The following is a 56,584-nucleotide window of genomic DNA, read 5'->3' as shown; positions in this document are numbered from 1 at the left end:
CGTCAACACGTACCCGGGCACTGTCACTCAGATCCTCGTGCGATTCCCGACGGCCGACGAACTCGGCTTCGATCCCGACGCCACCTTCGCGGGTCCGGCCTCGCACCACGGAGGTGGCGATATGAGTGGCCACGATATGGGTGGTCACGACATGCCGGCTCCGGGGCCGACCGAACTGCAGGGGTACATGTGGCACTGCCACATGCTCGACCACGAGGACCACGAAATGATGCTGCGGTACCGCACCGTCGCGCCGTAGCGCCCGCGTCGGGAGCTGGTTGCGTTGATCGTTCGGCGGGTCCACACTGACCGAGCCGTATGAGGCAATCACCGTGCTCGGTCGAGCTTTCTGTCCATCGGCTGACTGCGACAACCGAACGGACCCCGGACATGACCAGTGGAACCAAATCCGACCCCTGGGCTCTCACGACCGCCCCCGGGACCTCGGCGTACACCATGTATCGTGATCCCGACCTCGAGCCGGCGGCCCTCGTATGCCAGGTGGGATCGACGACACTGCGATACCGCATCGAGGCCGTCGAAGATTTGCACGGCTGGCTCACCGAACGTGCTGACTGGGTACTGCTAGGTGCCGCAGACGAGAAGAAGCCGGCGGCACCGGAAACGGTCGAAGCGTGGGGGCGCTCGCCGGACAACCCGGTCGGCGGTTGGTACGGACTCAGGAACGGATACCGCGGGCGGTTCGGGATGTACCTACCGCCGCTCCTCGAAGAGCTCGGACTGGCCGAGCTCACCCACAATGCCCGGAACAAGAGCATGCGTGCGTTGTAGCCGAGTCATCGGAAAAGTCTGTCGGTGGGTGGGTATAGCTTTCGCGGTGTGAAGACATGGGGGGATGTGTTCGGGCTCGGTGACCAGGAATTGGTCTCCGAGCTTGCTGACGTGACCTCCCTCGAGAATGCCCTCGCGGCAACCAGATTGACACTGCTCGCCGAGATCGACCGACGCGGCTTGGCGATGAAACTCGGGCACTCGTCCGTCACCCGCTGGTTTGCCCGATCGGTGCGGATCACCGACGGATCCGCTACCCGCCAGAACGCGCTGGGGTACTGGCTGGGCGATCATCACACCGTGCTCGACGCCCTCGCCGCGGGGCGGATCCATGCCGCGCACGCCATGGCGATCGCCGAGGGATACGACGTCGTGCTGGTGGCCGATCCGACACTGGATCAGGACCGGCGCGACGCAATCGTCGCCGAACTCCTCGACACCGCGTTGCGCAGCACCGCCGGCCATGTCTCCTCGCGCGCGCAGGCTTTGGCGCATGCTGCCGCGGAGGACGCTCGAGCGCGGCATGAGAGGGCGGATCAGGAACGACGGGAGCAGGAACAGGCGAGCCGGGCCGACGCCGCATCCTCGGGCACCGGCGATGCGGATTCCGACGACAAGGGTGGTGGGGAAGCGGGTTCGGATCCCGACGTCGGCGGTACGTCGGGACCCGAACCTGATGGGCCCGAGCCTGTTCCGTCGGGGCCACCGCCGGTGCCAGTGTCGGAGAATTCGGGCTTGAATCGGTTCGATCTGCATCCTCTCGCGAACGGTCGTTATCAGTTCGGTGGTAACGCCGACCGGTTGCTGGCCGAGAAGCTGCTCACCGCGTTGTCGGCACTGACCGCGCCGCGCCCCGGCCCCGGCGGCGAGCGTGATCCGCGGAGTCCGTCGAAGCGCCGAGCCGATGCACTCGATCAGATTCTCGACCGACACCTGCGAGGGGGTAGCCGGGGGTCGGCGGGCGGGTCGCGGGCGTCGGTGCACCTGATCGTTCCCCTGCGGGACTTGCTCGTTCGCGACGGCAAGGAGCAAACCTCTAGCACTACAACGCAATCCGATCGGACTGATGCGGCCGACAATGCGTCGAGCGACGATGCCGGTCAGGACACGATCGGCTCCGGCGGCGATACTGTGCGTCACGAAGTCAGCGACAGCAACGGTCGCACCGGCGCGCGCGCTGATGGCGCCGCCCGAGGGGACATTGACGCTCCATGTCGGGCAACAGCCGGTGGTGATGGTGCCGGTGCCGAAGCCGGTGGTGGTGATGATGCCGGGCAGAGGTCTGTCTCCGAGCCGGGTAATACGGACGGTCGCGGTGCAGCAGCCGGTGGTGGCGATGCCAGGTCGAGGTCTGCGCCCGAGCCGGGTGACGTCGACTGGCCGTTCCACCTCGACTGGACCGGCCCGATCAGTCGCTCCCTCGCCGAACTTCTCACCTGCGACGCAGACCTGACACCCGTCATCGTCGACCACAACGGTGTCCCCCTCGCGCTCGGACGGACCACCAGACTCGCCAGCGAGGACCAACGTATCGCGCTGACCATCCGCGATACCTGCTGCGTGATGTGCGGCCGACCTGCACAATGGTGCCAAGCCCACCACGTGAAATTCTGGGAAGACGGCGGCCACACCGATCTGAACAACCTCGCGCTGGTCTGCGGGGAATGCCACCGCCTCGTCCACCACGTGAAATTCTGGGAAGACGGCGGCCACACCGATCTGAACAACCTCGCGCTGGTCTGCGGGGAATGCCACCGCCTCGTCCACCACGGCGACTGGCAGGTGGTCATGGGCGACGACGGACACCCCTACGTGATTCCACCCGAATCCGTGGACCCCACGAGACAACCCATCCCCAGCTACCACCGACGAAAACGGCGCGCAGCCTGACTACACGCCGTCTGCGGTCCTGCCGATCTAACGACTGGGCGGTACAACCGCGCGGTAGTGCGCCGCGATGTCGCCGGGGGTGGTGAACCAGACGCCGTCGCTGTTGTCGGTCATGTGCTTCAGCGCTGCGCGTAACCGCCGGAGTCGGTAGGGCTGCCCGGTGAGGAAGGCGTGCAACGAGATCGCGAGCACCACGGGTTGCAGCGCCGAATTCTCCTTCAGCTCGTCGAAGCTGTCGATGATGTTGCGCTCGAACGTGTCCGCGGTCTGATGGTGATGGACGAACACCGGGAGGTCGTTGACCTCGTGCGGATAGGGGACGCTCAGCAATGGCCCGCCCCTGGTCTCGAGCCACACGGGTTGATCGTCGATCGGCCAATCCAAGGTGTAGTCGTAGCCGCGTTCGGCCAGCAGGTCCTCGGTCACACGGCTGGGGTTGGCCCCGGGGCTCATCCAGCCCCGGGGCGGTGAGCCCTCGTGACGTTCGATAGCGGTCGCCACCTCGTCGATCGAGCGGCGCTCGGCGTCCTCATCCAGGTTGTTCGGTTGAACGGCATTGGTTCGGCCGTGCGCGACGACCTCAGCACCCAAACCGCGGAAAGCGTCGACCAGCTGCGGGGCATGCTCGTACACCTCGGTGTTCACAAGGAGGGTCGGCCGAATCCCGCTCTGCTGCAATGTCTCTGCGATTCGAAACCCACCGACTCGGTTGCCGTACTCGCGCCAGCCCCAGTTGTAAGTATTGGGCTGATCCATTGCGGGCGTGTAACCGAGGCCAGGTTCGCCGTCGTCGTACGGAAAGTGCTCGCAGTTGACCGCTACGTACACCGCGAGGCGCGCGCCGCCCGGCCACTCGAACTGTGGCCGGTCCACGATGGGGGAGTACTCGAAGCGGCCGTGCGAGGGGAGAGGCATGGCCGGTGTATTGCCCGCGTCGAGACTGGGCAAACTGGCGTCAGTCCTCCTGCATGACGGCTCGGACCAATTGTGCGATTTCTGGGTCGCGGGGCTCGAACACCTCGAAAATACCGATGGCCGCCAGCTGTGGCGTCAGGTCTTTCAGGGTCCCAATCAGTTCATCGTGGGATTCGGTTCCGGGGTCCTCGTCGCGGAGCGTCAGCGCATTCGCGACGAACGCCGCGACGGTGCCTTTCCGGATTGGGAGGCCGTCGAACGAGGCCGTTTCGGCTCCGTCGGGAAGTATGTCCTCGGGGCGTATCGTGTGGCCGGTCATTGCCGATTCCTTCCGTCGAAGTGGAGCGCATGCTGCGCCCGAGTGCCAGCGTGCCCAAAGTCAGCGCGACCCGGTGACGCCACCATTGGCCCTCGCGCTGACCTGAACCTCTGTCCAGGACCTTCGGCGGTCCTGAAGGCGGATGAGCGGAGTTGTGACCAAACTTAAAGTCAGGCTGGACTGTTTGTTGTTTTGACGCTACTGTGCGAAGTGTGACTACCGACACAGAGCTCAGCGACGGCGCGCCTACCCCGCGCCGCACGCAGGCCGAACGCACCGCGGGGACCCGCGCGAAGTTGCTCGATGCCGCGATCGACTGCCTCGTCGAGCTGGGTTTCGCCAAGACCAGCACGCAAGAGATCGCGCGGCGTGCCGGAGTGTCCCGCGGAGCGCAGCTACACCACTTCCCGACCAAGGAGTCGTTGGTGACCGCTGCCGTCGAGCATCTCGTGGACCGCCGCCTCTCCGAAATACTGGAAGCCGAGCCCGACCCGGAGCGCGGACCCGAGATCCTCGTCGACGCATTCTCGGGCCCGCTGTTCTACGCCGCCCTCGAACTGTGGGTCGCGGCCCGCACCGACCCGGCGCTGCACGAGGCGATGGTTCCGCTCGAACGACGCGTCGCCGAGGCCATCCAGAGCGGCGCTCAGATCGTCATGGGTAGCCGCATGTCCCCCGAGTCCATCGAGCTCAGCGTCGAGCTGGCTCGCGGGCTCGCTGTCTCGGCTCTGTTCCGTACTCCCGAAGCCGACGCGCACCTGCGTGATCGGCTCCTCCCCGTCTGGTCCGAAAAGGTGATGGACTCGTGAAAACTGCACTGCCCCAGCAACTCGACGTGCTCGTCGTCGGAGCCGGTTTCGCCGGCCTCGCCGCGGTAGCGAAGATCCTCGCCGCCGATCCGAGTGCCGACGTGACCGTCATCGAGCGCGCGTCGGAGGTAGGTGGCACGTGGCGTGACAACACCTATCCCGGGTGTGCGTGCGATGTCCCGACGTCGCTCTACTCGTTCTCGTTCGCGCCCAGCCCGAAGTGGAGTCACACCTTCGCGCGCCAACCAGAGCTGTTCGACTACCTCCGCTCCGTGGTCGACCGCCTGAACCTCCGGGACCGCATCGTCACCGATTGCGAACTGCTGTCGGCCGATTGGAGCGACGCGGATCAGCGGTGGGCCGTAGAGACCTCGCAGGGTTCGACGAGCGTCAGAGTCCTCGTGGCGGCGACGGGCGCACTGTCGACGCCGAAGATTCCGAACGTGCCGGGCATCGACACATTCCAGGGAACTGTGTTCCATTCCGCGACGTGGAACCACGAGCACGATCTCACCGGGGAGCGTGTCGCCGTCATCGGAACCGGTGCGTCTGCAGTGCAGTTCGTGCCCGAGATCGTCGACAAGGCGAAGCGGCTCACAGTGTTCCAACGAACACCGGCTTGGGTGATCCCCCGTCTGGACCGCACCATCGGCCGTCTCGAGCGGTCGCTGTACGAGAAGGTTCCTGCCGCTCACCGCGCCGTTCGCGGCATCATCTACGGGTACCGCGAGGCGTACGTCACCGTCCTGGCCGACAATCCGTGGGTGTTGCCCGCCGTGAAGGCCTTCGCGAAGGTCAATCTGAAGCGACAGGTCAAGAACCCCGCAACCCGGGCGGCGCTGACTCCCGGCTACGCCCCCGGCTGCAAACGTCTTCTGCTGTCCAACGATTGGCTGCGGACGCTGGATCGACCCGACGTCGATCTGGTGACATCGGGCCTGACGTCGGTGACCCAGAACGGCGTCGTCGACGCCTCGGGCCGCAACTACGAGGTGGACACCATCATCTTCGCGACGGGGTTCACTCCTACCGAACCTCCGGTGTCACATCTGTTGCGCGACAACGACGGTCGTACCCTCGCGCAGCGCTGGGGCGGTAGTCCGCAGGCTCACCTGGGTACCACGGTCGCCGGGTTCCCGAACCTGTTCCTGATGTACGGCCCCAACACCAACCTCGGGCACAGCTCCATCGTCTACATGCTCGAGTCGCAGGCCAATTACGTCGTCTCGGCGCTCAGTGAGATGAGGGATCATCGGGCCGCCGCAGTCGAGGTGTCCGAATCCGCTCAGCAGCAGCACAACTCGTGGGTGGACTCGTCCCTCGACGGTACGGTGTGGAATGCCGGCGGTTGCTCGAGCTGGTACCTCGACGCCAACGGTCGCAACTCCACGATGTGGCCGACCTACACATTCCGGTTCCGCAACAAGACGCGATCGTTCGACACCTCGAATTATCGACTCGTCTCCGACACTCGTGAATCAGACAAGAAGGTGGTTTCCGCATGAGCGACTACGACGTACTGATCATCGGCTCCGGTTTCGGCGGGAGCGTGGCCGCGCTGCGGGCCGTGGAGAAGGGCTATCGGGTGGCGGTTCTCGAATCCGGTCGCCGCTTCGAGGACGACGAGCTGCCCAAGACCAGCTGGCGGCTGCGCAAGTACCTGTGGGCTCCGGCGCTGGGTTGCTATGGCGTGCAACGGATCCACCTGCTGCCCGATGTACTGGTGATGGCAGGAGCCGGCGTGGGGGGTGGCTCGCTGAACTATGCGAACACTCTCTACCAGCCACCTGCGAAGTTCTTCGAGGACCCGCAGTGGGGTTCGATCACCGACTGGCAGCGCGAGTTGAATCCGTACTACGACCAGGCGCGTCGGATGCTCGGTGTCGAGACCAATCCGACGATCACCCCCTCGGACAAGGTCATGAAGGAAGTGGCCGAGGACATGGGGGTGGGCGACACGTTCACCTCGACTCCGGTCGGGGTCTACTTCGGTGATCGTGGCAAGACTGCACCCGACCCCTTCTTCGGTGGTGTCGGGCCCGAGCGCACCGGCTGCACCGAATGCGGATCGTGCATGACGGGCTGCCGCGTCGGCGCCAAGAACACCCTCGTCAAGAACTACCTCTATCTCGCCGAACATGCAGGCGCGCATGTTCTTCCGTTGACCACGGTCGTGGACGTGCGACCGAACGGCGCAGGCTACGACGTGGTGACGCGTCGGACCGGCGGGAAGCTGCGCCGCAAGGAGAAGACCATCACCGCCGATCAGGTCATCTTCTCGGCCGGCACCTACGGCACCCAGAAGTTGATGCTCGCAGCCAAGGAGAAGGGTTCGCTACCGCGGTTGTCGGACAGGATCGGCTCGTTGGTGCGCACCAATTCCGAGGCAGTGCTCGCGGCGACTGCCCGTGGCCGTGAGGTGGACTACCACGAGGGTGTGGCGATCACCTCGTCTTTCCATCCCGACGACCACACACATATCGAACCGGTGCGATACGGCAAGGGCAGCAACGCCATCGGCCTGTTGCAGACCGTACTCAGCGACGGCGGCGGCAAGATGCCCCGCGTGCTCAAGACCCTCGGCGTCGCTCTGCGTCATCCCGGCGCTGCGGTGCGGAGCCTGTCGGTGCATCGTTGGTCGGAGCGCACCGTCATCGCGTTGGTCATGCAGACCGACGACAACTCGCTCGAACTCGGATCGAAGAAGGGCCCGTTCGGCCGTCGGCTCACCAGTAGGCCCGGTGCAGGCGACCCACCACCGCAGTGGATTCCGCAGGGGCATACGGCGATCAGGTTGCTCGCCGACAAGATCGGCGGCGACCCGGGCGGGTCGATCGCGGAGATCGTCAACATTCCGATGACCGCACACTTCCTCGGTGGCTGCGCCATCGGTGACTCACCGAAGACCGGTGTGATCGACGGCTATCAACGTGTCTACGGCTACGACGGATTGCACGTGCTCGACGGTTCCGCTGTCAGCGCGAACCTCGGTGTCAACCCGTCGCTGACCATCACCGCACAGGCCGAGCGCGCAATGGCGTTGTGGCCCAACAAGGGTGAGCCCGACAAGCGCCCCGCGGCGGGTAGCGAGTACCAGGAAGTTGCCCCCACCCAGCCGGTCCGCCCGGTGGTGCCGGTGTCTGCGCCGGGTGCGCTGCGTCTTCCGTTGACCGTGGTGGGGAGGGATTCCTGATGTGGAGTGTGGCCGAATCCGAGACCGAGCGCACCGACTGGCCCGTCAGCCCGGCCGCACCGTGGCCGGCCGACGTCCGAGCCACGATCTGGTGGCATCGCTCTCGGTCGTCGGACTTCGCGCCTACCGGCGCGAAGACGCTGCCGATCACGATGTGCATGGTCGTCGACTACATGACGTCACCTGTCGGCCCCTACCGCGAGATACTGGCCAGCCCTGTACTGCGCCGGGATGTGGGGAGGATCCCGCGGATGGCGGTTCCGTTCATCGCCGTGGATTCCGCGACGTCCGTGCACGGCGGTAGGACCAATTGGCACCTGCCCAAGGTGCTGGCCGACTTCGACGGTGATGTGCTGGGCAAGGCCGGGGTGAGCAGTGGCGAATGGTCGGTACATTCCGATTCTCGCGGCTACGGACCGCAATTTCCGATGCTCGGGTCCATCGGGTTCGCGCAACCGGTCGATGGCGGCTCGGCCGTCGGTGTTGCCCGTCTGAAGGGTAAGGCCAGGTTGGCTCGGGTTCGGGTGGAAGCCACGGGACCGACCTTGAGCCGATGGATGCCGTCGGGCACGTATTTCGGATTGCAGATCGTGTCGGGTTCGATGCGGACCGGCGAAGCGCAGCTGGTTCGCTGAAAGTGGTCCTTTTCTTGACTTAGTCCAGATTGATGGCATGCTTGGGCGTGGAGACGCCGTCGTACCCGGGGTTTATGCCACGGCCGCGCGAGGCATTCTCTTCGAGAACGCGGTCCAGCGTCCGGCCGTGCAGTGCATCCCCGGGACAGCTCTCCCGGTTCTACTCCAGCCATCAGGAGGCTCGTATGACCAAGCCGATCAATAAGCCGACCACCAGCAACTCGGGTATCCCCGTACCCAGCGACGACCAGTCGCTGACCGCCGGAACGCAGGGTCCGATCCTCCTGCACGACCACTACCTGATCGAAAAGATGGCGCAGTTCAACCGTGAGCGGGTCCCGGAGCGCGTCGTGCACGCCAAGGGTGCAGGCGCGTTCGGCGAGCTTGAGATCACCGGTGACATCAGCAAGTACACCAAGGCCAAGGTGCTGCAGCCCGGTGCCAAGACCGAGATGCTGGCGCGCTTCTCCACCGTCGCCGGCGAGCAGGGTAGCCCCGACACCTGGCGCGACCCGCGCGGCTTCTCGTTGAAGTTCTACACCGACGAGGGCAACTGGGACCTGGTCGGCAACAACACCCCGATCTTCTTCGTCAAGGACCCGATCAAGTTCCAGGACTTCATCCGCAGCCAGAAGCGCATGCCCGATTCCGGCCTGCGTGACAACAACATGCAGTGGGACTTCTGGACCCTCTCGCCCGAGTCGGCACACCAGGTGACCTGGCTCATGGGTGACCGCGGAATCCCGAAGTCGTTCCGCCACATGGACGGATTCGGTTCGCACACCTACCAGCTGATCGCCGAGGACGGCACGAAGACCTGGGTGAAGTTCCACTTCAAGACCGACCAGGGCATCGACTTCCTGACGCAGGACAAGGCGGACGAGGTCGCCGGCACATCCCCTGACCACCACCGTCAGGACCTCTTCGGCTCCATCAAGAACGGCGACTTCCCCAGCTGGACCCTCAAGGTGCAGCTCATGCCGTACGACGATGCCGAGAACTACAAGTACAACCCGTTCGACCTCACCAAGGTCTGGTCGCAGAAGGACTACCCGCTGATCGAGGTCGGCAAAATGACCTTGAACCGCAACCCGGAGAACTTCTTCGCTCAGATCGAGCAGAGTTCGTTCGAGCCGTCCAACACCGTGCCCGGCATCGGCTTCAGCCCCGACAAGATGCTGCTCGGCCGTGTCTTCTCCTACGCCGACGCACACCGGTACCGTATCGGAGCGAACTACGCGCAGCTGCCGGTCAACGCCCCGAAGTCCGAGGTCAACTCGTACTCCAAGGACGGCAACATGCGGTACTCGTTCAACTCCCCGGAGACGCCCGTCTACGCCCCGAACTCCTTCGGCGGCCCGTCGGCGGACACGAACAAGTACGGCGACGACGGGGCGTGGGATTTCGAGCCTCGCTTCGTCCGCACCGGCTACATCGAGCACCCGGAGGACGGCGACTTCGTCCAGGCCGGCAACCTGGTGCGCGAGACGATGGACGACGCGCAGCGTGAGCGTCTGGTCGGAAACATCGTCGGACACGTCCTCAACGGCGTCAGCGAGCCCGTTCTGAGCCGAGTGTTCGAGTACTGGACCAACGTCGACCCCGAGATCGGCAAGAAGGTCGAGGAAGGTGTTCGGTCGCAGCAGAACGAGACTGCACCGACCACCGGTGCCGGCGCGATCGACGATCCTGCCGACGAGGCCGCCAAGGTCTGACCGAAGGGATCGGCATCACAGCGACGGTGCCGCCGATCCGGAATTATGTGTGTCGACCTGCCGTTGTGCAGTACAGACGAAAGAACAATAATGGTGTGCGATGCATACCGTCGTCCAACGGCAGGGAGGCCACATCATGACGAACCCCATCACCAGCACTCTCGACGCAGGCCAGCAGAAGATCGCGGGCGACGCGCTTCAGGGAACCGTGGTCGATCTCATCGACCTCTCGCTCATCGCGAAGCAGGCTCACTGGAACGTGATCGGCAAGAACTTCCGCTCCGTGCACCTCGAGCTCGACGAATTGGTCACGGCTGCACGTGAATTCACCGATCAGGCGGCCGAGCGTGCGACGGCCATCGGAGTGAGTCCCGACGGCCGCGCAGCCACCGTCTCCTCGACGGCGGGCACCAAGGGCTTCGGTGCCGGGTGGACTCAGGACAGTGAGGTCGTGCCGGCCGTGGTCGACAACATCGCCGCCGTCGTCGAACGTCTTCGCGGACGCGTCGCCGATACCGCCGAAGCCGACCCGGTGACGCAGGACCTGCTCATCGCCATCACGGCGCGACTCGAGCAGCTGCACTGGATGTGGCAGGCTCAAGCCAGCTGAGCTTTTTCACCTCGACAGGCCCCTCGCGTACTGCGAGGGGCCTGTTGTTTTCTCCGTCGACTGTTTGCGTGTATCGACCATGGGTATCCGACGGTCATGCTTGTTTCCACGCCGACGGTCGACGCTGTCCTGTTCGACATCGATGGCACGCTCGTCGATTCCAACTACGTGCATGTGGACGCGTGGTCCCGCGCGTTCCGGGAGGCCGGCCGAAACGTTCCATCGTGGCGTATTCACCGCAGCATCGGGATGGACGGATCGAAGCTGCTCGAGGCGCTCGTCGGGTCGGCGGACAGTGCGGTGGCGCAGGAAGCGAAAAAACTGCACGGGGAGTACTACGCCGATGCTTCGTCCGATCTCGAAGTGCTGCCGGGTACCCGTGAACTGTTGGCGGACTTGGGCTCTCGCGGAGTCACCGTGGTACTCGCGACCTCGGCCCCCGAAAGCGAGCTCGCGACGCTACGTGACCTGCTCGACGTCGAGGACTCGGTTGCCGTCGTGACGTCCGGTGAAGATGCCGACGTGGCCAAGCCCGAACCCGAGATCGTCGCGGTGGCGCTCGAGCGTGCCGGTGTTCGAGCGGAGCGTGCCCTGATGGTCGGCGACAGTGTGTGGGACATCGAATCGGCCGGACGCGCGGGAGTGCGCGCCATCGGTGTTTCGAGCGGCGGGATCTCGCGCAGCGAATTGCTCGACGCGGGAGCGGTGGCCGTGTTCGACGACCCAGCAGATCTGCTGGCGAACATCGAGAACAGTCCCATCTACTCCAACGAAAAGGCAAGTGCTTGAGCGAGTTCCGCAAGCCGCACCCCCGGGTCGACGGTTACGTCCCCATCGAGAGCTACGGCGCGATCGGTGACGGTCGGACCGTGGCGATGATCGCCGACGACGGGCGCATCGACTGGTTTCCCGTTCCGAATCTCGATTCACCGCCTCCGTTCGCGGCGCTGCTCGACGCCCCGCACGGCGGCTACATCGAACTCGCGCCCCGGGAAGAATTCACCGTCGAGCGCGAATTCGTCTCCGGCACCAACGTTCTGAGCACCACGTTCCGAACCGACTCCGGCACCGTGCGGATCACCGACTCACTGAACACCGGCGTCGCCGGACGGTTGCCGTGGGTGGAGCTGGCGCGTCGCGTCGACGGTCTCGACGGCGAGGTCGAGCTGACGTGGGCGGTCGCGCCGGGCACCATGCTCGGTGTCGCCTCCCCGTGGGCGTACGACACCGAGCACGGCACCGTCCTACGCGTCGACGGATTGACCTTGGCGGTCAGGACATTGGGTATCGAGAACGTGCAGCTCGCCGACCGCGACATCAGCGGTGTCTTCACCACCCAACCAGGCTCCCGGCACGTACTCGGCGTGGTGGGCACCGAGAACGAACCGCTGCCGCTGCCGGATCCGCAGCACGTCGACGAGGGAATCGACCGCACCATCGCCAATTGGCGGGTGTGGTCCGACGAGTTCTCCTACGAGGGCCCATGGGCCGAGCACGTGGCTCGCAGTGCCTTGTCACTGAAGCTGTTGCTGCACAGCCCGTCCGGTGCCATTGCCGCCGCCGCGACAACCTCACTGCCCGAGAACCGGACCGGCGGGAAGAACTGGGACTATCGCTACGCGTGGGTTCGCGACACTGCCTACACTATTCGTGCGTTGCAGCGGTTCGGTCTTCGTGAAGAGATCCATGCTGCGGTGGCGTGGCTGCTGAAAGTCATCCGCTCCAATGATCCGTTGGTCAACGTCTTCTACACGCTCGGTGGTGAATTGCCCGGCGGGACGGAGCAACCCGACGTGCCCGGTTGGAAGGGCATCGGGCCGGTGGTGAACGGCAACGCCGCGGCGGACCAACTCCAGCTGATGATCTTCGGCGACCTGTTCTCGATCATCCGGCAGTACGTCGACGCGGGGAACATCCTCGACGCGCAGACCGGCCGACTGCTGGCGTCCATCGCGGACGAGGCGTGTGATTCGTGGCAGCGCAAGGACGCCGGTATCTGGGAGCTCGAGGACGAGCAGCACTACACCAGTTCCAAACTCGGTTGCTGGCAGGCGCTCGACTGCGCCGTGCACCTGGCGGAAGCGGGGGAGATCCCCGGTATCCCGGATCGATGGAAGGCCGAGAAAGAATGCATTCGGCGCTACATCGAAACCGAGTGCTGGTCCGACGAGCGTCAGGCCTACCTCGCCTACCCGGGTGCCGACGGGCTCGACGCGTCGGTTCTGCTGGCCGCCGAGATGGATTTCGATCGTGGAGAACGACTCTCGTCGACCATCGATGCACTCGTCGACGAGCTCGGTACGGGGCCCCTGATGTACCGCTACAGCGGAGTCGCCCAGGAAGAGGTGACGTTCGTGGCCTGCGCCTTCTGGCGGGTGTCGGCGTTGTCGTGTGTCGGCCGAGACGACGAGGCCAAGGCCCTGATGGACCAGTTGGTGGAGCTGTCCAACGACGTCGGGTTGTACAGCGAAATGATCGATGCTTCGGATGGGTCCTTTCTGGGTAACTTCCCGCAGGGCTTGAGCCACCTGGCCCTGGTGAACGCGGCGCTGACCATTGCGCGCTCGCACGACGCCACAGCCTGACAGCACTCTCTTGGACAAGGTGGGATTTCATGGATTTGGGAATCGACGGTAAGACAGCACTGGTGACCGGAGCAGACTCCGGCATCGGGTGGCACACGGCGAAAATGCTGCTCGCCGAGGGTGTTCGGGTCGTGATCAGCGACAAGGATCAAAATGCGCTCGACGACGCAGCAGCGCAGCTCGACGCACGCGATGGGCAGTTGTTCGCCTTCGCTGCGGACGTGACCGACACTGCGGCCGTCGAACAGTTGGCGGCGCAGACGCAGCAGGCCGTGGGCGACATCGACATTCTCGTCCAATCATCAGGAGTGACGGGCGCGCAGGGACTGTTCCACGAGATCGACGAGGAGGGGTGGAGCTCCACCCTCGACATCGATCTGATGGGCCCCGTTCGACTGTTGCGGGCCTTTCTGCCGGCCCTCCGGCGCGGCGGCTGGGGACGCATCGTGTTGCTGACCTCCGAGGACGCAGTGCAGCCGTACGACGACGAATTGCCCTACTGCGCAGCCAAAGCCGGTGTGCTTGCCCTGGCCAAGGGACTCTCGCGCAGTTATGCGTCGGAGGGCTTGCTGGTCAACGCAGTCTCGCCGGCATTCATTCACACCCCGATGACCGACGCGATGATGGACAAGCGCGCCGAGGAGAAGGGCACCGACCGCGACGGTGCCATCGAGAGCTTCCTCGACGAGGAGCGTCCGTACATGGAGCTGGGACGTCGAGGTGAGCCCGAGGAGGTCGCCTCGGTGATCACGTTCCTGTGCTCGGATCGCGCGTCCTTCGTCAACGGATCCAACTACCGAGTCGACGCCGGTTCCGTCGCAACAATTTAGGAGAACAGCATGACCAATTTCGGATACACCCTGATGACCGAGCAGAGCGGCCCCAAAGAGCTGGTGAAGTACGCCGTCGGAGCCGAGAAGGTCGGCTTCGACTTCGAGGTCAGCAGTGATCACTACTCACCGTGGCTCTCGTCCATGGGTCACTCGCCCTACGCCTGGACGACGCTGGGTGCGGTGGCCCAGGCCACCGAACGCGTCGAGCTGATGACCTACGTGACGTGCCCGATCATTCGGTACCACCCGGCCGTCGTCGCGCAGAAGGCTGCGACGCTGCAGATTCTGGCCGACGGACGCTTCACCCTCGGCCTCGGTAGCGGCGAGAACCTCAACGAGCACGTTGTGGGTGAAGGATGGCCGTCGATCGACAAGCGGCAGGACATGTTCGTCGAGGCACTGGAAATCATCAGGGCCTTGCACGCCGGCGGCCTGGTCACGTACGAGGGCAAGCACTTTCGCGTCGACTCCGCACGCATCTGGGATCTGCCCGAGGGTGGCGTGCCGATCGGCATCGCAGCCGGCGGTGAGAAGGCCGTGGCGCGGTTCGCCGAGTACGGCGATCACCTCATCGCCACCGAGCCGGACGCCGATCTCGTCAAGGCATGGTCCGACAACCACGAGGGCCCGGCGCGTTCCATCGGCCAGATCCCCATTTCCTGGGATCCGGACAAGGACGCCGCCATCGATCGCGCACACGATCGCTTCCGCTGGTTCGCGGGCGGCTGGGCCGTCAACGCCGATCTTCCGACGACGGCCGGATTCGCCGGAGCCACCAAGTTCGTTCGCAAAGAGGATGTGGCCGACACGATTCCGTGCGGACCGGACCTGGACGCCATCGTCGAGGCCGTCAAGCCGTACTGGGAGGCCGGGTACACCGACATCGCACTCGTGCAGGTAGGCGACGAAACCCAGGAGCGTTTCCTCGCCGAGGCCGCAGGCCCGTTGTTGGAGAAGCTGCGCGCTGCATCCAGCTGAGAACAAGCGACGAGACCCCGATCGAGACAGTCGATCGGGGTCTCGTGCTGTCAATGGACGTGAATGTCCCTGCGGTCGAGTGTCCTTGCGGTCGATGCAACGACTGCGAGAGCGAGTAGCGCCGTGGCCGCCAGGACCGACAGCGCGGCCGCGGTTGTGAGTGAACCGGAGTCACCGAAGGTTCCCGTTGCCAATTGGGTTGCGCGAGTAGCCAGTGCATAGGGCAACACGAAGATTGCTCCGGTCACCTCGGCGGTGAGGAGGAATACCGATAGACCGGCCCCGACGAGAGCGATGGCGATCGGCACCGCGAACGATCTGATCGCCATCGACAGACCGGACTGCAGAGCCGCCAGCGGTAGCGAGGCCACCACGACGAGCGCACTGGTCGCGAAGAGCTCGGTGGGGAGCATGCCGTCCAGCGAAAAGACTACCTTGCCGAGAACGACGACGGCTGCCAGCATGACGACGTTCATCGCCGCGGTCAGAGTTGCCACCACAGCCGTCTTGGCGATCACGATGCGCACCGACGAAACCGGCCCGCTCATCAGGGCATTCCAATTCCCTCCTCGGTGTTCGGACCTCCACGCCAGCGAGGCCAATACGGCAACACCGAGTGCGAGTGGGAACAGGCCGTAGAACACGACTGTGCGCAACCACAATGTGTGCCATCCGTCGGCCAACTCTTCGCCCGAGGTGATCGTGTTGAACGTTCCGACCCCCGCGATGATCAGCGGGAGGAGAACGACGACCGTCCATGCCTGTGAGCGCCTGAGCTTGATCATTTCGGCCGAGAACGCATTCATGCTCGTACCTCCTGTCGATCCAGTCGAACGGTCATGAGCCAGAACAACACTGCCCCGATAACTCCGAGGGCGACGATGCTGGCGTAGGACGGGTTCAGCGTCACCACCTGCTCGCCTCGGTAGTCGGCGGCAGACGCCAACGAGAAATATCCCCACGGCGTCAGGTGCGCTGCCCAGGAGGGGAATCCGGAGGCGCAGATCGCGATGACGGTACCCACGATGCCGATTCCCAGCGCGACCAGTTGGTTGTCCACTCGCGCTGAAATCAGCAGGTGCAGAACGAGTATCACCAGGTTCGCCGTCACCACCGCCGCCGTGTAGCCGAACCACAGGCCGGCAGGCAACGGTTGCGTCACCCCGATGGCGGTTCCCAGAAACACACCTGCCGCACTGGCCACCACCGTCGCTCCGCCGACAACGAGGCCGGTCGAGACGAACTTCGCGCGAACGAGGGCTCCGCGGTCGGTGCCAGTGGACTGGTTCAGCAACCAGCCGTTCGACTGGTGCTCGACTTCCACCGTGCGGCTGGCTATCACAGCGATCAGCAGGGGTGAGGCGATGGGGACGGCAAGGGACAGCCCGGCCAGTGGCAGTGCCCAGGAGACCGTGGTCGAATCGTTCGACGTCGCTGCGGTGAGAGCGCCGACGAAGGTCAAGCCTACGATTGCGGCGACCAGCACTGCGCCGATCGCACCGATGTGCAGGTGCCGGAGTTTGGCGAATTCGTTGCGTACCGTCGTCACAATCGACCTCCCTTCGTCAGATTCATGAATACGTCTTCGAGCGATTGATCGTCGCGCCGAACTCCGTAGACGCCTGCGTTCGCGCCGACGAGTTCTGCCACCACCTGCGCGGTACCTCGATCGTCGATGCCGGACAGTCTCAATGTATGGCCGTATCGCGGAATCGTCTGTTGTAGAACCGAACTGGCGCGTTCGGGGTCGATGACGTCGATGAGCACATCGGGCGTGGAGGCGGCGAACAGTTCGTCTCGGGTGCCCTGGAAGATCAAGCGACCATGGCTCAGGATTCCCAGCATGTTGGCCGTCTTGTCGATCTCGCCGAGCAGATGGCTCGAAACCATGACTGTCACGCCATGTTCGGCGAGATGACGGAGCAGGCCGCGGATCTCTTCTATGCCGGCCGGGTCCAATCCGTTGGTGGGCTCGTCCAGGATCAGAAGTCGAGGTTCGCGCGCGAGCGCCATCGCGATACCGAGGCGCTGCTTCATCCCGAGCGAGTAGTTCTTCACCTTCTTGTCGAGGTGTTCCTGCAACCGGACGGTGGCCACTGCCCGTTCGATCTGTTCGGTGTGCAATCCGAGCGAGCGTTGCACGATGCGAAGGTTCTCCGCACCCGTGAGATGTCCGTATCCGGGTGGAGCTTCGATGAGTGATCCGATGTGTGAGAGCAATTCGCGGCGGGTGCCGTGATTCATCGGCCTGCCGAGGATCTCTACCTCACCCGAGGTCGGCCGAATCAGGGACAGCAGCATTTTCATGGTCGTCGACTTGCCCGATCCGTTGGGACCGAGAAAGCCGTAGACGCACCCCTCAGGGATGCGAAGGTTCACGTCGTCGACGACGGTGTGCGTGTCGTAGCGCTTGCCGAGGCTGTGAGTTCTGACGATGTCCATGTCGTCGACTCTGTCGCGTCGACGGGATGGATACATCAGTCCCCAGTAGTGCTGTCGTCCGACTCGAGTATGAGAATTTCTCTGAGACTCAGCGTGCCAGGCGGGGCAAGTTCTTCGAGATGCTCGACGTCAAGGCCTTGCCGACGATCGCAGCGAGTCCTGGGATCGGTGCGTCGAACCCGATCGTGTAATCGAGTTCGGTACCGCCGTCGGTAGTGGGGGTGAGCTTCTGCACGCCCCAGTGGCCGCGTAGGGGGCCGCCTTTGGTGATGCGGTACTCGATGAGCGAGTTCGGCTCGGATGCGGTTGTGGTCTCCTCGAACGCGGGAAGCGGCCCCAGTTTCAGGCTGCGGACCGACCCGACCCCGTTGCGCGAGGTGTCGCCGTCGCGAACCCGGCGGATCTTGGCCATGAACAACGGCCCGAGGTTTTCGTGCTCGGACAATGCCGCGAAGACTACCTCGGGGGGAGAGACGAACCGGTGGGTGACGTGGACGCGGGTTGGTGTCGGCATGACTCACAGTAGCGTCGATCACGAATAGAAAAGGGACCCACTCGACTGAATCGAGTGGGTCCCTTTCGGTGGCCCAACTGTCGGGGTGGCGGGATTCGAACCCACGACCTCTTCGTCCCGAACGAAGCGCGCTACCAAGCTGCGCCACACCCCGTGTACCGCTGGAGAAGTCTAACTCACGACTGCCTCGGAACGCGAAACGCCCTCGTCGGAGACGTTTCTCGGACCCATTCTGGGGGCCGGAGTCAGCGTGATCAGAGTCGCCTCGGGGCGGCAGCAGAAGCGTGCCGGCGCATAAGGCGAGGTGCCCACGCCCGCCGAGACGTGCAGCTGGGTGTGCGCACCCCACTTGGACGGACCCTTGACCCGGGAACGGTCGATCTCGCAGTTGGTCACCAGGGCGCCGTAGAACGGCAGGCACAGCTGACCGCCGTGGGTGTGACCGGCGAGGACGAGGTCGTAACCGTCCTGGGCGAACCTGTCGAGCACGCGTGGCTCCGGCGAATGCGTGATGCCCAGGCGTAGGTCGGCCAACGGGTTCGGCTGGCCGGCGATGGTGTCGTATCGGTCCCGCTTCAAGTGCGGGTCGTCGACGCCGGCAGCCGCGATACGTACCCCGGCGACCTCGAGTTCGCGACGTACGTGCGTGACGTCGAGCCAGCCCCGCTCGGAAAACGCGGCTCGCAGGTCGCGCCACGGCAGCGATTCACCCGTCGTGCGCTTGTGGTTCTTGTCGAAGTACTTGAACGGGTTCTTCGGCTTGGGTGCGAAGTAGTCGTTGCTGCCGAACACGAACAGACCCGGCCGCGCCAGCATCGGCCCCAGTGCCTGCACGACGCTGGGGACGGCACGTTGGTGGGAGAGGTTGTCGCCGGTATTGACGACCAGATCGGGCTCGAGGCGGTCCAGTTCACGGAGCCAGTTCTGCTTCATCCGCTGGCCCGGCATCATGTGCAGGTCGCTGATATGCAGCACCCGTAGAGTCGCCGAACCGGGCTCGAGCACCGCCATGGACGTCTCACGCAGAGTGAAGGCATTGCGCTCGATGAGGGTGGCGTAGCCGAGCCCCAACGCAGCGGCACCCGCCGTCCCGATGACGGAACTCTTCAGCGGTGCTGCTCTGACGGCGTCACGCACGTGCTCGGCGGCACTGCGCAGTTGCTCGGGGGCGCTGCGCAGCTGCGTCGAAGAACGGAGAAGCGAGGGACTGAGTTGAACGGCCACCCGATCCACGATACGGCAGCAACCTGATATGGACGTGCGAGAAGGAAGCCGCGCCGCGTAGCGTTTCGGCCATGTCCGAACTCAAGGCTCGCATCCGAACCGACCTGACCGCAGCGATGAAAGCGAAAGACAAGCTCCGGCTGGCAACGCTGCGCATGATCCTCGCTGCTATTCAGACCGAGGAGGTCTCCGGCAAGGAGGCCCACGAGCTGACCGACGACGACGTCCTGAAGGTGCTGGCGAAGGAGTCGAAGAAGCGCGGAGAATCCGCCGAGATCTACACGCAGAACGGACGCGGCGAGCTCGCTGCCAACGAGCACGCCGAGGCGCAGATCATCAACGAGTACCTGCCCACTCCGCTGACGGACGAGGAGCTGGCCACCATAGTCGACACCGCCATCGCCCAGGTTGCAGAGGAATTGGGCGAGCGACCGGCCATGAAGCAGATGGGTCAGGTCATGAAGATCGCGTCGGGACTGGCCGCAGGCAAGGCCGACGGATCGCGACTCTCGAAGGCCGTCAAAGACCGCCTGTGACATTCCTTGTGAACGGAAATTCGTAGTGGGCTACGAATTTCCGTTCACATGCGGCGAAGCCGCTCAGCGAGGTGCTGTCAGCCCCGGGATCGCCGGGATCTGGATCCCCGGCGGTAGGTCCGGTATCTGAATGTTCGGCAGCAAAGGGGCCGGAGCCGGTGCCGGTCGAACCGAGCCGTCGCTGACGTAGATCGTGATGTTCGAACCCGGTACCGCCGAACCCGACGGCGACGTCGACACCACGGTGCCGCGCGCAGACTGATCGGCCGTCGTCACCGCGGTCACCTGGAAGCCTGCACCCTGCAGCGTGGACGTCGCAGACGACTGGCTCTGACCCGTCACATCGGGAACCTGACCGTTGGCGGAGCCGCGGACGTACTTCTGGTCGACCGGTGGCAACGCGACGGGACCGTAGTTGTTGGCGATCGGGGTCATGGCGTCGAACCACGTCCGCGCGGGTTCGTTACCGCCGTACAGGTTGCCCGAGCCACAAGGCCGCAGCGGGAACGAGCAGATCTCGCTGGGCGTCGGCGAATCGCCGTAGGTGTACACGGCGGCGGCGTAGTTGTTGGTGAACCCGAGGAAGCCCGAGGAACGGTTCGACTCGGTGGTACCGGTCTTGCCGGACATCGGCAGGTTCCAACCGGCGGAACCGGCGGCGGACGCGGACGTGCCGCCCGCCTGGTCGTCCTTGCTCATCGCGTTGGCCAGGGTATTTGCCAGGCCGGGCTCGACGACCTGCTCGCAGGCCTGGTGTGCGACCGGAACGGGCTTGCCGTCACGGTCGAAGATCGAGTCGATCGGGGTGGGCGGGCACCATTTGCCGCCGGAGGCGAGCGTGGCGGCCACGTTGGACAATTCCAGTGGGTTGACCCAGGTGGGTCCGAGTGTGAACGAGCCGAGGTTCTGGCTCTTCTGGAAGTCGGCCATCGACTGCTCCGTGCCCGACGAACCCGGGTCGGTGTACGAGCGCAGGCCGAGGCGAACGGCCATATCGACCGTCGGCGTGACGCCCACGGACTCGATCAGCTTGACGAACGCAGTATTGGGGGACTGCGCGAGCGCGTCGGTGATGGACAGCGCAGGCGGGTAGTTGCCTGCGTTCTCCACGCAGTAGGTGGACGCGGGGCAGTTTCGGGCACCGCCGTCGCCGACGCCCTTGACCTCCACGCGCTTGGGAACCTGCAGCGTTGCGCTGGTCCCCAGCCCGCGTTCCATGGCTGCGGCCGTGGTGAAGATCTTGAAGATCGAGCCCGCTCCGTTGCCGACGAGGGAGTGCGGTTGCGGCTGCACGGTTTCGTCCTCGTCGGCGTTGAGGCCGTACGTGCGGCTGCTGCCCATCGACAGAACGCGGTGCTGGTCCTGCCCTGGTGCGACGACGTTCATGACCGTGGCGACGCCGTCGAGGCTCGGGCTGGTGTTCTCGACCAACGCGGCCTTGGTGGAGTTCTGCACCGCGGGGTCGAGCGTCGTGCGGATGAGGTACCCGCCCTTGTCGATCTGCTCCTGGCTGATTCCGGCCTGAGCGAGGTACTGCAATGCGTAGTCACAGAAGAATCCACGGTCGCCGGCCGCGATGCATCCGCGAGGCAGAGTCTGGGGGACCGGTAGTACACCCAGCGGCTCGGCCTTGAGTGCCTCGAGCTCTGCGGCGCGCTCGGGAAGGTTCTGAATCATCGTGTCGAGCACGGTGTTCCGGCGCTCGAGCACACCCTCTTCGTTGGTGTACGGGTTCAGGGCCGAGCTGGACTGCACCATTCCGGCGAGCATCGCGGCCTGGACGGCGCTGAGCTGGCTGGCATCGATGCCGAAGTAGGTCTGGGCCGCGTCCTGGATACCGAAGGACGCGTTACCGAACGGCACCAGGTTGAGGTATCGGGTGAGGATCTCGTCCTTGGTGAGCTCTTTGTCGAGCGTGAGCGCCATCCGGATCTCGCGGATCTTGCGGGCGGGTGTCGTCTCGATTGCCGCGCGTCGTTCCGAGTCGGTCTTGGCCACCACCAGCAGCTGGTAGTTCTTCACGTACTGCTGATCGATCGTGGACGCGCCCTGCTCGACCTGGCCGCTCGTAGTGTTGGTCAGAAACGCGCGCAGCGTGCCCTGCCAGTCGACACCGCGGTGTTCGGCGAAGCGGCGGTCCTCGATCGAGACGATGGCGAGCTTCATCTCGTTGGAGATCTTGTCGCTCGGTACTTCGAAACGGCGCTGCTCGTACAGCCACGCGATGGGTGTGCCGTTGACGTCCGTCATCGTCGAGACGGCAGGTACTGCGCCCTCGACCAGTTCGGCCGACACGTTGTCGACGGTATCGGCGGCACGGTTCGAGGCGTATCCGAATCCTCCGGCCATGGGGAACATGACGCCGGCGAGCAACGCACCGGCGAGTGCTGAACATCCGGCGAGCTTCGCCACGGTTTTTCCAACTGACACAGGGCACAGCGTACGTGGGTACGGCTCGGACCGGCATCAGGCCCGCATGCGCTGTGTGCTGCGCCCCTGCTCGGGACGGCCGTACCAGAAATGTGACCTCGCCGTCTTGCATTCGCGGCTCGCTTTACCTAAATTATGAACACGGTGTGATTCACGTAACACTTGATAATGATTGTGGGGCAGCTCTTAGAATTTGTGCTTCGGCAGCGAAGTACAAACGGTCTTGGAGCCTCCGGGACGTCCAGCAAGGACGACCGACACGCAAAGGGGTATCCGCATGCATACGACAACCGCGCCGACGCGACTCGATGTAGAGGAAGCAGAAGCACGCATCGCCTGGGTGTCGCACGCCCGCTGCAAGGGCACGGACCCGGATCAGCTTTTCGTCCGGGGCGCAGCGCAGCGGAAGGCCGCGACCATCTGCCGGCACTGCCCGGTACTGATGCAGTGCGGTGCGGATGCCCTCGACAACCGAGTCGAGTTCGGCGTGTGGGGCGGCATGACGGAACGCCAGCGCAGGGCGCTGCTCAAGCAGCACCCCGAGGTCGACTCCTGGTCCGAGTTCTTCGAAACCCAGCGCCAGCAGCAAGCAGCAATCTAGTTCTTGCCGGGCCCGGCAGGCGCACAGCCTGCCGAGCTCGGTCGATTTATCCCTTACGCGTCAGTTGATCGGCCACCGCACGCAGCGCGGCGAGGTCGGAGACCTCGAACGGCAGCGAGGGAACACCGACGATGGGCACCCGGGGGTGCGCACCGGTGAAGCGTCGAAGCAACCGCACCTCGCGTGCTGCCGTCACCGCGCGTTGCGCATGGATTCGGAGGACCGCAGCGGTCAGCGTCGAGCCCGGGTCTTCTATCCGATCGAGCAGGTCAGCTGCGGTTGCAGCGTGATCGGCCTGCACCGACGACAGCGTCGGGTGCGTCCGGTTCACGACGAGACCGGCCAACGGCATCTTCTCGGCCGAGAGGCGTTCGACGAAGAACGCCGCCTCCCGCAATGCGTCGGGCTCTGCAGCAGCGACCACTAGGAAACTGGTGCCGTCCTCGCGCAACAGCTGGTAGGTACGCGTCGCACGCTCGCGAAATCCGCCGAACATGGAATCCAGCGATTGAACGAAAGCCGATGCGTCGGAAAGCATCTGGCTTCCGATCACCGTGGAGACGCCGCGCATCGCCAGACTCATCGCACTGGTGACCACCCGGGTGATGCCGCGGCCGGGAGCGGTCAGCAGTCGGATGAAGCGGCCGTCGAGGAACGAACCGAGCCGCTGCGGTGCGTCGAGAAAATCGAGGGCATTGCGCGACGGCGGAGTGTCCACCACGATGAGATCCCACGACTTGTCCAGGGACAACTGCCCCAGCTTCTCCATCGCCATGTACTCCTGCGTGCCCGAGAAGGACGACGCCACCGTCTGATAGAACGGGTTGGCCAGGACCTGCTCGGCCTTCTCCGGCGTCGAATGCTCGATGACCATCTCGTCGAACGTGCGCCGCATGTTCAGCATCATCGCGTGCAGCTCGCCCTTGGCACCGGCACCCAACTTCACCGGCTGCGGGCTGTTGTCGAGATCGCCGAGCCCCAGAGCCTGAGCGAGACGGCGGGCCGGGTCGATCGTCAAGACCACCACCCGCCTGCCCTGCTCGGCGGCACGTAACGCCATCGCGGCGGCAGTCGTCGTCTTACCGACCCCGCCTGCCCCACAGACGACAACGATCCTGGACGTGGGATCGGTCAGAATGCGATCGACGTCGAGTTCGGTTGCTACTGGTCGAGTCATCGGACACCCTGTTCTGCCAGCTTGGCGGCGAGCTCGTACAAGCCGCCGAGATCGACACCGTCGGCCAACATCGGCAACGACATGCGTGCGACGTCGAGTTCTTCGAGTTGCGTCGCGCTCTCCACCTGAGCCGACAGCGTCGACGCGTGCTCGATCGATTCGGTGAGCAGACCGGCGAAGTCGGCCTCGGAGAGCGTTATTCCGGTCTTGGCGAGGCCGTCCTGGATGGCGGCGGCGTCGATGTTGCCCTCGGCTATGGCGTCGAGCGAGTCGTCGGGCAAGAACGTCGGTTCGGTGCGGTTGACGATGACCGTGCCCAGCTGAAGATCTGCCGCAGCGAGTTCACGGACTGCGTCGGCGGTCTCCTGAACCGGCAGGGCTTCGAGCAGTGTGACGAGATGCACGACGGTGTCCGCCGAGTGCAGCAACCGAACCACGCCTTCACTCTGCGAACGCACCGGGCCGCCCTTGGCCAGATCGGCCATGGCCTTGGTGACGTCGAGGAAGTTCCCGATCCGACCCGTCGGCGGCGAATCCACGACGACCTCGTCGTACGCCCGGTTTCCCTTCTTGTCGGTCCGCACCACGCATTCCTTGACCTTGCCGGTCAGGAGTACGTCGCGCAGACCCGGTGCGATGGTCGTCGCGAACTCGATGGCACCGATCTTGCGCATCGCGCGACCGGCGAAACCGAGGTTGTAGAACATGTCGAGGTATTCGAGGAACGCCGTCTCGATGTCTATGGCCAGCGCGTAGACCTCACCACCGCCGTCCGCCGAGGCCACTCGCGTCTCGACCGGCGGCAGCTGCGGCACGTCGAACAGCTGCGCGATGCCCTGCCTGCCCTCGACCTCGACCAGCAGTACTTTTCGTCCCCCGGCAGCAAGCGCGAGCGCCAACGCGGCGGCCACCGTCGACTTGCCTGTGCCGCCCTTGCCGGACACGAAATGCAGCCGCGCGGCATCTGCCTTCGCCGGCCATCCCTCTTGGTTCGATGTACCCACGCTTCGACCATATAGAGACTCGACGGCGGTCGTCCGACGGAACCGACAATCCCGTCTTCGCAGTGACGCACCCCTCGTGTTCGGCCGAACGATAGGGTCGACAGTCATGAGCGAAAAGATCATCTGGGAGTACTTCACCGCACCGGTGCTGATTCACGCCACCAAGCAGATTCTCGACAACTACGGGTCCGAGGGCTGGGAGCTCGTCACGATCATGGCGGGCCCCAACGGCGGCGACACCTTGGTCGCGTACTTCAAGCGTCCGAAGGGCTGAGCACGATGGCCGACTGGAGCGGACGGCTGTCCGAGCTGGGCATCGAGCTTCCCGAGGTTGTGCCGCCGTTGGCGGCGTACGTCCCGGCGGTACAGGTGGGTTCCCTCGTCTACACCTCGGGTCAGCTGCCCATCGTGGACGGAAATCTGACGGCCGCGGGCAAGGTCGGCTCCGACGTCTCGGCCGAGGACGCCACAGCAGCGGCGCGCATCTGCGCGTTGAACGCGCTCGCTGCGGTTCATGCCCTCGTCGGTATCGATTCGATCGCGCGCGTGATCAAGGCCGTCGGCTTCGTGGCGTCCGCGCCGGGGTTCACCGGTCAACCCGGGGTGATCAACGGGGCGTCGAACGTCATCGGTGAGATCTTCGGTGACGCAGGCAAGCACGCCCGCTCGGCTGTGGGTGTGGCCGAATTGCCCCTCGGTGCGTCGGTGGAAGTGGAGCTCATCGTCGAACTTCGGTAGTCGCCGTTCCGTGGAGTGCGGCGCAGGTCTCCTCGATCGCCGAGCGCAGCATGGTCGCATAGTCGGCGTGGTCGGGCACGGTCGTCGGACACGCGGTCACACAGACGGTGATCAGATCGCCGTACCCGTACACGGCGTGACTGACGCTGCAGCCGGGCCCGAGAGCCGCCATACCCGCACACGACAGCGCTCGCGCCGAGCCGAGCATGAGCTCGAGGTTCGTTCGGTTGATGCTGGTCACAACCGTGTGTGTGTTGACGCGATCAGGTGTCCCGGTGCGAGGGGCCGCGCGCCGACCATGGCGCCCGAAGCCCAGCACCAGAGCCGCTGGATAGACCTCGGCCGATCGAGTTGCGTCGAGGTGGCGGTGATCGGTCACGTGGACGCGTTGCAGCGCCAGCGATTCCCCGACGGCCTTCGCTCGTCGGGTCACGTCGGCGAGTTGTGGGTGCAGTTCCACAGCAGCAGGCAGTGTGCGATTCACGGCCGGCCACGGCACCGACGCCGGCAGGGCGGTGGGCACGAGGGCTCGGAGGTCGTCACGGTCCGGTTCGCCGTGGGCCGCGAAGTATTCGGCCAGTGCGGCCCCGACGGCGGTGAGTGCAGTGACGGTTACGGTCGCCGAGCCGCCCGTCCAGTGCGACTTCGGGAACTGCATCAGGTGCACGACTCTGGTCTCGTCGGGATGGGCGTTGAATGTCACGCCCTCGACAGGCGCATGTGTCACCAGCTCCCCGTCTCGCACCGCAGCCAGGTACTTCCGCTGGGCGCGCACCATCGGGATCTGCGACCGGGCCCAACGGAACGGCAGCAGCACGGCGGCCTTCACTGCGTCGTACCGCGGGCGCGCACGCGATGCCACCGGATCCGTAAGAGTCGTGTGCCCGGTGATGTCGTCGCGACCGAACAGTCCGCGGGCGATATGGGTGCCCACCGATCCGTCGGACAGCGCATGACTGATCTGAACGACGACGACAGTGGCCGCTCCCCGTGCTCCGTCGACCTCCGAAAGTCCCCGGCCCACATGAATTTTCCATGCCCGATCCGTCGCGTCGACCGGAACGCTCGATAGTTCTGCCAAAAACGAGTCGAGTGTGTGTCGGCCATTGGACAGGTCATGATCGACCAGATGGTCGCGAACAGGATGCGGATCACGGACCCATCGCGGAAATTCCCACTGCCCCGGCGCCTCGCAGATGCGGATCCCCAGCCTCGGAACACGTCGAGCGCGATGGTCGATGTGCGCCGCCACGTCGTCGAAGCTCGGCGGATCGCTGTCACCGGAGTCGAAGACGATCACCGTGTACTGATCCATCGAACGGTGTGGGGTGGAGGCGAGATGGAACATCGCGTCCTTGACGTCCAGCACAGTCATGGGTTCAGGGCTCCCTCTCGCGCCTGATCGATCAATTTCTGCAGGTGCAGTCCTCGGTGTACCGAGCATTCGTGATCAACACCGGAGTCGACCGACTGGAGGAATTCGTCCAGTAGGACGGCGAAGCAGTCGGTCGACGACGTGGATCGATCGGTGAGGGTCTCGACTCCGTCGGTGCCGCTCAGTTCGATGCGCATGAGCGAGGGCATGATCGGTGTCCGCAGTGACAGTTGCACCGTGCTGCGCGCGCCGCCCTCGTGCTCGAGCAGTACCGCCCAACTGTCCGACGCCACCTCTCGGTGCGAATAGGCAACGCGTGCAATCGTTCCCAACGCAGCGTCGAGTAGGTCGAACACATGTGGGCCGATGTCGAGGATCGCACCGTCGTCATGTCGCCACGGCGAATTGGCGTATGCCCCGCCGAGGATCGCCCCGGAGAACCAGGTTCCCGACCCTGCTGCCCAGGTTCGTCCGGCCACTGTGTCGAGGAATTGCCTTGTCTCCGGGGCGAATCGGAGAGTCAAGGTCACCATCGACCGCACTCCGGCGGCCGTCACAGCCGCTGCAAGTTCCTCGGCCTCGGCCACGGTTGCCGCAATCGGCTTGTCCAGCAACACATGTTTGCCTGCCTGCACCGCGCGCAATGCGTACCCGGCCTGTACCGCCGGTGGTACCGCGAAGGCGACCGCGTCGACTGCGCCCAACAGAGCGTCGAAGGAGTCGAAGACCGGCGCCCCCAGATCGGCCGCGACTTCGGGTCTGCGCGCCCACACTCCGGTGAACTCCACTCCCGGATGAGCGAGCAGCGAGGGAGCTTGAGTTTTGCGAGCCCAGGGGCCTGCCCCGACGAGTCCGATCTTCATACGCATCGACGTTAGTCGTCGTCACCGGTCCTGTTCCACCTCGAGAACAGTGGGCGACCTACAGTACTTTCATGGCCGTCTCGAACCCCCAGCATCCCGCGTACGGACTTCTCCGGCAGGTGACGCCCACCGCGTCGGTTCTGCTCGCCGACAACCCGGGCAAGATGACACTCGACGGAACGAACACCTGGATCCTGCGGGCACCCGGGTCCGACGAGTGCATCGTCGTCGATCCGGGTCCCAAGGACCGCGCTCATCTGGACGCCGTCGCCGCGTCGGGCACGGTGGTGCTGACGCTCGTGACCCATCGCCACGCGGACCACACCGGCGGAGTGAAGCGGTTCCACCGCAAGACGGCCGCTCCGGTCCGCGCATTCGGGGAAACGTTTCTGCACGGGGACGCTGCGACATTGGCCCACGGCGAGGTGATCGAAGCAGCCGGGCTGCGCATCGAAGTGCTGCACACCCCCGGTCACACTGCGGATTCGGTGAGCTTGGTGCTCGACGATGCGATTCTCACCGGAGATACGATCCTGGGCCGCGGCACCACGGTGCTCGACCCGAAGGACGGCTCACTCGCGGACTATCTCGACTCGCTGGACCGGCTGGAAGCAGCAGGTGCGGGAAAGACGGTGCTGCCCGGGCACGGCCCGGAACTGCCGGACGCCGCCGAGGTGGCGCGAGCGTATCGCGCTCACCGTCGGCAGCGTTTGGATCAGGTTCGCGCGGCGCTCGTCGAGATCGGCGAGAACGCGAAGCCGATGCAGGTGGTACGCCACGTCTACTCGGACGTGGACAAGAAGCTGTGGCCTGCTGCGCGAATGTCGGTCAAGACGCAGCTGGCCTACCTCCGCGAGAACTAGCGAGCTGCTGTCTCGAAGGAGCTCGGCCTAGCGAGCTGCTGTCCCGACTGAACCCGGCCTAGCGAGCTCGGCGAGCCAGACGCTCGGAGTCCGAGATCAGCACGGACTTGCCCTCGAGGCGCAACCATCCGCGGTGTGCGAAGTCGGCGAGTGCCTTGTTGACGGTCTCGCGAGAGGCACCGACGAGCTGGGCGATCTCTTCCTGCGTCAGGTCGTGGGTGACGCGAAGCGACCCCGCTTCCTGCGTTCCGAAGCGCTGCGCGAGCTGCAGCAGCGCCTTCGCGACACGTCCGGGGACGTCGGTGAAGATGAGGTCGGCCAGGTTGTTGTTGGTGCGGCGCAGACGTCGAGCCAGCACGCGCAGCAGCTGCTCGGCGATCTCGGGGCGCTGGTCGATCCAGTCCTTGAGGGCAGCGCGATCCATGCTGACCGCGCGGACCTCGGTGACCGTGGTGGCCGAGGACGTACGGGGGCCGGGATCGAAGATGGAGAGCTCGCCGAACATGTCCGACGGTCCCATGATCGTCAGCAGGTTTTCGCGGCCGTCGGGGGAGCGTCGTCCGAGCTTGATCTTGCCGGAAACGATGATGTAGAGCCGGTCTCCGGGCTCACCCTCGTTGAACACGACGTGTCCGCGGGGGAAATCGACAGGCTGCAGCTGCTTCGTCAGCGCCGCAACCGCAGAGGGTTCGACTCCTTGGAAGATGCCGGCCCGTGCCAGGACGTCGTCCACTTGCGCTCCTTTATGGATGTCGACGATGCGGCAAACCCGCACCATCGAAGGCGTTTGTACACAGTCGTGCCACCCACCGAACCGCGGGAGCAGTTCAGGCGTCGAAGCCGGTGCAATGTCCAAACACAACAATTACCTCAGGGGAGTCTACTTCGACTCGGTCGAAACCGAGTGATCGACGCCACCACAGGTTGCCAGAGCGAATGAGCGTGTGTTCCCGTTCACCGAAAATTCATGGAAATCGCGACTTATCGGACGAAACCGTTGCTCAGCTGGCGCGTTGGTCGACCATGCCGTCGCGCGTGTCGATGGTCCGCGGAGGGGTCTGCCGACGCTTGCGGGTATTGAACCGCGCCAGCGCGTGTGGGAACCCATCGCTGGCCAGTGTGGCGACCTCGGACTTGCTCGCCTGATCGAGGAATTCCTGTACTTCCTGCTCCCGGACGCCGAGCTTGCTGAGCCGGAACTCGACTCGTTCCATCGCGAGTGCGAAGAGCATGAGTAGTACTGGAAAGAGCACCACGGCGAGTCCTTGCATACCGGCCAGTTAACACCGAAAAGATCTCGATACAAACACGGTCCGCTGCTGCCGCGACGAACGTTACGCATTCTTGTCCGTACAGTTGTGGAGTGGATTCGACAGCTCCGAAACGCCCCGACGTGCGCAAACGCGAGGAGACGCACCTCGGGCTCGTGCGTCGAGCTCGGCGAATGAACCGGACGCTCGGGGTCGCCTTTCCGCACGTGTACTGCGAACTCGACTTCACCACGCCCCTCGAACTGGCCGTGGCGACCATCCTGTCGGCGCAGTGCACCGACAAGCGCGTCAACATGGTCACGCCGGCACTGTTCGTGAGATACCGCACAGCCCGCGACTACGCCGAGGCGGACCGCACCGAACTCGAGGAGTTCATCCGAACCACGGGTTTCTACCGGAACAAGGCCAACTCACTGATCGGGCTAGGGCAGAAACTGCTGGAGAACTTCGACGGCAAGGTGCCTGCAAACCTGAAGGACCTCGTCACGCTGCCCGGTATCGGCCGCAAGACGGCCAACGTCGTTCTCGGCAATGCGTTCGACGTTCCCGGCATCACCGTCGACACGCATTTCGGCCGCCTGGTGCGGCGCTGGCAGTGGACCGAGGAAGAGGACCCCGTCAAGGTCGAGCACGCGGTCGGTGCCTTGATCGTGCGAAAAGAGTGGACGCTGCTCTCGCATCGCGTCATATTTCACGGTCGCCGCGTGTGTCACTCCCGTACACCGGCGTGCGGGGTGTGTGTCCTCGCGAAGGACTGCCCGTCGTTCGGTCTCGGTCCGACCGATCCGGCCGCCGCAGCAGCTCTGGTGAGGGGCCCTGAGACCGATCACCTCCTCGCTCTTGCCGGAATCGTGTCGTGAACAAGGCCGCTCTCCGCTGGTCTCTGGTTGCGCTCATTCTCGTCGTCGGGATGGTTTACGCGCTGTGGCCGCGAAGCGAAACTCCTGCCGAGGCGTCCTCGGACGGTCCCGGTCTGGGGCAGCGTGCACCGTCGACGGCCGAGCGCCGGGCCGCGGACACGCCCGAGGCCCTCGCACCGTTGAGGCAGAACGCCGGTCTCGCCCCGTGCCCGACGCCGTCGGGCAACGCAGCGGGCCCGTTGGCGGGCATCACCCTCGAATGCATCGGCGACGGCTCGTCCGTCGATCTGGGCCAGGCACTGGCCGGCCGACCCGCGCTGCTGAACATCTGGGCCTACTGGTGCGGACCCTGCGCGGAAGAATTGCCGTACCTGCAGCAATACGCGCAGCGGGCAGGTGATTCCGTCGCCGTGCTGACGGTGCACAACGACGCCAACGAGGCCAACGGCCTGACGAGGCTCACCGATTACGGGGTCACTCTGCCCGGAGTTCAGGACGGCGGCGGGCGCGTCGCGGCTGCGGTGGGAGCGCCGAACGTGCTGCCCGTATCCGTTTTGATATCTGCGGATGGCACTGTCGCCAAGGTGCTACCTCAACCCTTCAGAAGCGTCGACGAGATTGCCGACGCCGTGCGCGAGAACCTCGGAGTCGCGTCGTGAGCGCACCCGAGTGGCTCGGGCGCATGCTCGACGTCGCCGGCAGCGCCGGCGGACTGACCGACACCACCGGTATCAACCCGGTGTTGCAGCGGCAAGCCCAGCCGGCCGACCGAACCCGTTCCGCAGCGGTGTTGGTGCTGTTCGGCGGGCCGGAAGCCGCTGATCCGACCGCTCCCGGTGGGTTACCCGCCGACGCCGACGTGCTGCTGACCCAGCGCGCGTCGACGCTGCGTGATCACAGCGGACAGATCGCCTTCCCCGGTGGTGCTACCGATCCCGGCGACGGCGGTCCCATCGGAACGGCGCTGCGGGAGGCGCAGGAGGAAACCGGTCTCGACCCCGCCGGAGTCGTGCCGCTGGCGACGATGCCCGGGATCTACGTGCCGCCGTCGCGCTTCGATGTGGTTCCAGTGCTTTCGTACTGGCAATCGCCGAGCCCGGTTCGGGTTGTCGATGCAGGTGAAACCGAGCGCGTGGTGCGAGTTCCGTTGCAAGAGTTGCTCGATCCGGACAACCGATTCCAGGTGCGGCACCCCGCCGGCTACCAGGGCCCGGCCTTCTCGGTACAGGGAATGCTGGTGTGGGGATTCACGGGCGGTATTCTGGCGGGCCTGCTCGCTGTGTCGGGCTGGGAGTCCGAATGGGACACGGGGGACATACGCGATCTGGAGGCCAGCTTGACTGCGGTAGGAGCGAGGCTCGATCGGTGACGGGTTCAGGGTGGGTAGATATCGCGGTGGTCGCCATCGCGCTGTTGGCGGCAACATCGGGATGGCGGCAGGGTGCGGTGGCGTCGGCGCTGGCGTTTCTCGGCGTCGTGCTCGGGGCCGTCGCCGGCATTCTGGTAGCGCCGCACGTGCTCGAACACGTCGACGGTTCGCGAACGCGGGTGTTCGTCGGTATCGCGTTGATCGTGGTGTTGGTGATCGTCGGTGAGGTAGCCGGCATGGTTCTGGGTCGCGCGCTGCGCAGCGGAATACATTCGCGCGCAGCCAGATCCGTGGACAGCACGATCGGGGCAGGTTTGCAGGCCGCGGCCGTTCTCGCTGCCGCGTGGCTGCTGGCCATTCCGTTGACGTCGTCGTCGCAGCCAGAGGTCGCCAGCGCGGTGCGCGGCTCGACTGTCCTGGGCAAGGTCGACGAGGTGGCACCCGACTGGTTGCGTCAGGTGCCCAAGGAATTCTCGGCGCTGCTCGACACCTCCGGACTGCCGGATGTCATCGGACCGTTCGGTCGCACGCCGGTTGTCGACGTCGCAGCTCCGGACTCCGGCATCGCAGCGGGTCCGATTCCGGTGACGCTGGCGTCGAGCGTCATCAAGATCAACGGCATTGCCCCGAGTTGCCAGAAGGCCCTCGAAGGCTCCGGCTTCGTCGTAGGGTCCGACCTGGTGATGACCAACGCGCACGTTGTGGCAGGGACGTCCGAGGTGACCGTCGATTCGCCCAACGGCCCGCTCGACGCCGACGTCGTACTGTTCGACCCCGAAGAAGACGTTGCGGTGCTTCGGGTTTCGCAGCTCCAAGCGCCGGTGCTGAATTTCGCTCCGGCCCCGGCCGAATCCGGTACCGACGCCATCGTGCTCGGTTACCCCGGCGGCGGGCCTTACACGGCGAGCCCGGCGCGGATACGCGAAATCATCAACCTCAGCGGCCCCGACATCTACCGCACCGGCACCGTACAACGCGAGGTCTACACGGTGCGTGGGTCGGTCCGACAGGGTAATTCCGGTGGACCACTGGTCAACTCGTCCGGTGAGGTTCTCGGTGTCGTGTTCGGTGCCGCCGTCGACGACCCCGACACGGGATTCGTACTGACGGCGTCGGAGATCGCGGACGAGTTGGCGCAGAGCTTCGATGCGCCGGTGTCGGTGGGTACCGGCGACTGCATCGTCTAGGGCGTGCTGACTAGTTCTCGCGCACGACCCGCAGGATCTCCTCGGACACCACGTCCGGGGCTTCCTGGTGCACGTAGTGCCCCACGTCCCGCGCCGTTCGACGCGTCAGACCCGGGGCCCAGTGCCGATCCCGATCGAGGGTGGTGGGCAGCACGTACGGGTCGAGGTCACCGCTGATCTGCACGACCGGGATCGAGGTGCGTACGTCGACTGCATCCATGAAGCGGCGGCCGTCGGAGCGGAACTGGCTGCGGAACGCCCAGCGCTGATATTCGAGCGCAGAGTGTGCGGCACCGGGAATGCGGATGGCGGAGCTCATCCTGGCTGCGGTGTCTGCGAAATCCTCGGTGCTCGTCCAGGCGGACCCGGCTCGACTTCGCATCAGTTCCTCCACCGCGCTGCCGCCTCGACGGGTCAGCAACCTCTCGGGCCGCAGTGGAACCTGATAGCGAACGAAGTGCGGCAGCAGAGCCGCGCGTTGGGCGGAATCCTTCAACACTGCACGTCGCAGGGAGATGGGGTGCGGGGCGTTGATCAGCACCATCGAGCGCACCAGACGTGGATGCAGCGCCGAGCTGGCCCAGCAGACCAATCCGCCGTCGGCGTGTCCTACGAATGTGGCGTTCGGGTAGCCGAGAGCTCTGATGAGGCCGACGATGTCGCCGGCCAGGGTCCAACCGTCGTATCCGCGTGGGGGTTTGTCGGAATCGCCGTACCCACGCAGGTCGACGGCGACGGCGCGGACACCGGACCCGGCGAGTGCATCGAGTTGGTGTCGCCACGAGTACCAGAAGTCGGCGAAGCCGTGCAGCAGGACCACCAGGGGCGCGTTCGGTTCGTGTTCGCCGACTTCGACGATGTGGAACCGGATTCCGTTGGCGTGGATATCACGATGGATCCATCGTCCCGGGTAGCGGACGGTGGACGGATCGGGTTGATTCATACTGCTCGACTCGCCGGGCGTCGACTACTTCTTGTAGCCGGGAATTCCGGGGATGGAGTCGTGCTGGTTCGGCAGTACCGTCGACGCCTGCTTGAGCGAGTCGATGGTCTTCTCGGGCTTGCGCAGCTTCTTGACTCTGCGGTAGCCCAGGAATCCGAACAGCGCCGCCGCCAACACCATGACCGCGAACACGATGAGGAAGGCCGCCCAGCGGTACAGCCACACGTCGAGCAGTTCGGCGGCGAAGAAGAAGAAGAAGAACGTGCTGAACAGCAGCACCGTCAGCGCGATGATGAAGAAGACGCTGCCCTGCAGACCCTTCTTGACCTCGCCGGTGACCTCGGCCTTGGCGAGAGCGACTTCGGCGCGCACCAGCGTCGAGACCTGAGTGGTGGCGTCCTTGACGAGATTTCCGATGCTGGCGCTACCAGGGGTGCGCGCATCGACATCGGTCAGAGGTATCGACGAAATCGTGTTCGGGACGCCGTTTCCGTATCCCTTGTCATTGCTGACGCTCAACTCTCGACCCCTTGTAATCGCTCTGCTCGGTGTTTTGCGGATCGTATCGACAGTAGTGCCTAGGTAGCAGATTAACCGCTACGCGGCGGGCGAGCGATGCTCGGCCCGCCGATGGTTACCTCCCCGCCGGCCGAGACAAACACGGAAATCTTGCACGAATCGGCAACGAACGGACCGGGGGCGTGAAATTCTCAGGTGTTCATCAGGTAATTTTCAGGGAACTTCCCTCTTCAGGAGCAATTCGTGAGTTCACCACACGCCGTCACGGACGACGGCGCAATTCCCGCACCCCAGGTGCCTCGGTCACGCATCGTGATCGCCTCGATGGTCGGCACGTCGATCGAGTTCTTCGATTTCTACATCTATGCCACCGCCGCGGTACTCGTCTTCCCCCGCTTGTTCTTCCCCGCGGGCAACGACACCACCGCGCTGCTGGCGTCGTTCGCGACGTTCGGCTTGGCGTTCGTCGCACGACCCATCGGCTCTATTCTGTTCGGCCACTTCGGTGATCGCATCGGCCGCAAGGCGACCCTCGTCGGGTCCCTGCTGACGATGGGTGTCGCGACGTTTGCGATCGGACTCCTGCCGACCTATGCCGCAGCGGGTCTGTGGGCGCCGGCTCTGCTGGCGATCATGCGGTTCACCCAGGGCGTCGGCCTCGGCGGTGAGTGGAGTGGTGCGGCGTTGCTGGCCACCGAGACCGCCAAGCCGGGTAAGCGAGCCTGGGCAGCGATGTACCCGCAGTTGGGCGCGCCCATCGGCTTCTTCTTCGCCAACGGCATCTTCTTGCTCATCGTCATCGCGACCGGCTACGACTCCGCGAACTCCGGCACCGACCATGCGTTCCTCACGTGGGGATGGCGCATCCCGTTCCTGCTCAGCGCGATCATGGTGATCATCGGCCTGTACGTCCGGCTCAAGCTCGAGGAGACGCCGGTGTTCAAGCTGGCCGTCGAGCGCGGCCAGAAGGTCAAGACCCCGTTGGCTCAGGTGTTCAAGACCAGCTGGCGTCAGCTGATCATCGGTACCTTCGTCATGCTCGCCACCTACACGCTGTTCTACATCATGACCACGTGGGTGGTCAGCTACGGAACAGGCAAGGTGGCCGACGTCAACGGTCCCAAGCTGGCCATTCCGTACACCGACTTCCTCGAGCTCCAGCTCATCGCGGTGCTGTTCTTCGCGGCCCTGATCCCGGTCGCCGGGCTGCTCGCCGACAAGTACGGCCGACGTCCGACGCTCATCGTCATCACCGCAGCGATCGTGCTGTTCGGTCTGTCGTTCCACTGGTTCGCCGACCCGTCGTCCGCGTCGGCAGGCAAGATGCTGGTGTTCATGTGCGTCGGCCTCGGACTGATGGGCCTCACGTTCGGACCCATGAGTGCCGTTCTGCCCGAGCTGTTTCCGACCAACGTGCGTTACACCGGCTCGGGAATCTCGTACAACACCGCGTCGATCCTCGGAGCCGCAGTGGCCCCGTTCATCGCAACCTGGCTGGTGAGTTCCTACGGCGTCGGCTGGGTGGGCGTCTACCTGGCCATCGCTGCATCGTTGACGCTGATCTCGCTGATCATCATGAAGGAAACGCGAGACCGGTCGCTCGACAGCGTGTAGAGCGGCTGGCGCCGCATGTGCACGGAACTTCGTAGCCCACTACGAAGTTCCGTGCACATGCGCGGAGCGCTCAGCGGCCCTTCTTGATCGCCTCGAATACCTTCGGGTCGACGAGGGTGGAGACGTCGCCGAGTTCGCGGCCTTCGGCCACGTCGCGCAGCAGGCGACGCATGATCTTGCCGGACCTCGTCTTCGGCAGCTCCGGCACGATGGAAATCTCGCGCGGCCGGGCGATCGGCGAAATCTCCTTCGAGACCTGAGCTTTGAGCTCCTTGATGAGTTCGTCGCCGGTGTTCTCCACGCCCGCGCGGAGGATGACGAACGCGACGATGCCCTGACCGGTGGTCTCGTCGGCGGCACCGACGACAGCAGCTTCGGCGACGCCGTGATGGCTGACCAGTGCCGACTCCACCTCGGAGGTCGAGATGCGGTGGCCGGAGACGTTCATGACGTCGTCGACGCGGCCGAGAACCCATAGGGCACCGTCCTCGTCGTACTTGGCACCGTCACCGGCGAAGTACCAGCCTTCTTCGGCGTAGCGGGACCAGTAGGTGTCCTTGTAGCGGTCCATGTCGCCCCAGATGCCGCGCAGCATCGCCGGCCACGGCTCGGACAGGACGAGGTATCCGTTGCCGCCGTTGCCCAGTGGCTTGGCGTCGTCGTCGACGATCTTGGCCGAGATGCCCGGGAGTGGGGTCATCGCGGAGCCGGGCTTGGTGGCGGTGACGCCGGGGAGCGGGGAGATCATGATCGCGCCGGTCTCGGTCTGCCACCAGGTGTCGACGATCGGTGCGGTGCCGCCGCCGACGACGTCGCGGAACCAGCGCCATGCTTCGGGGTTGATGGGCTCGCCGACGGATCCGAGCAGACGGATCGAGGACAGGTCGTGGGCCTCGGGAATCTCCTTGCCCCACTTCATGAACGTGCGTACGAGGGTGGGGGAGGTGTAGTAGATCGAGACCTTGTACTTCTCGATGACGTTCCAATGCCGGTGCTCGTCGGGCGAATTGGGGGTGCCCTCGTAGACGACCTGGGTGGCGCGGTTCGAGAGGGGTCCGTAGACGATGTAGGAGTGTCCGGTGACCCAGCCGATGTCGGCGGTGCACCAGTAGACGTCTTTGCCGGCCTTGTGGTCGAAGACGTTGTGGTGGGTGTACGAGGTCTGCGTCAGGTAGCCGCCGGAGGTGTGGATGATGCCCTTGGGCTTACCCGTCGTACCGGAGGTGTACAGGATGAAGAGCGGGTGCTCGGCCGGGAACGGCTGCGCCTCATGCTCTTTCGATGCTGTGGCGACGGTCTCGTGCCACCAGAGGTCGCGTCCGTCGGTCCAGGAGACGTCGGAGTCGGTGCGCTTGACGACGAGCACGTGTTCGATCGAGGCTGCTCCGTCGACTGCTTCGTCGACGGTGTCCTTGATGGGGGCGGGCTTGCCGCGTCGCCACTGGCCGTCGGTGGTGATGACGAGTTTGGCTTCGGCGTCGTCGATGCGTGAGCGTAGTGCGGTGGCGGAGAAGCCGGCGAAGACGACCGAGTGGGTCAGTCCGAGGCGGGCGCAGGCGAGCATCGAGACGATGGCCTCGGGGACCATGGGCATGTAGATCGCGACGCGGTCGCCGGAGACGAGGCCGAGTTCGGTGAGGGTGTTGGCGGCTTGGCTGACGTCGGCGAGCAGGTCGGCGTAGGTGACGTCGCGGCTGTCGCCGGGTTCGCCTTCCCAGTGGATGGCGACCTGGTCGCCGTGGCCGTCGAGGACGTGGCGGTCGACGCAGTTGTAGGCGACGTTGAGCTCGCCGTCGGCGAACCACTTGGCGACGGGGGCGTCGGACCAGTCGAGGACTTCGGTGAACGGGGTGTGCCAGTGGAGGCGGCGGGCCCGTTCGGCCCAGAAGCCGAGTCGATCCTTCTCCGCGGCGTCGTAGAGATCCGCCTGAGCGTTCGCCTGCGCCGTGAACTCGGCCGTCGGTGCGTAGGCGGCAACCGCGGTCTCGTCTGTCCCGGAGGTACTGGTCGTCATCTCGAATAGCTCTCTTTCGTCCGATGCTTTTCGCCCATGAAACGGCATTCGACAGCCGGTCTCGAGCCACTGGTGAGGGTAGTCACATGTGATGGCGATCGCACCGTTGCAATCGCCTGCAACCCCCTGATCTGCGGTGATCGGTAGTTTCCGCACGGTGGGCGGTCATCGGCGTCGCTCGCAGGACGCCGTCTCGACGGCTCTGTCCGCACTGTGAGAAATCGACTTGCCGAAACGTTTCGATCATGTTTCCGACTTACTCGTGGGTCAGCAAAAACTGGGGGAGTTCACATGTTCGTATCAGGATGTGTCTAAAGTTCGTTCCATCAGATCGTTGGAACGGCTCACCTGCCGTGCCATGCGGTCGCCCACGAATCCCCGGGCGTCGCGCCCGAGGAACTGAGCACGGACGACCCCGTGTTCACATCTGGATGGAGGATTTTCCTTGCGTATCAAACGTGCCGCGGTAGTCACCACGGCTGTGCTGATGAGTGCGAGCCTGCTCGCCGCGTGTGGCGGTGGAGGCTCGAGCTCCAGCGGCAGCGCCGACGGGATCTACAGCATCTACATCGGTGAGCCGGAGAACCCGTTGGTTCCCGGAAACACCACCGAGAGCGAAGGCAGCCAGGTCCTCAAGGCGCTCTTCACTCCACTGGTCACGTTCAACGACGAAGACAACAGCGTCGAGTACAACGGTGTTGCGGAGTCCGTCGAGTCCGAGGACAACATCACCTGGACCGTCAAGCTCAAGGACGGCTGGACGTTCCACGACGGCACTCCCGTCACCTCGGAGTCCTTCACCAAGGCGTGGAGCTACAATGCGTTGAGCACCAACGCTTTCGGTGCTTCCTACTTCTTCGAGAACATCGAAGGCTACGCAGATCTGCAGGGCAGCGACACCGCCGCGCCCGCCGCGACCGAACTGAGCGGATTGAACGTCGTCGACGACACGACCTTCACCGTCAAGCTCAACGGACCGTTCGCAATCTTCCCGCTGACACTCGGCTACACCGCGTTCGATCCGCTGCCGGAGGCGTTCTACGCCGACCCGACGGCATTCGGTGCACGCCCGATCGGTAACGGCCCGTTCAAGGCCGACTCGGACTTCGTTCCCGGGCAGGGCTTCACCGTCACCAAGTACGACGACTACGCAGGCGACAATGCCGCCAAGTCCGCAGGCGTCAACTTCAAGGTCTACACCGAGCTGAACACCGGCTACAACGATATTCAGGGCGGTGGACTCGACATCATGCTCGATCTGCCCGAGGACGCCTGGGCCACTGCGCGAGATCAGTTCGGTGATCGTTACGCCGATCGCGCCCGTCCCGACATCACCTCGCTCGGCTTCCCGACGTACGACCCGCGGTTCCAGGACCCGAACGTGCGCAAGGCATTCTCGATGGCCATCGATCGCCAGGCCATCGCGACGGCGATCTTCACCGACACCCGTACCCCCGCCGATTCCTTCGCCTCTCCCGTGGTCGAGGGCTACCGCGAGGACGCTTGTGGTGCCACCTGCGAGCTCAACGCCGACGAGGCCAACCGTCTGCTCGACGAGGCCGGCTTCGATCGCAGCCAGCCGGTGGACCTGTGGTTCAACGCCGGCGCCGGACACGACTCGTGGATGACGGCCGTGGGCAACCAGATTCGCGAGAACCTGGGTGTCGACTACGCACTGCGCGGCGATCTGCAGTTCGCTCAGTACCTACCGCTGCAGGACGCCAAGGGTATGACCGGCCCGTTCCGCTCGAGCTGGATCATGGACTACCCGTCGATCTACAACTTCCTGTCTCCGCTGTACTCCTCCGCGGCACTGCCGCCGGCCGGTAGCAACGCCACGTTCTTCAGCGACCCGGCTTTCGACGCCGCTCTCGCAGAGGGCAACAACGCCGAGAACATCGAAGCTGCGACGGCGGACTACCAGAAGGCCGAGGACATCCTGTTCCAGCAGATGCCCGCAACGCCGCTGTTCTACGGCCTGAACCAGGCAGTGTGGTCCGATCGCGTCTCCGACGTGAAGATCGACAACACCGGCGACATCGTCCTCGAGGACGTCGTAGTCAGCTAACAACGGACACCGGTGGGTGGCAACGGACGTGACTCCGTTGCCACCCATCGGTTTCGTTTCGGCGGCGGGCTCGACGCCCGCCGAAGACCTGCGTCAGCGAGACCCGATTCGCAGGATCGCCGCATCCAAGGAGAAACCACAGTGGGTCGCTACATATCCCGCCGATTACTGTTGACGATTCCCGTCCTGATCGGCTCCTCTTTCCTCATCTTCGCCATGGTGTACGCACTGCCAGGTGATCCCATCCGCGCCCTGGCCGGAGATCGCCCGCTCGCCCCTGCCGTCGTGGCCCAGTTGCGCGACGAGTTCAACCTCGACGACAACCTGGTCGTCCAGTACCTCAAGTACATCGGTGGATTTTTCCAGGGCAACTTCGGCACAGACTTCTCCGGCCGACCCGTGCTCGACACCATCGAGCGGGCCCTGCCCGTCACCATCAAGCTCACCATCGTCGCCGTGGTCTTCGAGACGGTCATGGGCATTGCGGCCGGTGTTCTGTCGGCCCTCAAGAAGGGGTCGTTCTTCGACAACCTCGTGCTCATTTCGACGACGTTGCTGGTCTCCGTCCCGGTCTTCGTGCTCGGCTTCATCGCGCAGTTCACGCTGGGCGTGAAACTGGGTTTCTTCCCGATCTCCGGTATCAACAACGGGTGGTCGAGCTACCTGCTCCCGGGCCTGGTGCTCGCGTCGCTGTCGATGGCCTACGTCGCCCGATTGACTCGTACGTCCGTGGCGGAGTCGATGGCGGCGGATTACATCCGCACCGCTAAATCCAAGGGAATCAGCAACCGCCGCATCATCGTTCGCCATGCGCTGCGTAATTCGCTGATTCCCGTCGTCACCTTCATCGGTGCCGACGTCGGCGGTCTGCTGGGCGGTGCGATCGTCACCGAAACGGTGTTCAACCTGCCGGGTCTCGGCCGCGCGATCTACGACGCACTGGCGCGTCAGGAAGGTGCCGTCGTCGTCGGCATCGTGACGCTCTTCGTCTTCTTCTACATCTTCTTCAACCTCGTGGTGGACGTTCTCTACGCGGTTCTCGATCCAAGGATTCGCTATGAATAAGGAAGATACGAACGCAGCTCACCACGCCGCGGACGAGGGCCAGCCGGGCAACGTCATCACCGGTGAGGCCGTAGATCTGGTCGGCCAGGCCAGCCTGTGGGGCAACGCGTGGAAGTTCTTGCGCAAGAGTCCCTTCTTCATCATCGGGTCGTTCCTGCTCGCTGTGCTCCTGGTGATGGCGGTGTTCCCGCAACTGTTCGCTCGGGGTATCGACCCCCGGGTCTGCTCGCTGTCCAACTCGCGCCAGACCCCCAGTGCCGAACATTGGTTCGGCACCGACATTCAGGGCTGCGACTACTACGCCAATGTCATCTACGGTGCGCGGATCTCGCTGTCCATCGGTGTGCTGTCGGTCATCGGTGTGCTCATCATCGGTGTGCTGATCGGTGCTCTCGCAGGCTATTTCGGCGGTTTCATCGACAGCATCCTGGCTCGGTTCACCGACGTGTTCTTCGGAATTCCGCTGCTGCTCGGTGCCCTCATCCTGTTGACGGTGACCGCACAGCGCACGATCTTCACCGTCTCGCTCGCTCTGATCGTGTTCGGCTGGATGACGGCGATGCGACTGGTCCGATCGAGTGTCATCGCGATCAAGAACAGCGAGTACGTCCAGGCTGCTCAGGCGCTCGGTGCGTCCACGTACCGAATTCTGGTGCGGCACATTCTGCCCAATGCCCTTGCGCCGGTGATCATCTACGCGACCATCTCGGTGGGTACGTTCATTGCGGCCGAGGCGACGCTGACGTTCCTCGGAATCGGACTGCAAGCTCCGGAGATTTCCTGGGGTCTGCAGATCAACCTCGGTCAGAACGTGTTCCTGACGGCACCGTACCTGGTGCTGTTCCCAGCCGCGTTCCTCTCCGTCACGGTGCTCGCGTTCATCATGCTCGGCGACGCACTCCGTGACGCACTCGATCCGAAACGGAACTGACATGAGTACTCAGAAGGACACGGTTCTGACCGTCACCGATCTGACGGTCGAGTTCGAGGTCGAGAAGGTATGGCGCAAGGCCGCCGATTCCGTCTCGTTCACGGTCGCCGCCGGCGAGGTACTCGCCATCGTCGGTGAGTCCGGATCCGGTAAGTCGACCACCGCCATGGCCATTCCCGGTCTGCTGGCCGACAATTCACGTGTTTCCGGCAGCATCAAGCTGGGCGAGAAGGAACTGGTCGGGCTGCCGGAGAAGCAGCTGGCTCCCATCCGCGGCAAGAACGTGGCGGTGATCTTCCAGGAGCCCATGACGGCGCTCAACCCGGTGTACTCGATCGGCTGGCAGATCACCGAGGCCATCCGTGCACACACCTCGCTGTCGAAGAAGGAAGCGAAGGCTCGGGCCGTCGAGTTGTTGAAGCTCGTCGAGATGCCCGATCCGGAGACTCGGGTGGACTACTACCCGCACCAACTTTCCGGTGGTCAGCGTCAGCGCGCCATGATCGCCCAGGCACTGTCGTCGGACCCATCGCTGCTCATCGCAGACGAGCCGACCACGGCCCTGGACGTCACCGTGCAGGCCGAGATCCTCGACCTGATGCGTGACCTGCGTAACCGGATCGACGCGTCGATCGTGCTGATCACCCACGACATGGGTGTGGTGGCCGACATGGCCGACCGTATCGCGGTGATGAAGGACGGCGTCGTCGTCGAAACCGATGCTGCACAAACTATTTTCAAGAACGCGTCGCATCCGTACACGCAGCAGTTGCTCGCCTCGGTTCCGCACCTGGGCAGCAGCATGGAGTCCGTCGCGGCAGGCACCATCGCCCAGCCGAAAGCGGCGGAGGACACCCGAGCACTGAGCATCGTCGACGGCGTCATCGAGTACCCGGGACGCACGGTATTTCGGGCGGTCGACGGGGTCAGTCTCGACATCGAGATGGGTGAGGTCGTCGGTCTCGTCGGTGAATCCGGCTCCGGTAAGTCCACGATCGGCAAGGCCGTGGTGGGCCTGAACAAGCTCACCGGTGGCTCGTTGTCCATCGCCGGCGTCGACATCACCAACCTGTCGAATCGAGAATTACGGTCGGTGCGCAGCAAGGTCGGCATCGTGTTCCAGGATCCGGGTTCGTCGCTGAACCCGCGCTGGCCGATCGGTCAGTCGATCGCCGAGCCGATGCTGTTGCACACCGAACTCGGCGCATCCGAGCGGAACAAGAAGGTCGAAGAGCTGCTCGACCAGGTGCACCTGTCGCGCACCATGCGCAACAGGTATCCCCACCAGTTGTCCGGTGGGCAGCGGCAGCGAGTCGGTATCGCGCGGGCGCTGGCTCTCGAGCCGACGCTGCTGGTGGCCGACGAACCGACGTCCGCTCTCGACGTGTCGGTGCAGGCGAAGGTGCTCGAGCTGTTCAAGGAACTGCAGCACGAGTACGGCTTCGCGTGTTTGTTCATCAGCCACGACCTCGCTGTGGTGGAGGTATTGGCCAAGCGGATCGCGGTGCTGAACAAGGGCAAGTTGGCCGAGTTCGGCACGACGGACCAGATCCTGCGTCGTCCGACGAACGAGTACACCAAGCGGCTGCTCGCGGCTGTCCCGGTGCCGGACCCGGCCGAACAGGCCAAGCGTCGCCAGGCCCGAGCCGAGCTGCTGGCAGCAGGGGCACAGTAAGGGTGTGGGGAGGGGGTACCGTCGTCTGTCGTGACGGACCCCCTCGCCCCGCTGTTGGAATTGCCCGGAGTTGTCGATTCCGCCGAACGTGCGCGCGACGCCCTCGGCGCAGTGCATCGACACAAGTCCAATCGTCGTGGCTGGCCGGCCAACGCAGCCGAGGCCGCCGTGCGTGCAGCTCGCTCGTCCTCGACGCTGGAGGGCGGATCCATGGATTTCCCTCGCGAAGGCGAGGAAGGTGACCCGGTTCTCGCGGGTGCGCTGAGGGTCGCCGCCGCTCTGGACGGTGACGCTCTGCAGAACACGCTGTCGACGTGGAAGCGTGCCCCGTTGCAGACCCTGGCTCGTCTGCACTTGTTGGCCGCGGCAGACCTCGTCGACGACGCCTCCGCCCTCGGCCGTCCCCGCGGCGATGCGGGAGTGGGTGAGCGACTCGATCTGCTCGCTCAGTTGGTGACCGGCGGAACTTCGGCACCCGCCCCGGTGATTGCGGCGGTGGTGCACGGTGAACTGTTGACGCTCAAAGCTTTCGGATCTGCCGACGGCATCGTTGCGCGCGCTGCATCGAGGCTGGTGGCTGCGTCGTCGGGTTTCGACCCGCACAACCTCGGCGTGCCCGAGGTGAGTTGGATGCGTCGAGCGAATGCCTACCGAGACGGCGCGACAGGCTTCGCCGAGGGCACCGCGACCGGCGTCGGAAGTTGGGTCATCTTGTGCTGCGGAGCGTTCGAAGCCGGTGCAGCAGAAGCGACTTCGATTGCCGAAGCTGCTCAGTAGTGAGCACATAAAAGGGCGGCGATGCCGACTTGCGTCGACGTCGCCGCCCGTTAGCACGGAGCGCCTGGTTACCAAGCGTGCACAGGTGGGCTGTGATGGACTACCACGTGGCCTCGGCGAGAATTCGACAATGATGAGGTCATCCCTGCAACCGGTGCAGGGTTCTTGCTGATCCTTGGCGAATTTCGCAGGCCCACAGCGCTTCTGCCATTAGGTGGCAAGCTCCGCGTGGGTGCCGGTGTCCGTGCTGGGAATCCCGGTCGGGAGAGCGAATCTTCTCTTCCGATTCGTTCTTGGCCTTGCGTTCTTCCGTACGTCATTTGTACCCCGTGACGCGCCTCACATCAAGGGTTTGGGCCTCATCGTTTTCTTCGGAGCAGTCCGTAGGTGACCACACCTGCGGCAAGTGCGCTGAAACTTGCTGCGGCACTGACGGCTACGGTCTTTCCGGACGGTGTCTGAATTCGCGATCGCAACGAGATCGGGTTGGAGAACGTGAGAATCGGCCATCCGTTGGAGGCAGCTTCCTTGCGCAGTGCGCGATCGGGGTTGACGGCCGTCGGGTGCCCGACCGCGCGGAGCATCGGTACGTCGGTGATCGAATCCGAGTACGCGTAGCTCGAAGCCAGGTCGTAATCATGTTGCGCTGCCAGGGAGTTCATGGCGTCGACCTTGCCCTCGCCGTAGCAGTAGAAGTCGACCTCGCCGATGTACTTGCCGTCCACGGTCACCATCGTCGTGGCCATGCTGTGGTCGGCGCCCAGCATCTCGGCGATGGGGTGGACGATCTCGTCGCCGGATGCCGAGACGATCACGACGTCGTGTCCTCGGAGCCTGTGGTCTGCGATGAGGTCTGCGGCTTCGGCGAACACGAGGGGGTCGACGATATTGTGCAACGTTTCCGCGACGACAGCGCGGACCTGCTCGACGTCCCAACCGGCGGTCATGCTCGCGATGTGGGCGCGCATGCGCTCCATCTGGTCGTGATCGGCCCCGGAAAGCAGGAACAGGAATTGCGCGTAGCTGCTCTTGAGCACTGCACGCCGATTGATCAGACCTTGATCGAAGAACGGCCGGCTGAACGCCAGCGTGCTGGACTTCGCGATGATCGTTTTGTCGAGGTCGAAGAATGCCGCGACGCGCGCTGGGCGTCGGCCGGCGGGGGCGTCGTCGATGTTCGCGCTCTGGGTCACGTTTGTCACCATAGTGGCCGGTGGTGACCGGGGGATGTTGCGTGGTGACAGTGGGGGACTCGGCAGAACTCGGTCCAGAAAATCCGACGGTTGAACTTGCAAACAAGGACATCCACGGGTGTAGTATTTTCTGTGAGCCCGGTTCATTCCGGGCGGTGTTCAGCCCGACCCCCCGGGGCTGAACCAGACGACCCTCGCCTCCTCCCCCCCTGGCGAGGGTCGTCCTCTTTTCTGGGGTAGGTCGGAAATTGGTACGTAAGTCCCGTTATTCATCCACAGGGCCGAATCTATCCACATTTCCCCAAGTCGCGCGCATCTCGAGCAGATTCTCACGCACGCTTGGCGCATGGAAACGGACTCTCGACAGCGAAGTGCACAGCCGACGGTGACGATGTCGATCGAACTTCGCAGCCTCCGCGAGGACGTGTATCGAATCGCCGCAGCCGCGGATTGTGTTGTGGAAGAGCAGAACTTACTGGTCGGTATCGGATCGACGCGGTCGATTTGGGATCGCACCGGAACAATTCTGATCGATTTCTCGTCCGCCGAGACGGCATTGTCGAACGGATTCCCGCGGCGAGAGGGTGTCATTCTGGTCACCGCTGCACCGTCGACTCTCGACGATTGGCGAACTGCCACTGCCCTCGGGGCCGAACAGGTGGTCTCGCTGCCGTCGGACGAGGACGCGCTCGTACGAATACTCGGCGAGCCCGCGTCTTTACTGACAGGAGACGGCGGGGTGATCGCTGTGGTCGGCGCTCGCGGTGGTGCGGGCGCTTCCACGTTCGCCGCGGCCCTCGGACTCTGCAGCTTCCGCTCGGGTAGACGTGCGCTCCTCGTCGAAGGGGACCGCTACGGCAGCGGCCTCGATCTACTGCTCGGCTGGGAGAACACGCCCGGTCTGCGGTGGTCGGGGTTGGTCGTCGAAGGTGGTCGAGTGTCTGCTGACGCCTTGCATGGGGCACTGCCCTCCCGGGGCGGGTTGTCGGTGTTGGCGCTGGGCAGAGCCGAGAGTCGGAGCATCGGGTTGACTGCCGTCGCTGTGACGGCTGTGCTCGACGCAGGACGCACAGCGGGCGATCTGGTGGTGTGCGATGCCCCGCGTCAGCCATGCGACATCTCCGACGCTCTGTACGCCGCCGCGGACCTCGTCGTGCTGATACTGCCGGCGGAGCTACGTGCCGTCACCTCTGCGGAAGCGGTCGCAGCGCACGTGGCAGATCGAAATGCCAACGTCGGCATCGTCGTTCGAGGGCCTGCGCCGGGCGGGCTGAGGGCCGACGACATTGCCGCTGCGCTCGGTCTACCGCTGTTGACGTCGATGCGCGCCGAGCCGGGATTGGCCGAGCGACTCGAGCGGGGCGGGCTCGCTCTCGGTCGGCGTTCTCCCATGGCCGCAGCGGCGACCGGTGTGCTGGAGACCTTCGCGCAGAAGCCCGGCGCACGGCGGTGGGCGGCATGAGTGCGGTCGTCACCGCGGATCTGCTGGACCGCGTTCGTGATCGCCTGGCCGCATCGGCCGACGCCCCCGTTCCGGCGACCGTGGCCGCGGCCATCCGAGCCGAGGCAGGAGGCGTCATCGGTGACACCGATATGCTTGCAGCCCTCCGTGTTCTGCAGACCGAGCTGACCGGAGCAGGCCCGCTCGAACCGCTGCTGTCCGAGCCGGGAGTGACCGACGTACTGGTCACCGCACCGGATCAGGTGTGGATCGATCGTGGTCGAGGACTCGAGCGCACCGGAGTTCGCTTCGTCGACGAGGCTGCCGTTCGGCGGCTGGCGCAACGGCTCGCACTCTCTGCCGGCCGTCGACTCGACGATGCGCAGCCCTGGGTCGACGGTCGGCTGCCCGGAGTGGGGCGGGACGTGTTCGGCGTCCGGCTCCACGCTGTGCTGGCACCGGTGGCGAGCGGGGGAACGTGTGTCTCGCTTCGAGTCCTGCGACCGGCGACGCAGGGACTCGCCGCGCTCCGTGCATCGGGAGCCGTGACCGAGGACGGGTACGAGCTGCTACGCCGGATCGTGTTGGGACGCTTGGCCTTCCTGGTCGTCGGCGGTACCGGCGCGGGGAAGACCACCCTCCTGTCCGCGCTGTTGGGTGAGGTGGATCCGGCCGAACGGATCGTCTGCGTGGAGGACGCGGCCGAGTTGGCACCGGCACATCCGCATGTTGTGCGTCTGGTGGCTCGCGCACCCAATGTCGAAGGGGTGGGGGAGGTATCGGTGCGGCAACTGGTACGTCAAGCACTGCGGATGCGTCCCGATCGGCTCGTGGTCGGTGAGGTACGCGGAGCCGAGGTCATCGACCTGATGACGGCTCTCAACACCGGCCACGACGGCGGAGCCGGAACAATCCATGCGAACTCACCCGCCGAAGTACCCGCGCGTCTCGAAGCCCTTGCAGCGCTGGGTGGCATGGGACGCGATGCGCTGCACAGTCAGTTGGCCGCAGCCGTCCAGGTGGTGCTACACGTTCATCGCAGCGCGGACGGTACGCGACGGCTTCGAGAGATCGGGGTGGTCGACGTCGATCCGACCGGACGGGTACACATCGCGGCGGCCTGGTCTGTGGATAGCGACGCACTGCCGGGTCGGATGCGACTGTCCGAACTGCTGGACCGACGCTGCGGCGATGTCCGATGACGTCCGTGCTGGTGCTCTTTGCTGCCGCAATGCTGTTGTGGCCGAACGGTTCTCGAATGCTCTCGCATGGGTCGGGCAGGGTATCGTCAGTGCCGAAATGGCTGGTGCCGAGCTGTACTGCACTGCTTGCGGCTGGTGCGGTGTGGTGGCTCGGTGGCGTGTGGGCCGTGAGTGCGGCGGCGGTGGCTGGTGGTACGGGCTGGAGACGCTATCGGCGGCGGGTCGAACGTGATCGGCGTGCGACCGAATTGCACTGGCTTGCCACCGGAGTCGAGGTCATCGTCGGCGAGCTTCGCGTGGGATCTCACCCCGCCACGGCCAGCGCGGTCGCGGCCGACGAGTGCGGCGGAATCGCCTCGGCTGCGCTCCGCGGCGCGGCATCGCGGTCCAGGCTGGGAGGGAGGGCTGCCGACGGTATTGCCGCATCCGGTTCGCTACTGGACGCCGAGCTCGGCCGGGTGGCGGCAGCGTGGCGGGTGGCCGACGAGCATGGACTGGCGCTGGCCGAGTTATTGGATGCTGTGCGCGAGGACATGCTGGGGCGCAGACGGTTTCGTGAACGAACCGAAGCGTCGCTGGCCGGTGCGCGGGCTACTGCGTTGGTGCTGGCAGGTCTGCCGCTCCTCGGAGTTGCGCTCGGACAGTTGATGGGGGCGAATCCGCTTCAGATTCTGCTCGGCGGTGGCATAGGCGGGATTCTGCTGTGTATCGGCACGGCACTCGGCTGTGCGGGCCTGCTGTGGACCGACGCGATCACCGGCAAGGTGATGACATGATGTGGGCTGCAGTCCTCTGTCTGGCAACGGCATTGGTCGCTATGCCCTCGGTCGGCGGCGGGCTTCGCAGACATACACCCGATGCCAGTGCCGAGCCCGACACCGTCGACGCTTCGAGACCCGACCCACTCGCGGTAGCGACAACATTCGACCTGCTCGCCGCATGCTTGCGATCGGGGCTTCCGATCGCAACGGCCGCTACCGCCGCGGCGCAGTCCGCCCCCGCCTCGTTCGGGATCGCGTTGCGCAAAGCCGCCGACCTGCTCGAATTGGGGGCCGATGCCGAGACTGCGTGGGATGCCGTCGCGCACGATCCGGAGACCGAGGCTTTGGCCAGGATGGCGCGCCGATCGGCCCGGGCCGGGTCGTCCATGGCGTCGGCGATGACGGAACTGGCTGCGACACAACGAACTCGCGCCGAGGACGCGTCGGCCGCTGCGGCCGAACGCGCGGGCGTGCTGATCAGCGGGCCACTGGGTCTGTGCTTTCTGCCGGCCTTCATCTGTCTCGGGATCATCCCAGTGGTGATCGGCCTGGCGGGCAACGTGCTGGGCGGCGGTCTGCTCTGATGGCCGCATATCGAGATTTCCGGTGCGGAAACGCCGTACCGGAGCATTGGGAGGGGAAGCAACATGATAGGGAACGCACTGCAGCAGTTGAAGACTCGAATCGTTCTGTTCGGAGTGGAGGACGATGGCATGTCGACCGCGGAGTACGCGATCGGGACCATCGCGGCCGCGGCATTCGGAGCGGTGTTGTACACCGTGGTGACGGGGGACAGCATCGTGACGGCGTTGACGGGGATCATCGATCGAGCGTTGAACACTGCCGTCTGATCGCGACCGGTGACGACGGTGCCGTGACGGTGGAGGCGGCGTTCGCGATCGCGTCCATCGTCGCGGTGATCGTGGTGTGTATCGGGGCGATCGTGTCGGTCACCATGTACATCGGCTGTGTCGATGCTGCGAGGGAGGCTGCTCGATTGGCGGCCCGAGGGGATGCGGCCCGGGCTGTGTCGGTGGGGGAGAGGGTTGCGCCGGACGGTGCGCGGGTCACGGTGATCGAGGATGGCGAGTTCTTCGTCGCGCGGGTGGAGGTCGAGAGTCCGCTGCCGGGATTGACGTTGTCGGCGGAGGCGGTTGCTGCTGCGGAACCGGTTGCAGTGGAATGAGACTCGATTTCCGGTGGTCGTTGCGTGGTGACGAGGGTGGTGCGACGGTGTTGGCGGCTCTGACGATGTCGGCGTTGATCACCGTCGTCGTGATGGTGATCCACGTCGGATCGGCGGTGGGTGCTCGTCATCAGGCGCAGTCGGCGGCCGATCTCGCTGCGTTGGCCGGTGCGGGCGCACTCGACCGCGGGGTGGCGGATGCGTGTGAATCGGCGCGGGGGTTGGCGGTGCGGATGGGGACTCAGTTGCGGGAGTGCACGATCGACGAATGGGACGTGATCGTGACTGTGGGGCAACCGGTGTTCCTCGGGCGATTCGGAATGTCCGACGCCATCGCGACGGCGCGGGCGGGGCCGGGGTGAGGGTTCGTCCGCCCGTCCGCCTGATCCGCCTGGCCGAGTCCGCCCGGCCGAGTCCGCCCGCCCGAGTCCGCAAACGCGCGCGCGTTCGTCAGGTGCGAGCGGAATAGCCTGTCTCCGGCCGGCGATCTCGCGTGCGTTTGGCAAACGCGCGCGCAATTGCGTCGAACCCGGAGGCCCACCGGCCCCGAACCCGGCGGCCCCGAACCCGAACGCGAACGCCACCTCGTCAAGCCGTTGCAGCGGTCAGCGCGGCGTCAACGTACGTACACCTGACTGCAGGGGAGCGAATCGAGTCAGCTGAGTGACGTGCTCCGGGGTGAGTTCCGCAAGCGAATTGACCTGCAGCAGTTGCATGGTGCGCACGATTTCTTCGCGCAGGATGTCGATCATCCGGTCGACGCCCTCGCGGCCGCCTGCCATCAGGCCGTAGAGATACGCCCGGCCGACGAGGGTGAACGACGCCCCCATCGCGATCGAGGCGACGATATCGGCGCCGTGCATGATGCCCGTGTCGACAGCTACCTCGAAGTCGGATCCCACTTCGCTCACGACCTGCGGCAGCAGATGGAAGGGGACAGGAGCGCGATCGAGTTGTCGGCCTCCGTGGTTCGACAGGATGATGCCGTCGACTCCCAGTTCGGCGAGGCGAGCCGAATCCGCCACCGATTGAACACCTTTGACGACCAGTTTGCCGGGCCAGATGCTACGGATGACGTCGAGATCCTCGAACGAGATCGACGGATCCATCGCAGAATTGAGCAGCTCTCCGACCGTGCCGCCGGTAGAAGACAGCGAGGCGAACTCGAGCTTGGCGGTGGTGAGGAAGTCCCACCACCACCACGGACGCGGGATGGCGTTGGCGATCGTCGATGCGGTCAGCTGCGGCGGGATGGAGAATCCGTTGCGCTTGTCCCGCAGACGCGACCCGGCGACCGGCGTGTCGACCGTGAACAGGAGGGTGTCGAAGCCTGCCTTCGCGGCGCGTTCGACCAAACCGAACGAGATGTCGCGGTCTCGCATGACGTAGAGCTGGAACCAGTTTCGACCGTTCGGGTTGGTGGCCTTGACGTCCTCGATCGACGTGGTTCCCAGGGTCGAGAGGCAGAACGGAATTCCAGCGGCTCCGGCCGCGGCAGATCCGGCGTACTCACCCTCGGTCTGCATCAGGCGGGTGAATCCCGTCGGGGCGATGCCGAACGGGAGCGCGGACGGCCCGCCGAACACCGTGGTCGAGGTGTCGACGTGGGAGACGTCCCGCAGGATCGAGGGGTGGAATTCGACGTCGCGGAAGGCCTGACGAGCCCGCGAGAGCGAGATCTCGGCGTCGGCGGCACCGTCGGTGTAGTCGAATGCCGCGCGTGGGGTGCGTCGACGGGCGATGGTACGGAGATCGTCGATGGTCAGTGCGGCGTTGAGGCGTCGGCGACGCAGGTTCAGATCTGGTTTCTTGAACGAGAGGACCTCGCGCAGGTCGGTGGCTTTGGGCATCTGCCGGGTGATGGGCATGTCATGGTCTCGATTCTGTGCAGTGTTGCGCTGAGTGGGGTCGACGACGGGTCAGGGGAGCATCCAGGCCAGTACCGAACTCTGGAGTCCGACCAGGAGGCAGATGGCAAGCAGTAGGCCGAGACTCCACCAGATGACTTTTCTGAATATCTCGGACTCTCGTCCGATCAAGCCCACCGCGGTCGCGGCGATGGCGAGATTCTGCGGGCTGATCATCTTTCCCACCACACCACCCGAGGTGTTGGCGGCGACCAGCAGGGTGGGGTCGATGCCGGCGTTGATCGCCGCAGTTTGCTGCAGCGTCGCGAACAGGGCGTTCGCGCTGGTGTCCGAACCGGTGACCGCAGTTCCCAGCCATCCGAGAATCGGGGAGAGATAGGCGAACAACGCGCCGGTGCCGGCAATCCAGGTGCCGATGGTGATGGTCTGCCCCGACTGGTTCATCACGTAGGCGAGCGCGAGAACCGCGCCGACTGTGAGTGCGGAGAATCGGAGTTTGATCAGAGTGGCTCCGAACAGGCGGGCAGCATCGGGGGCGCTGACGCGATAGACGGCGGCCACGATCACACCGCAGATCAGGAGCAGTGTTCCCGGCGTCGACAGCCAGGTGAACTTGTAGATGGTGGTGGTGGCCGGGGAACCGGCGGCGGTGAGGATGTTGCCGTCGAGACCGGGCCACGGTACGGCGATGTCGGTCGATGCCAGGAATCGAGTGACCGGGGACCACAGTTTGGCCACGGAGAACACCGCGATGATCAGCAGATAGGGGAACAGTGCCAGCCACACGCGCTGTGCCGTCAGGGGAGCGGCCTCGAGTGTGCGGGTGGCGACGGGTGCCGGCGTGATCGGGGCACTGCCGGAGCTGCCCGAATCGAGGTCGGCATCTCGGGCCAGGAGAATGCGCTCGCGGGCTTCGTCGGATCCGGCCGGCTTCCAGAACCGGAGGACGACGACTGCGGCGGCGATGCCCGCAAGTGAGGCGATGATGTCGGTCAACTCGACCGAGATCCAGGTTGCGCTGACCCACTGTGCGACGGCGAACACGACGCCGACGGCCAGGGCAACCGGCCACGTCTGGGAGACGCCGCGTCGACCATCGGTCAAGAACGCGATGAAGAGCGGTACGAACAGGGCGATGAACGGGGTCTGATGCCCCACGTACGCGCCGATCTCGTGATAGTCGATGCCGGTCAGGTTGCCCGCGGTCAGGATCGGAATGCCGATGGCACCGAAGGCAACCGGCGCGGTGTTGGCCAGCAGCACGACGACGGCCGCGCGCATCGGAGCGAAGCCGACGGCCAGGAGCATGACGCCCGTGATGGCGACGGGAGCACCGAATCCTGCGAGAGCTTCGAGTAGCCCGCCGAAGCCGAACGCGATGATGATGGCCTGGATGCGGGGGTCGTCGGAGATCGCGTCGATGATGCGGCGGAGGTCGTCGAATCGTCCGCTCGCCACCGTCAACTCGTACAACCAGATCGCGCAGATCACGATCCACACGATCGGGAACAACCCGAAGACGAAGCCCTGTGTGGCAGACAGCCCGGCCAGGTTCACCGGCATGTCGTACGCGAAGATCGCGACCACCAGAGCGACGGCGAGTCCGGCCAATCCGGCGAAGTGCGCTTTCCATCGCAGGACGCCCAGCGCGACGAAGACCGTCAGCAGCGGCAGGCATGCCACCGCTGCGGACAATCCGATGCTGCCCGCGAGCGGTTGAAGTTCGGGTGTGTACACAGCTGCTCCATTCGAGACCTTCAAGGTGTGTGAGGTCTGACCACACGAAGAATGATATGGATCACACTCAGTGGGGTCAAGAGGCTGAAGGCACAAACCTTCTTCTGGTTGGATGACCCATATGGCTGACGATGCTGGACGGGCGCAGAACGAACCGCTGTCGTGGAAGCCGGTCCGTCGCGCCCGCGCGCACGAGTTGGTCATCGATGCAATCGAGGAGCGCATCATGGCCGGCGACCTCCGCGTCGGAGATCCGCTACCGCCCGAGCGCGAGTTCGCAGCTCAACTCGATGTCAGCCGTGCGGGGGTGCGGGAAGCTGTTCGCGTCCTCGAAAGCAGCGGAATTCTCCGGTCGTCACCGGGTTCGGGTCCAGGAGCCGGCACGTTCGTTGCGGCTCTGCCGCGGCCCGCGCTCACACGTCTCCTTCGCCTGCACGTGGCGCTGGCCAATTTTCGGATCGACGACTTGATCAGCACGCGAGTGGCACTCGAGCGGGCCAGCGTCCACCTCGCCGCCGTGGCCCCCGATCAGGACAAGCTCGAGCAGGCGAGGCAGGCCGTGGACATCATGGCCGCGCGGGGTGTCGCCCGAGAGGTCTTCAACGACGCCGACACGAATTTTCACATCGCCTTGGCCGAGGCCTCGGGCAACGACTTCGTTGCCTCGCTCACGGCAGCAATCCGGGAATCGATGCGTGCGCCCATCCTCGCCGCGCTGTTGGAGATCGAGGATTGGGAGTCGTTGGCCGACACGCTGAATGCCGAACATCGGCAGATTCTGGCCGCCGTCGAAGCCGGCGACGCGGAGCTCGCCATGACGTCGGCCGAAGAACACATCCGGTCGTCCGCTGCGGCCCTGTCCATTCGCAACAGGACGGACCCGTCGTGACACACCGGCTGTGAAATCGGCTCAGCTACGCATGAGATTGCGAAGCGCGGTGGCTATCGCGGGTTCGGTGTATCCACCTGTCCGGGCTACGAATGTAGTTCGAGTGACGGCTAATTCGTCGCCTCGTTGATCGGTGAGGGTGGTGCAGGTGACCATCACGTCGCTTCCCGAGGATTGGCGAAACGATTCCAAGCACAGGTCGGAGCTGACGCGGTCGCCGACCTGCATCGGACGGCAGATCAGGATCTGTTGATCGGTGTGCAGGACATCGCTGACGGAATAGCCGATCAGCAAGTGCGCGAACAACTCCGGCAATAGCCTCGTGCCGATGACGCTGACGAAGGTGACCGGGGCGATCAGCGTGGAATACCCCAGCGCAGCTGCCGCTGATTCCAGGCGATGGGCGGGGTGGTCGTCGTGGACCGAACGGGCGAACTCTCGAATTTGTTCGCGACCCACCTCGTAATCGTTCGGCGGTCGATAGTGGCACCCGACCTTGTCTGCAATAGCTGGAACGGCCACAGGAGACAGGTCCGTTGGTTGGTCGATCACCGTCATGTCGAACCTCCAGCTGCTCCGGCGCTGTGTCGAGTTCTCTGAATTGGATCAGCCTCAGAACTGAGCAATCGTCAGATTTGCGCACCTTTGCGATCGATCACAGTCGAGTCGACAGTGTGCTGGAGATTCGCCAAGGCTCCGCCATGTCGCCGGGTGCGGGTGACAGCGCGAGTCGCGTCCAGCCTCCGGCAAATGCGCGCGCGTTTGCCAGAGGCGCGCGGAATTGCTCCGTTCTGGTCGCAATTCGTTCTTTGCCAGGCTGATCGTGAGACAGTCGGCGTGAACGCGGGGAACGGACAACATGATGATCGATGTCGCAATAGGACGTACTGCCACGGGTGCACGATCGTTCCCCCTCTGCCGGCACCCGTCAGGATGACCCGTAGATTCGAGCGGGCGGTCAGTTCGCGAAGGA

General features: G+C 64.8%; 57 protein-coding genes and 1 tRNA gene (1 of these 58 cut by a window edge). 36 read left to right on the top strand and 22 right to left on the bottom strand.

The window, feature by feature from the left end; genetic code table 11:
• The 3 genes from ASG84_RS11470 to ASG84_RS28180 form a co-directional block, all read left to right on the top strand.
• Positions 1–259, top strand: partial view of a multicopper oxidase family protein gene (locus ASG84_RS11470; RefSeq protein ID WP_057477159.1) — the 3' portion only. It extends 1,574 nt beyond the left edge of the window; the window shows 259 of its 1,833 coding nt (coding positions 1,575–1,833); its start codon lies off the left edge, out of view; it ends in the stop codon at positions 257–259.
• 131 nt (positions 260–390) lie between these two features.
• The gene (locus tag ASG84_RS11465; RefSeq protein WP_057477158.1) at positions 391–792 is read left to right on the top strand and encodes a DUF6855 family protein; all 402 of its coding nucleotides are present in this window, start codon (positions 391–393) and stop codon (positions 790–792) included.
• Positions 793–840: 48 nt separating this feature from the next.
• A complete protein-coding gene (locus tag ASG84_RS28180; protein ID WP_057477157.1) occupies positions 841–2,682 on the top strand; it encodes a DUF222 domain-containing protein in 1,842 nt (613 codons plus the stop codon).
• A 27-nt stretch (positions 2,683–2,709) separates the two neighbouring features.
• On the opposite strand, the gene ASG84_RS11455 is transcribed toward ASG84_RS28180, so the two are convergent.
• Positions 2,710–3,597 (bottom strand): polysaccharide deacetylase family protein, encoded by an 888-nt coding sequence (locus ASG84_RS11455; protein WP_057477156.1) that lies wholly within the window; start codon positions 3,595–3,597, stop codon positions 2,710–2,712.
• Between the two features lie 40 nt (positions 3,598–3,637).
• Positions 3,638–3,916 (bottom strand): hypothetical protein, encoded by a 279-nt coding sequence (locus tag ASG84_RS11450; protein ID WP_057477155.1) that lies wholly within the window; start codon positions 3,914–3,916, stop codon positions 3,638–3,640.
• A gap of 212 nt (positions 3,917–4,128) precedes the next feature.
• On the opposite strand from ASG84_RS11450, the gene ASG84_RS11445 reads away from it, so the two are divergent.
• The 10 genes from ASG84_RS11445 to ASG84_RS11400 all read left to right on the top strand — a co-directional run bounded on the left by ASG84_RS11445 (position 4,129) and on the right by ASG84_RS11400 (position 15,274).
• Positions 4,129–4,725 (top strand): TetR/AcrR family transcriptional regulator, encoded by a 597-nt coding sequence (locus ASG84_RS11445; RefSeq protein WP_057477154.1) that lies wholly within the window; start codon positions 4,129–4,131, stop codon positions 4,723–4,725.
• Complete coding sequence (locus ASG84_RS11440) at positions 4,722–6,230, top strand: flavin-containing monooxygenase (RefSeq protein WP_200936556.1); 1,509 nt, start codon at positions 4,722–4,724, stop codon at positions 6,228–6,230. The genes ASG84_RS11445 and ASG84_RS11440 overlap by 4 nt, the downstream gene beginning before the upstream one ends.
• Positions 6,227–7,918, top strand: coding sequence for a GMC oxidoreductase (locus ASG84_RS11435; protein WP_057477153.1), 1,692 nt, complete (start codon positions 6,227–6,229; stop codon positions 7,916–7,918). Before ASG84_RS11440 ends, ASG84_RS11435 begins: the two co-directional genes overlap by 4 nt.
• On the top strand, positions 7,918–8,553 hold the full coding sequence (locus ASG84_RS11430) for an acetoacetate decarboxylase family protein (protein WP_057477152.1): 636 nt from the start codon (positions 7,918–7,920) through the stop codon (positions 8,551–8,553). The genes ASG84_RS11435 and ASG84_RS11430 overlap by 1 nt, the downstream gene beginning before the upstream one ends.
• 185 nt (positions 8,554–8,738) lie before the next feature.
• The gene (locus ASG84_RS11425) at positions 8,739–10,268 is read left to right on the top strand and encodes a catalase (protein ID WP_057477151.1); all 1,530 of its coding nucleotides are present in this window, start codon (positions 8,739–8,741) and stop codon (positions 10,266–10,268) included.
• Between the two features lie 136 nt (positions 10,269–10,404).
• A complete protein-coding gene (locus tag ASG84_RS11420) occupies positions 10,405–10,878 on the top strand; it encodes a Dps family protein (RefSeq protein ID WP_057477265.1) in 474 nt (157 codons plus the stop codon).
• Positions 10,879–10,974: 96 nt separating this feature from the next.
• On the top strand, positions 10,975–11,667 hold the full coding sequence (locus tag ASG84_RS11415; protein WP_057477150.1) for an HAD family hydrolase: 693 nt from the start codon (positions 10,975–10,977) through the stop codon (positions 11,665–11,667).
• Positions 11,664–13,463 carry a glycoside hydrolase family 15 protein gene (locus ASG84_RS11410; RefSeq protein WP_057477149.1) on the top strand — a complete coding sequence of 600 codons (1,800 nt, stop codon included), beginning with the start codon at positions 11,664–11,666 and terminating at the stop codon, positions 13,461–13,463. Before ASG84_RS11415 ends, ASG84_RS11410 begins: the two co-directional genes overlap by 4 nt.
• Positions 13,464–13,492: 29 nt before the next feature.
• The gene (locus ASG84_RS11405) at positions 13,493–14,293 is read left to right on the top strand and encodes an SDR family NAD(P)-dependent oxidoreductase (RefSeq protein WP_057477148.1); all 801 of its coding nucleotides are present in this window, start codon (positions 13,493–13,495) and stop codon (positions 14,291–14,293) included.
• Positions 14,294–14,302: 9 nt separating this feature from the next.
• Positions 14,303–15,274, top strand: coding sequence for an LLM class F420-dependent oxidoreductase (locus tag ASG84_RS11400; protein ID WP_027494506.1), 972 nt, complete (start codon positions 14,303–14,305; stop codon positions 15,272–15,274).
• 50 nt (positions 15,275–15,324) lie between these two features.
• Here the strand turns inward: ASG84_RS11400 and ASG84_RS11395 are convergent, their stop codons facing one another.
• The 6 genes from ASG84_RS11395 to ASG84_RS11370 form a co-directional block, all read right to left on the bottom strand.
• Entirely contained in the window at positions 15,325–16,080 is a 756-nt protein-coding gene (locus ASG84_RS11395) for an ABC transporter permease (RefSeq protein ID WP_057477147.1), read from the bottom strand.
• The gene (locus ASG84_RS11390) at positions 16,077–16,823 is read right to left on the bottom strand and encodes an ABC transporter permease (RefSeq protein WP_057477146.1); all 747 of its coding nucleotides are present in this window, start codon (positions 16,821–16,823) and stop codon (positions 16,077–16,079) included. Before ASG84_RS11390 ends, ASG84_RS11395 begins: the two co-directional genes overlap by 4 nt.
• A complete protein-coding gene (locus tag ASG84_RS11385) occupies positions 16,820–17,716 on the bottom strand; it encodes an ABC transporter ATP-binding protein (RefSeq protein ID WP_057477145.1) in 897 nt (298 codons plus the stop codon). Before ASG84_RS11385 ends, ASG84_RS11390 begins: the two co-directional genes overlap by 4 nt.
• 88 nt (positions 17,717–17,804) lie before the next feature.
• Positions 17,805–18,230, bottom strand: a complete 426-nt coding sequence (locus ASG84_RS11380) for an SRPBCC family protein (protein ID WP_057477144.1) — start codon at positions 18,228–18,230, stop codon at positions 17,805–17,807.
• Positions 18,231–18,310: 80 nt separating this feature from the next.
• Positions 18,311–18,384 (bottom strand) — tRNA-Pro (locus ASG84_RS11375).
• A 17-nt stretch (positions 18,385–18,401) separates the two neighbouring features.
• Positions 18,402–19,340, bottom strand: a complete 939-nt coding sequence (locus tag ASG84_RS11370; RefSeq protein WP_442970926.1) for a metallophosphoesterase — start codon at positions 19,338–19,340, stop codon at positions 18,402–18,404.
• Positions 19,341–19,525: 185 nt separating this feature from the next.
• On the opposite strand from ASG84_RS11370, the gene ASG84_RS11365 reads away from it, so the two are divergent.
• Positions 19,526–19,990 (top strand): GatB/YqeY domain-containing protein, encoded by a 465-nt coding sequence (locus ASG84_RS11365; protein ID WP_057477143.1) that lies wholly within the window; start codon positions 19,526–19,528, stop codon positions 19,988–19,990.
• A gap of 63 nt (positions 19,991–20,053) precedes the next feature.
• Here the strand turns inward: ASG84_RS11365 and ASG84_RS11360 are convergent, their stop codons facing one another.
• Positions 20,054–22,402, bottom strand: a complete 2,349-nt coding sequence (locus ASG84_RS11360) for a penicillin-binding protein (protein ID WP_057477142.1) — start codon at positions 22,400–22,402, stop codon at positions 20,054–20,056.
• 295 nt (positions 22,403–22,697) lie between these two features.
• Here ASG84_RS11360 and ASG84_RS11355 point away from each other — a divergent pair, with 295 nt between their 5' ends.
• A complete protein-coding gene (locus ASG84_RS11355) occupies positions 22,698–23,021 on the top strand; it encodes a WhiB family transcriptional regulator (RefSeq protein ID WP_008712729.1) in 324 nt (107 codons plus the stop codon).
• Positions 23,022–23,067: 46 nt separating this feature from the next.
• Here ASG84_RS11355 and ASG84_RS11350 read toward each other — a convergent pair whose 3' ends face one another.
• Together ASG84_RS11350 and ASG84_RS11345 are read right to left on the bottom strand one after the other, a co-directional pair.
• On the bottom strand, positions 23,068–24,198 hold the full coding sequence (locus tag ASG84_RS11350) for an ArsA family ATPase (protein WP_057477141.1): 1,131 nt from the start codon (positions 24,196–24,198) through the stop codon (positions 23,068–23,070).
• A complete protein-coding gene (locus ASG84_RS11345) occupies positions 24,195–25,202 on the bottom strand; it encodes an ArsA family ATPase (protein WP_057477140.1) in 1,008 nt (335 codons plus the stop codon). Before ASG84_RS11345 ends, ASG84_RS11350 begins: the two co-directional genes overlap by 4 nt.
• A gap of 106 nt (positions 25,203–25,308) precedes the next feature.
• Here ASG84_RS11345 and ASG84_RS27410 point away from each other — a divergent pair, with 106 nt between their 5' ends.
• Both ASG84_RS27410 and ASG84_RS11340 read left to right on the top strand, forming a co-directional pair.
• Positions 25,309–25,476 (top strand): DUF4177 domain-containing protein, encoded by a 168-nt coding sequence (locus tag ASG84_RS27410; RefSeq protein ID WP_072691993.1) that lies wholly within the window; start codon positions 25,309–25,311, stop codon positions 25,474–25,476.
• 5 nt (positions 25,477–25,481) lie between these two features.
• A complete protein-coding gene (locus tag ASG84_RS11340; protein ID WP_057477139.1) occupies positions 25,482–25,940 on the top strand; it encodes a RidA family protein in 459 nt (152 codons plus the stop codon).
• Here ASG84_RS11340 and ASG84_RS11335 read toward each other — a convergent pair.
• Together ASG84_RS11335 and ASG84_RS11330 are read right to left on the bottom strand one after the other, a co-directional pair.
• Positions 25,921–27,315, bottom strand: a complete 1,395-nt coding sequence (locus tag ASG84_RS11335) for a wax ester/triacylglycerol synthase domain-containing protein (protein ID WP_057477138.1) — start codon at positions 27,313–27,315, stop codon at positions 25,921–25,923. The genes ASG84_RS11340 and ASG84_RS11335 overlap by 20 nt on opposite strands.
• A complete protein-coding gene (locus tag ASG84_RS11330) occupies positions 27,312–28,178 on the bottom strand; it encodes a Gfo/Idh/MocA family protein (RefSeq protein ID WP_235581627.1) in 867 nt (288 codons plus the stop codon). Before ASG84_RS11330 ends, ASG84_RS11335 begins: the two co-directional genes overlap by 4 nt.
• A gap of 71 nt (positions 28,179–28,249) precedes the next feature.
• Here ASG84_RS11330 and ASG84_RS11325 point away from each other — a divergent pair, with 71 nt between their 5' ends.
• On the top strand, positions 28,250–29,041 hold the full coding sequence (locus ASG84_RS11325) for an MBL fold metallo-hydrolase (RefSeq protein WP_057477136.1): 792 nt from the start codon (positions 28,250–28,252) through the stop codon (positions 29,039–29,041).
• 58 nt (positions 29,042–29,099) lie between these two features.
• Here the strand turns inward: ASG84_RS11325 and ASG84_RS11320 are convergent, their stop codons facing one another.
• Together ASG84_RS11320 and ASG84_RS11315 are read right to left on the bottom strand one after the other, a co-directional pair.
• The gene (locus tag ASG84_RS11320; protein ID WP_027494494.1) at positions 29,100–29,774 is read right to left on the bottom strand and encodes a Crp/Fnr family transcriptional regulator; all 675 of its coding nucleotides are present in this window, start codon (positions 29,772–29,774) and stop codon (positions 29,100–29,102) included.
• 268 nt (positions 29,775–30,042) lie between these two features.
• Positions 30,043–30,312 carry a hypothetical protein gene (locus ASG84_RS11315; RefSeq protein WP_057477135.1) on the bottom strand — a complete coding sequence of 90 codons (270 nt, stop codon included), beginning with the start codon at positions 30,310–30,312 and terminating at the stop codon, positions 30,043–30,045.
• Positions 30,313–30,485: 173 nt separating this feature from the next.
• Here ASG84_RS11315 and nth point away from each other — a divergent pair, with 173 nt between their 5' ends.
• Genes nth through marP form a run of 4 tightly spaced genes read left to right on the top strand, consistent with a single transcriptional unit; the run spans position 30,486 to position 33,728 of the window.
• Positions 30,486–31,172, top strand: coding sequence for an endonuclease III (gene nth, locus ASG84_RS11310; RefSeq protein WP_235581635.1), 687 nt, complete (start codon positions 30,486–30,488; stop codon positions 31,170–31,172).
• 50 nt (positions 31,173–31,222) lie between these two features.
• Positions 31,223–31,831 (top strand): TlpA family protein disulfide reductase, encoded by a 609-nt coding sequence (locus ASG84_RS11305; RefSeq protein WP_057477263.1) that lies wholly within the window; start codon positions 31,223–31,225, stop codon positions 31,829–31,831.
• A gap of 23 nt (positions 31,832–31,854) precedes the next feature.
• Complete coding sequence (locus tag ASG84_RS11300) at positions 31,855–32,541, top strand: NUDIX hydrolase (protein WP_057477262.1); 687 nt, start codon at positions 31,855–31,857, stop codon at positions 32,539–32,541.
• Entirely contained in the window at positions 32,538–33,728 is a 1,191-nt protein-coding gene (marP, locus tag ASG84_RS11295) for an acid resistance serine protease MarP (protein ID WP_057477133.1), read from the top strand. The genes ASG84_RS11300 and marP overlap by 4 nt, the downstream gene beginning before the upstream one ends.
• A gap of 10 nt (positions 33,729–33,738) precedes the next feature.
• Here marP and ASG84_RS11290 read toward each other — a convergent pair whose 3' ends face one another.
• Together ASG84_RS11290 and ASG84_RS11285 are read right to left on the bottom strand one after the other, a co-directional pair.
• Positions 33,739–34,671, bottom strand: a complete 933-nt coding sequence (locus ASG84_RS11290) for an alpha/beta fold hydrolase (RefSeq protein ID WP_057477132.1) — start codon at positions 34,669–34,671, stop codon at positions 33,739–33,741.
• A gap of 24 nt (positions 34,672–34,695) precedes the next feature.
• A complete protein-coding gene (locus ASG84_RS11285) occupies positions 34,696–35,190 on the bottom strand; it encodes a phage holin family protein (protein WP_057477131.1) in 495 nt (164 codons plus the stop codon).
• A 243-nt stretch (positions 35,191–35,433) separates the two neighbouring features.
• Between ASG84_RS11285 and ASG84_RS11280 the strand changes: the two genes are divergently transcribed.
• Positions 35,434–36,804, top strand: coding sequence for an MFS transporter (locus tag ASG84_RS11280; RefSeq protein WP_057477130.1), 1,371 nt, complete (start codon positions 35,434–35,436; stop codon positions 36,802–36,804).
• Positions 36,805–36,874: 70 nt separating this feature from the next.
• On the opposite strand, the gene acs is transcribed toward ASG84_RS11280, so the two are convergent.
• A complete protein-coding gene (gene acs / locus ASG84_RS11275) occupies positions 36,875–38,818 on the bottom strand; it encodes an acetate--CoA ligase (RefSeq protein ID WP_057477261.1) in 1,944 nt (647 codons plus the stop codon).
• A 445-nt stretch (positions 38,819–39,263) separates the two neighbouring features.
• Here acs and ASG84_RS11270 point away from each other — a divergent pair, with 445 nt between their 5' ends.
• From ASG84_RS11270 to ASG84_RS11250, 5 genes are all read left to right on the top strand, one after another.
• Positions 39,264–40,886: a peptide ABC transporter substrate-binding protein gene (locus ASG84_RS11270; protein ID WP_057477129.1), complete on the top strand. Its 1,623-nt coding sequence runs from the start codon at positions 39,264–39,266 to the stop codon at positions 40,884–40,886.
• Between the two features lie 141 nt (positions 40,887–41,027).
• On the top strand, positions 41,028–41,951 hold the full coding sequence (locus ASG84_RS11265; RefSeq protein ID WP_057477260.1) for an ABC transporter permease: 924 nt from the start codon (positions 41,028–41,030) through the stop codon (positions 41,949–41,951).
• Positions 41,944–42,882, top strand: a complete 939-nt coding sequence (locus ASG84_RS11260) for an ABC transporter permease (protein ID WP_094617952.1) — start codon at positions 41,944–41,946, stop codon at positions 42,880–42,882. Before ASG84_RS11265 ends, ASG84_RS11260 begins: the two co-directional genes overlap by 8 nt.
• Before the next feature lies 1 nt (position 42,883).
• Positions 42,884–44,557: an ABC transporter ATP-binding protein gene (locus ASG84_RS11255; protein ID WP_057477128.1), complete on the top strand. Its 1,674-nt coding sequence runs from the start codon at positions 42,884–42,886 to the stop codon at positions 44,555–44,557.
• Between the two features lie 30 nt (positions 44,558–44,587).
• On the top strand, positions 44,588–45,334 hold the full coding sequence (locus ASG84_RS11250; protein WP_057477127.1) for a hypothetical protein: 747 nt from the start codon (positions 44,588–44,590) through the stop codon (positions 45,332–45,334).
• A gap of 359 nt (positions 45,335–45,693) precedes the next feature.
• Here the strand turns inward: ASG84_RS11250 and ASG84_RS11245 are convergent, their stop codons facing one another.
• Positions 45,694–46,539 (bottom strand): HAD family hydrolase, encoded by an 846-nt coding sequence (locus ASG84_RS11245; protein WP_235581626.1) that lies wholly within the window; start codon positions 46,537–46,539, stop codon positions 45,694–45,696.
• A gap of 334 nt (positions 46,540–46,873) precedes the next feature.
• Here ASG84_RS11245 and ssd point away from each other — a divergent pair, with 334 nt between their 5' ends.
• From ssd to ASG84_RS11210, 7 genes are all read left to right on the top strand, one after another.
• Positions 46,874–47,989, top strand: coding sequence for a septum site-determining protein Ssd (ssd, locus tag ASG84_RS11240; protein ID WP_082520934.1), 1,116 nt, complete (start codon positions 46,874–46,876; stop codon positions 47,987–47,989).
• Positions 47,986–49,170 (top strand): TadA family conjugal transfer-associated ATPase, encoded by a 1,185-nt coding sequence (locus ASG84_RS11235; RefSeq protein WP_082520944.1) that lies wholly within the window; start codon positions 47,986–47,988, stop codon positions 49,168–49,170. Before ssd ends, ASG84_RS11235 begins: the two co-directional genes overlap by 4 nt.
• Positions 49,167–49,946: a type II secretion system F family protein gene (locus tag ASG84_RS11230; protein WP_057477125.1), complete on the top strand. Its 780-nt coding sequence runs from the start codon at positions 49,167–49,169 to the stop codon at positions 49,944–49,946. The genes ASG84_RS11235 and ASG84_RS11230 overlap by 4 nt, the downstream gene beginning before the upstream one ends.
• Positions 49,943–50,515, top strand: coding sequence for a type II secretion system F family protein (locus ASG84_RS11225; RefSeq protein WP_057477124.1), 573 nt, complete (start codon positions 49,943–49,945; stop codon positions 50,513–50,515). Before ASG84_RS11230 ends, ASG84_RS11225 begins: the two co-directional genes overlap by 4 nt.
• Positions 50,516–50,578: 63 nt before the next feature.
• Complete coding sequence (locus tag ASG84_RS11220; protein ID WP_057477123.1) at positions 50,579–50,782, top strand: DUF4244 domain-containing protein; 204 nt, start codon at positions 50,579–50,581, stop codon at positions 50,780–50,782.
• A 23-nt stretch (positions 50,783–50,805) separates the two neighbouring features.
• Positions 50,806–51,117, top strand: coding sequence for a TadE family type IV pilus minor pilin (locus ASG84_RS11215; RefSeq protein ID WP_057477122.1), 312 nt, complete (start codon positions 50,806–50,808; stop codon positions 51,115–51,117).
• A complete protein-coding gene (locus tag ASG84_RS11210) occupies positions 51,114–51,479 on the top strand; it encodes an Rv3654c family TadE-like protein (RefSeq protein ID WP_057477121.1) in 366 nt (121 codons plus the stop codon). Before ASG84_RS11215 ends, ASG84_RS11210 begins: the two co-directional genes overlap by 4 nt.
• Positions 51,480–51,722: 243 nt before the next feature.
• Here the strand turns inward: ASG84_RS11210 and ASG84_RS11205 are convergent, their stop codons facing one another.
• Complete coding sequence (locus ASG84_RS11205; protein WP_057477120.1) at positions 51,723–52,985, bottom strand: alpha-hydroxy acid oxidase; 1,263 nt, start codon at positions 52,983–52,985, stop codon at positions 51,723–51,725.
• 51 nt (positions 52,986–53,036) lie between these two features.
• Entirely contained in the window at positions 53,037–54,722 is a 1,686-nt protein-coding gene (locus tag ASG84_RS11200; protein ID WP_057477119.1) for an L-lactate permease, read from the bottom strand.
• 121 nt (positions 54,723–54,843) lie between these two features.
• On the opposite strand from ASG84_RS11200, the gene ASG84_RS11195 reads away from it, so the two are divergent.
• Positions 54,844–55,611 carry a FadR/GntR family transcriptional regulator gene (locus ASG84_RS11195; protein WP_200936554.1) on the top strand — a complete coding sequence of 256 codons (768 nt, stop codon included), beginning with the start codon at positions 54,844–54,846 and terminating at the stop codon, positions 55,609–55,611.
• A gap of 21 nt (positions 55,612–55,632) precedes the next feature.
• On the opposite strand, the gene ASG84_RS11190 is transcribed toward ASG84_RS11195, so the two are convergent.
• Positions 55,633–56,169 carry an FAS1-like dehydratase domain-containing protein gene (locus tag ASG84_RS11190; protein ID WP_057477117.1) on the bottom strand — a complete coding sequence of 179 codons (537 nt, stop codon included), beginning with the start codon at positions 56,167–56,169 and terminating at the stop codon, positions 55,633–55,635.
• Between the last annotated feature and the right edge of the window lie 415 nt (positions 56,170–56,584).

Source organism: Rhodococcus sp. Leaf278, from assembly GCF_001426085.1.
GTDB lineage: Bacteria > Actinomycetota > Actinomycetes > Mycobacteriales > Mycobacteriaceae > Rhodococcoides.
Note: the sequence above shows the minus strand (reverse complement) of the source record. Positions and strands in the feature narration are given on the sequence as shown.

What these genes read in the sequence shown, in the direction of transcription:
- ASG84_RS11465 (WP_057477158.1), top strand. Translation starts at nt 391, where the DNA reads ATGACCAGTGGAACCAAATCCGACCCCTGGGCTCTCACGACCGCCCCC.
- ASG84_RS11455 (WP_057477156.1), bottom strand. Translation starts at nt 3,597, where the DNA reads ATGCCTCTCCCCTCGCACGGCCGCTTCGAGTACTCCCCCATCGTGGAC.
- ASG84_RS11450 (WP_057477155.1), bottom strand. Translation starts at nt 3,916, where the DNA reads ATGACCGGCCACACGATACGCCCCGAGGACATACTTCCCGACGGAGCC.
- ASG84_RS11435 (WP_057477153.1), top strand. Translation starts at nt 6,227, where the DNA reads ATGAGCGACTACGACGTACTGATCATCGGCTCCGGTTTCGGCGGGAGC.
- ASG84_RS11430 (WP_057477152.1), top strand. Translation starts at nt 7,918, where the DNA reads ATGTGGAGTGTGGCCGAATCCGAGACCGAGCGCACCGACTGGCCCGTC.
- ASG84_RS11425 (WP_057477151.1), top strand. Translation starts at nt 8,739, where the DNA reads ATGACCAAGCCGATCAATAAGCCGACCACCAGCAACTCGGGTATCCCC.
- ASG84_RS11420 (WP_057477265.1), top strand. Translation starts at nt 10,405, where the DNA reads ATGACGAACCCCATCACCAGCACTCTCGACGCAGGCCAGCAGAAGATC.
- ASG84_RS11415 (WP_057477150.1), top strand. Translation starts at nt 10,975, where the DNA reads ATGCTTGTTTCCACGCCGACGGTCGACGCTGTCCTGTTCGACATCGAT.
- ASG84_RS11405 (WP_057477148.1), top strand. Translation starts at nt 13,493, where the DNA reads ATGGATTTGGGAATCGACGGTAAGACAGCACTGGTGACCGGAGCAGAC.
- ASG84_RS11400 (WP_027494506.1), top strand. Translation starts at nt 14,303, where the DNA reads ATGACCAATTTCGGATACACCCTGATGACCGAGCAGAGCGGCCCCAAA.
- ASG84_RS11395 (WP_057477147.1), bottom strand. Translation starts at nt 16,080, where the DNA reads ATGAATGCGTTCTCGGCCGAAATGATCAAGCTCAGGCGCTCACAGGCA.
- ASG84_RS11385 (WP_057477145.1), bottom strand. Translation starts at nt 17,716, where the DNA reads ATGGACATCGTCAGAACTCACAGCCTCGGCAAGCGCTACGACACGCAC.
- ASG84_RS11380 (WP_057477144.1), bottom strand. Translation starts at nt 18,230, where the DNA reads ATGCCGACACCAACCCGCGTCCACGTCACCCACCGGTTCGTCTCTCCC.
- ASG84_RS11365 (WP_057477143.1), top strand. Translation starts at nt 19,526, where the DNA reads ATGTCCGAACTCAAGGCTCGCATCCGAACCGACCTGACCGCAGCGATG.
- ASG84_RS11355 (WP_008712729.1), top strand. Translation starts at nt 22,698, where the DNA reads ATGCATACGACAACCGCGCCGACGCGACTCGATGTAGAGGAAGCAGAA.
- ASG84_RS11350 (WP_057477141.1), bottom strand. Translation starts at nt 24,198, where the DNA reads ATGACTCGACCAGTAGCAACCGAACTCGACGTCGATCGCATTCTGACC.
- ASG84_RS27410 (WP_072691993.1), top strand. Translation starts at nt 25,309, where the DNA reads ATGAGCGAAAAGATCATCTGGGAGTACTTCACCGCACCGGTGCTGATT.
- ASG84_RS11340 (WP_057477139.1), top strand. Translation starts at nt 25,482, where the DNA reads ATGGCCGACTGGAGCGGACGGCTGTCCGAGCTGGGCATCGAGCTTCCC.
- ASG84_RS11335 (WP_057477138.1), bottom strand. Translation starts at nt 27,315, where the DNA reads ATGACTGTGCTGGACGTCAAGGACGCGATGTTCCATCTCGCCTCCACC.
- ASG84_RS11330 (WP_235581627.1), bottom strand. Translation starts at nt 28,178, where the DNA reads ATGAAGATCGGACTCGTCGGGGCAGGCCCCTGGGCTCGCAAAACTCAA.
- ASG84_RS11325 (WP_057477136.1), top strand. Translation starts at nt 28,250, where the DNA reads ATGGCCGTCTCGAACCCCCAGCATCCCGCGTACGGACTTCTCCGGCAG.
- ASG84_RS11315 (WP_057477135.1), bottom strand. Translation starts at nt 30,312, where the DNA reads ATGCAAGGACTCGCCGTGGTGCTCTTTCCAGTACTACTCATGCTCTTC.
- nth (WP_235581635.1), top strand. Translation starts at nt 30,486, where the DNA reads ATGAACCGGACGCTCGGGGTCGCCTTTCCGCACGTGTACTGCGAACTC.
- ASG84_RS11305 (WP_057477263.1), top strand. Translation starts at nt 31,223, where the DNA reads ATGGTTTACGCGCTGTGGCCGCGAAGCGAAACTCCTGCCGAGGCGTCC.
- ASG84_RS11300 (WP_057477262.1), top strand. Translation starts at nt 31,855, where the DNA reads ATGCTCGACGTCGCCGGCAGCGCCGGCGGACTGACCGACACCACCGGT.
- ASG84_RS11290 (WP_057477132.1), bottom strand. Translation starts at nt 34,671, where the DNA reads ATGAATCAACCCGATCCGTCCACCGTCCGCTACCCGGGACGATGGATC.
- acs (WP_057477261.1), bottom strand. Translation starts at nt 38,818, where the DNA reads ATGACGACCAGTACCTCCGGGACAGACGAGACCGCGGTTGCCGCCTAC.
- ASG84_RS11260 (WP_094617952.1), top strand. Translation starts at nt 41,944, where the DNA reads ATGAATAAGGAAGATACGAACGCAGCTCACCACGCCGCGGACGAGGGC.
- ASG84_RS11255 (WP_057477128.1), top strand. Translation starts at nt 42,884, where the DNA reads ATGAGTACTCAGAAGGACACGGTTCTGACCGTCACCGATCTGACGGTC.
- ASG84_RS11245 (WP_235581626.1), bottom strand. Translation starts at nt 46,539, where the DNA reads ATGGTGACAAACGTGACCCAGAGCGCGAACATCGACGACGCCCCCGCC.
- ssd (WP_082520934.1), top strand. Translation starts at nt 46,874, where the DNA reads ATGGAAACGGACTCTCGACAGCGAAGTGCACAGCCGACGGTGACGATG.
- ASG84_RS11235 (WP_082520944.1), top strand. Translation starts at nt 47,986, where the DNA reads ATGAGTGCGGTCGTCACCGCGGATCTGCTGGACCGCGTTCGTGATCGC.
- ASG84_RS11230 (WP_057477125.1), top strand. Translation starts at nt 49,167, where the DNA reads ATGACGTCCGTGCTGGTGCTCTTTGCTGCCGCAATGCTGTTGTGGCCG.
- ASG84_RS11225 (WP_057477124.1), top strand. Translation starts at nt 49,943, where the DNA reads ATGATGTGGGCTGCAGTCCTCTGTCTGGCAACGGCATTGGTCGCTATG.
- ASG84_RS11220 (WP_057477123.1), top strand. Translation starts at nt 50,579, where the DNA reads ATGATAGGGAACGCACTGCAGCAGTTGAAGACTCGAATCGTTCTGTTC.
- ASG84_RS11210 (WP_057477121.1), top strand. Translation starts at nt 51,114, where the DNA reads ATGAGACTCGATTTCCGGTGGTCGTTGCGTGGTGACGAGGGTGGTGCG.
- ASG84_RS11205 (WP_057477120.1), bottom strand. Translation starts at nt 52,985, where the DNA reads ATGCCCATCACCCGGCAGATGCCCAAAGCCACCGACCTGCGCGAGGTC.
- ASG84_RS11195 (WP_200936554.1), top strand. Translation starts at nt 54,844, where the DNA reads ATGGCTGACGATGCTGGACGGGCGCAGAACGAACCGCTGTCGTGGAAG.
- ASG84_RS11190 (WP_057477117.1), bottom strand. Translation starts at nt 56,169, where the DNA reads ATGACGGTGATCGACCAACCAACGGACCTGTCTCCTGTGGCCGTTCCA.